This window comes from Cupriavidus necator N-1, assembly GCF_000219215.1.
GTDB classification, from domain to species: Bacteria; Pseudomonadota; Gammaproteobacteria; order Burkholderiales; family Burkholderiaceae; genus Cupriavidus; species Cupriavidus necator.
The window spans coordinates 1,509,251-1,566,921 of the sequence record NC_015726.1; the positions used below are offsets into that span (position 1 = coordinate 1,509,251).

A 57,671-nucleotide genomic window follows, 5' to 3' on the forward strand; every position below is an offset into this window, starting at 1 on the left:
GCGGCGCTCGGCCGGCAGGAACAGGAAGCTGTAATAGAAGCTTGAGCCGCTCTGGGCGACTTTCTCTTGGCAATACTGATCGGGCGTCACGCCGGTCTCGGGTCGAAGATGTGGGGGGAAGCGGCAGAGGCGCGGCGGATTGTAGCATCGCGCCCGGCAGGGTATGGTCGCGCATGCCGAAGCCTGTCAGCGCAGTTCACCGGCCCGGAACGGCAACTGAGTCTTCATTCCAGCGGTTTCGTCGCCTGCCGTTTGACGCACCCGGAGGTCGTCGCTATATTACTGACCGACAAGTTATTTATTGCCAATGCCGGCTGCCCACGGCCATTCCGCCAGCCCCGACGACTTCCCGGGCGCAGGGATTGCGTTCACCGGCCAGTCTTGTCAGTGGTTCCCATCCGACTCGTTGCCTACCGATGCCAGTGCTTTGCCAAGTGCCGGAAGTTGCGGCTGCAGATACCCCTGTCGTTACGATGCCGCCGCGCCATATCGGTCGAGGCGCGACCGTAGCCGCACTTTTGACGGCCAGCCTGCTGGCCCTGGCCGGCTGCGGCAAAAAGGCCGAGCCGGCGCCGGAGGTGCGCCCGGTGCGCCTGATGCAGCTGAGCCCGCACAACGGCAAGACCGCCTTCGAGTTCTCCGGCGACGTGCGTCCGCGCGTGGAGTCGCGGCTGGGCTTCCGCGTGGGGGGCAAGATCGCCGCCAGGCTGGTGGATGTGGGCGCGGTGGTCAGCAAGGGCCAGCCGCTGGCGCGGCTTGATCCCACCGACCTGTCGCTGGCCGAGGCCGGTTCGCGCGCCCAGTTCGAGGCCGCGAAGACCGACCGTGACCTGGCCGCCGCCGACCTGAAGCGCTACAAAGACCTGTTCACCAGGGGCTTTATCAGCGCTGCCGAGCAGCACCGGCGCCAGGCCAACTACGACGCCGCCGAATCGCGGCTGCGCCAGGCCCAGGCCGGGCTGCGCAGCCAGTCCAACCAGACCGGCTACTCGGTGCTGCATGCCGACGCCGACGGCGTGGTCACGGCGATTGATGCCGAGGTGGGCCAGGTGGTGACGCCTGGCCAGCCGGTGGTGCGCGTGGCGCAGACGGCAGAGAAGGAAGTCGCCATCGGCCTGCCCGAAGACCAGGTCGACCTGCTGCGCGGCATTACCGACGTGACCATCCATACCTGGGCCGAGCCGCAGCGCACGCTGCCTGGCCGCGTGCGCGAGATTGCCGCGGCGGCCGACCCGGTCACCCGCACCTATGCCACCCGCGTGACGGTGCCGAACCCGCCCGCCGACCTCAAGCTCGGCATGACCGCAGTGGTGACCTTCATGCGTACCGGCGCCACCCCAGCCATCCGGGTGCCGCTGACCGCGCTGCTGCAGGAGCAGGGCCGCAACCAGGTCTGGATCTATGACGCCGCCGCCGGCACGGTCAAGCCGGTGCCGGTGACGCTGGGCGAGGCCATCGGCAACGAGGTGGAGGTGCACCAGGGCCTGGCCCCGGGCCAGACCATCGTCACCGCCGGGGTGCACCTGCTGCGCGCGGGCCAGAAGGTGCGCCCGCTGCAGACGGTCGCGCCTGCGGCAGGACCTGCATCCGCCCCGGCATCGGCACCGGCCGCCACCCCGAAGCAGGGGTGAGCGGATGGACCATTCCCGCTTCAACCTGTCGCGCTGGGCGCTCGAGCACCAGCCGCTGACCCGCTACCTGCTGGTGGTGCTGCTGCTTGGCGGCATGCTGGCGTTCTTCCAGCTGGGCCAGGACGAGGACCCGCCCTTTACCTTCCGCGTGATGGTGGTGCAGGCCTTCTGGCCCGGCGCCACCGCCGAGCAGATCGCCGTTCAGGTGACGGACAAGATCGAGCGCCAGCTGCAGGAAGTGCCCTATGCGGACAAGATCCGCAGCTTCTCCAAGCCGGGCGAGACCACGGTGATCTTCCAGCTCAAGGACACCTCGCCGGCGAAGGAGACCGCGCAGGTCTGGTACACCGTGCGCAAGAAGATCGGCGATATCCAGCAGACGCTGCCTGCGGGCGTGCGCGGGCCGTTCTTCAATGATGAGTTTGGCGACGTGTACGGCACCATCTACGCGCTCTCGGCCGACGGCTTCAACTACAAGGAGCTGCGCGAGTACGCCGACCTGGTGCGCCAGGAACTGCTGCGCGTGCCGTCGGTGGCCAAGGTGTCGCTGATCGGCCTGCAGGACGAGAAGGTCTTCATCGAGTTCAACCAGGCGCGCTTTGCCCAGCTGGGGCTGGATATCAACGCCATCGCCGACCAGATCTCGCAGCAGAACAACCTGACCGGCAGCGGCGTGCTGGTCACCCCGACCGATAACCTGCAGGTGCGCCTGTCGGGCCAGTTCGCGAGCGTGGAAGACCTGGAGAACCTGGTGCTGCGTGGGCCCAACGGCATCGCCAATATCCGCCTGGGCGACATCGCGCACGTCTACCGCGGCTATGTCGACCCGACCCAGACGCGCATGCGCTTCAACGGCAAGGACGTGATCGGGCTGGGGATCTCGATGCAGAAGGGCGGCGACATCATCGAGCTGGGCAAGAACCTGCGCGCCGCGTTCGACCGGCTGCGCACGCAGTTGCCGGTGGGGATAGAGATGGACCAGGTGCAGGACCAGCCGGAGGCCGTCAAGCGCTCGGTTGGCGAGTTCGTGCACGTGCTGATCGAGGCGGTGGTGATCGTGCTGGCCGTGAGTTTTGTCTCGCTGGGCCTGCATACCCGTCCGCTGCGGCTGGACGTGCGGCCGGGCCTGGTGGTAGCGCTGACCATCCCGCTGGTGCTGGCGGTGACCTTCCTGTTCATGCATATCTTCGGCATCGGCCTGCACAAGATTTCGCTCGGGGCGCTGATCGTGGCGCTGGGGCTGCTGGTCGATGACGCCATCATTGCGGTCGAGATGATGGTGCGCAAGCTGGAAGAGGGCTTCTCCAAGATGGAGGCGGCCACCTTCGCCTATACCTCCACCGCGATGCCGATGCTGACCGGCACGCTGATCACCGCGGCCGGCTTCCTGCCGGTGGGCCTGGCACGCTCGACGGTGGGCGAATATACCTTCGCGATCTTTGCGGTGACGGCGCTGGCACTGGTGCTGTCGTGGCTGGCGGCGGTCTATTTCACGCCCTACCTGGGCTACCTGCTGCTCAAGACCCGCGGCCCGGGCGCGGGCGAGGCCCACGAGGTCTTCGACACGCCGTTCTATGCGCGCTTTCGCCGGCTGGTGGACTGGTGCGTGACCTGGCGCAAGGTGGTGATCGCGATCACGCTGGTGGCCTTCGGGCTGGGCATCTACGCCTTCAAGTTTGTCGAGAAGCAGTTCTTCCCGGATTCCAGCCGCCCCGAGCTGATGGTGGAGCTGTGGATGCCCGAGGGCACCAGCTTTGCCCAGATGGAAACCGAGGCCAAGCGCTTTGAGCGGCTGGTCGGCAAGGACCGCGAGGTCGAGAGCCTGACCACCTTCGTTGGCACCGGCGCGCCGCGCTTCTACCTGCCGCTGGACCAGATCTTCCCGCAGACCAATGTGGCGCAGGTGATCGTGATGCCGGTCAGCACCGAGGTGCGCGACGCGCTGCGCCGCCGCATCATCAAGCTGATGGATGCGGAGTTCCCGTACCTGCGGGGCCGCGTCAAGCTGCTGCCCAACGGGCCGCCGGTGGCCTATCCGGTGCAGTTCCGCGTGATCGGGCCGGACGCCGCCGGGGTGCGCCAGCTGGCCGACCAGATCAAGGCCGAGATGCGCGCCAACCCCAACACCGTCGGGGTCAACGACAACTGGAATGAGAACGTCAAGATGCTGCGCCTGGAGATCGACCAGGACAAGGCGCGCGCACTGGGCGTGACCACCAATGCCATCGCCCGCGTCACGCAGACCGTGCTGAGCGGCGTGCCCGTGGGCCAGTACCGCGACGGCGACAAGCTGATCGACATCCTGATGCGCACCCCGCGCAATGAGCGCGATGCGATCTCGGACCTGAACAACATGCTGGTGCCGACCAACACCGGGCGCATGGTGCCGCTGACGCAGGTGGCGCGCGTGACGCTGCGCTCGGAGCCGGGCGTGGTGTGGCGCGAGAACCGCGACTTCGGCGTAACCGTGCAGTCCGATGTGGTCGACGGCATCCAGGGCCCGACGGTGACCGCGCAGATCAACCCGAAGCTGGACAAGCTGCGCGCGCAGCTGCCGCCGGGCTACCGCATCACCGTGGCCGGCGCGGAAGAAGAGAGCGGCAAGGCCGGCGCCTCGATCGCGGCGCAGCTGCCGCTGTGCATCTTCATCATCTTCACGCTGCTGATGCTGCAGCTGCACAGCTTCTCGCGCGCGACCATGGTGTTCCTGACCGGCCCGCTGGGCCTGATCGGCGCCGCCGCCACGCTGTTGCTGCTGCGCGCGCCGATGGGGTTTGTGGCGCAGCTGGGCATCACCGCGCTGCTGGGCATGATCATCCGCAACTCGGTGATCCTGGTCGACCAGATCGAGCAGGACGTCAGCGCCGGCGTGCCGCAGTGGACCGCCATCGTCGAAGCCGCGGTGCGCCGCTTCCGGCCGATCATCCTGACCGCCGCCGCGGCGGTGCTGGCGATGATCCCGCTGTCGCGCTCGATGTTCTGGGGGCCGATGGCGGTGGCGATCATGGGCGGGCTGATCATCGCCACGGTGCTGACGCTGCTGTTCCTGCCGGCGCTGTACGCGGCGTGGTTCCGCGTCAAGCGGCCGGAGGATGGCGTGGGAGCGCTGGCAGGCTGAGGCGCCGCGCGGTTCAGGCTGCGCGGGGGCCTGCGCAGAAGGTTTGTGCGAAGGTCTGAGTGAAGGCCGAAGCTGCCCGCGACGCCTCCGCCATCAGCCCGGCCACGATCTGCGCGGCCGGCTCGATCGCGTCGCAGAAGCCGCCGGCCGGTCCCAGCGAGACGATGCCGGCATCGACCTCGCCATCGGCATAGACACGCTGGCGCGTGCGCGACGACAGAATCAGGTCGCCGAACTCGGTATGGCTGCGCGCCCCGGCCGCTTCCAGGCGCTGCACCTCACGCGCGGTCTCGTTGGCCAGCACCCGCCAGGTGTCGCCCAGCGAGCCGAGGATGGCGGTGGAGCAGTGCTGGTCGGAGTCGACGATGCGCTGCTTGAGCGCCGCATGCGCGCGGATCTCGGCCGCGACCATGAAGCGGCTGCCCATCACCACGCCGTCTGCCCCCATTGCCAGCGCTGCCGCGATCTGCCGGCCGTTGCCGATGCCGCCGCCCAGCAGCAGCGGCACGCTCAGCCGCGCCAGCGCAAAGGCGCCGTTGACGAAGGTGGGCAACTGGCTCGCGCCCGGGTGCCCGCCTTCTTCCATGCCGACCAGCGTCACCGCATCCACGCCCATGCGTTCGGCGCTCAGCGCATGGCGCACGCTGGGGCATTTGTGGATCACGATGGCGCCGCCCTGGTGGATCGGATCGACCAGGCCCTCGGGCGCGCCGCCGGCGGTCTCGAAGCAGCGCACGCCTTCGTTCAGCGCCACATCGATCCACGCCTGGACGTTGCGGTTCTGCTCCGGCCGGCGCGCCAGCGTCAGGTTGACCCCGAACGGCTGGCCCCCGGCCAGGTCGCGGCAGCGGCGCAGGTCGTCGCGCAGCGCGGCCAGCGAGTCGAACGAGCGCGCGGTGATGAACCCCATCGCGCCGGCATTGACCATGGCCGCGACCATGCGCGATTCCCCCAGGTGATGCATGCCGCCCAGCAGGATCGGGTGGCGGATCGACAGCAGCTCGGTGATGCGGGTACGGAATGTGGCTTGCATGGGGAGGCAGGGGTTCACGCCGCGAGCGTCTCGCGCACGAAGTCGGTAATGGTTGTCTGCGGCTGCGCCAGCAGGGCCTGGCCGGCCAGGCGGTTCCAGTACGCCTCGGAGCCATCCGCCATGCGCCACTCGTGCAGGCGCCGGGTGTAGAGCTGCAGGTCGTATTCCTCGGTCACGCCGATGGCGCCGTGCAGGGCGTGCGCGGTGGCGGCGACCAGTGGCACCGCCATGCTGGTGCGGGCCTTGGCGATCGCAACCGGCATGCGGGCAGGAAAGGGGCCGTCGCCGGCAAAGGCGAGCTCCGCCGCGATCCCCGCCGCCGCCACATGCTGCGCCATCACGCTAAGCTGGTGCTGCACGGCCTGGAACTTGCCGATCGACTTGCCGAACTGGGAGCGGTCGTTGCAGTACTGCAGCGTCATGTCGAACACGCGCCCCATCGCGCCCGCCATGGCGGCGGCGTGGATGGCGGCGCTGAAGGCGCGCACGCGCTCGCCATGGTCGCCGACCGGACCCGGCAGGTCCCGCGCGGCCCATACCAGCGTGGCCGCCAGGCTGCCATGCACGCCGGACGGCTGGCGCGATGCCTGCGACGCATCGAGCAGCAGCATGCCGCCTTCCACGTTGGCCAGCACCCAGTCCGCGATCGCGCCAAAGGGCAGCAGCGGTGCGGTGATGGTGCCGTCGGCGCCACGCGCGCACTGGCCGGCCAGCGTGATCATGCCGGCCGGCGCCGCCTCGCCCGTGGGCGCCAGCAGCGCGCGGGCAGCGATGGCCTGCGCCGCCGGCAGCGGCAGCGCGTGGCTGCCGAAGAGGGTGAAGACCGGTCCGATCGCCTGCAGCGGCAGGGCCGCGCCGCCCGCGGGTTCCGGCGCCATCAGCTCCAGGAAGCCGGTATCGGCCAGTGCCGCCCACAGCGGCGCGGGTGACGCACCGCCCTCGATGGCGCGCAGCGCGGCCGGGGTGGCGTGATCGCGCAGGATGTCTTCGATGGCTTCGGTAAACATGTCGTCTCTCTGGAAGTCTGGTTGGCTCAGCGCAGGCCGAGGCCGCGGGCGATCATGCCGCGCAGCACTTCGCGGGTGCCGCCGCGCAGCGAGAAGGTGGGTGAGATCTGGCTCAGGAAAGCCACCGTGCGGTACAGCTCGGGGTCCGGCGCCGCGCCGGGGTCGGCGCTGGTCACGGCTTCGAGCAGGGCCGGGATGGACTGCTCGAAATCCGTGCCCAGGTCCTTGACCAGCGCCGCTTCCACCACCGGGCTTTCGCCGCGCGCCAGGCGCGCGGTCACGGCCACCGACAGGCTGCGCAGCGTGGCCAGCTGGGTCACGAAGCTGCCGAGCAGTGCGGCATTGGCGGCATCGGCGTCCGAGGGCTGGCCGGCGCGCAGCGCCTGCACCCAGAGATCCACCAGCACGATGCTGGAATAGAGCCGCTCCGGCCCACTGCGCTCGAACGCCAGCTCCGCCGTGACCTGCTCCCAGCCGCCGCCTTCCTCGCCGACCAGCGCGTCGTCGGGAAGGAACACGTCGTCGAAGGTGACCTCGGAGAAATGCGCGTCGCCGGTCAGGTCGACGATTGGGCGCACCGTGACACCGGGCGCGGCCAGGTCGATGATGAACTGCGACAGCCCCTTCTGGCGGTCTTCCGGCACCCCCGACGAGCGCACCAGCGCGATCATGTAGTGGCAATGGTGGGCGTTGGTGGTCCAGATCTTGCGCCCGCTCAGGCGCCAGCCGCCATCGCAACGCGTGGCGCGGGTGCGCACGCTGGCCAGGTCCGAGCCGGAGTCTGGCTCGCTCATGCCGATGCAGAAGAAGGCGCTGCCGTTGCAGATGCGCGGCAGGTGGAAGTCCTTCTGCGCCGGCGTGCCGTACTTCAGGATCAGCGGGCCGCTCTGGCGGTCGGCGACCCAGTGCGCGGCCACCGGGGCGCCGGCGGCCAGCAGCTCTTCCACCAGCACGAAACGGTGGAACGCATCCATGCCGGCGCCGCCATAGCTGGCCGGCAGCGTCACGCCAACCCAGCCGCGTTGCGCCAGCCGGCGGCTGAAATCGGCATCGAAACCCATCCACGAGCGCGCGCGGATATCGGCGCTGGCGGCTGGCAGGTGCTCGGCCAGGAAGCGCCTGACTTCGGCGCGCAAGGTTTCCGCCGCGGGCGGCAGCGCGGTCAGGCGGAAGGCGTCCAGCAATTGGCTCACGTCGTACTCCTTGGTGGCGGCATGCATTGCCGCCACGGTCATTGGGCTTTCCAGTAGCGGTCGCGCAGGGCCTGCTTGTACAGCTTGCCGGTGGGCAGCCGCGGCATGGCGTCGGTGAAGTCGATCGAGCGCGGCACCATGTAGCGCGCCACCCTGCCGCGCAGGTATTCGAGCAGGGTCTCGGCAAGTTCGGGGGACGGCGCGATGCCCGCGGCCGGTTCGACGATGGCCTTGACCTCTTCGCCCATCTCCGCATTGGGGACGCCGATCACGGCGGCGTCGCCGACGCTGGGATGCACCACCAGCGCGTCCTCGATCGCCTGCGGGTAGATGTTGACGCCGCCGGAGATGATCATGAACGCCTTGCGGTCGGTCAGGTACAGGTAGCCGTCTTCATCCATCCGGCCGATATCGCCCACCGAGGTCCAGGTGGGGTGGCGCGGGTGCTGCGCGGCGCGGGTCTTCTCCGGATCGTTGTGGTAGTGGAACGGCAGGGCTTCGCGCTCGAAGTAGACCAGCCCGCTTTCGCCGCAGGGCAGTTCGTTGCCGTCCTCGTCGCAGATATGCAGCACGCCCACCAGCGCCTTGCCGACCGAGCCCGGGTGCGTCAGCCATTCCGCCGTGTTCAGCGTGGCCACGCCGTTGCCTTCGGTGGCGGCGTAGTACTCGTGCACGATCGGTCCCCACCAGGCGATCATCTCGCGCTTGATTTCCTGCGGGCAGGGGGCTGCCGCGTGGATCGCCACGCGGTGGCTGGACAGGTCGAAGGCCTCGCGCTGCGCCGGCTCCAGCTTAAGCATGCGGATGAACATGGTCGGCACCCACTGGCTGTGGGTGACGCGGTAGCGCTCGATCATGCGCAGCGCCTCGACCGCGTCGAACTTCTCCATGAAGACCACGGTGCCGCCGCCGAACTGGGTCTCAAGCCCATAGCCGAGCGGTGCGGTGTGGTACAGCGGCGCGGGCGACAGGTAGGTGGTATCGGCGTCGAAACCATAGCGAACGAACTGGGCCCGGCGTGGCGAGCCCGAGCCTTCGGTCACATAGCCCTGCGGCTGCGCGCGCACGATGCCCTTGGGCCGGCCGGTGGTGCCGGAGCTGTAGATCATGGTCGCGCCCATCCATTCTTCGGCCAGGCGCCCGGCCGGGTGCGCGGCGATGGCCGCTTCGTAGCTGTCCCAGCCGGGAATGGTGCCGTCCACCATCAGCCGGCTGCGGCAGGTCGGCATCAGGTCCGTCAACTGGGCAGCCAGCTCGCGCATCGCGTAGGAGGTCACCACCACCTGCGCCTTGCTGTCCTCGATCAGGTAGGCGGCTTCGGGCGCGGTCAGGAAGCGGTTGACGGGGGTGATCAGCAGCCCGGAACGCAGCGCGGCCCAGCACAGCTCAAAGCAGCGCATATTGTTTTCGAGCACCATCGCGATATGGTCGCCGCGGCGTAGGCCAAGCGCGTACAGGTACTGGGCAAAGCGGTTCGAGCGCTGGTCCAGCTCGCTGTAGCTCAGGACCTCGCCGGTGGTGCCGTTGATGGCGGCGGGCTTCTCAGGGTTCAGGGCGGCGTGATCGCCCAGGTACTTGGGGGTCGGTGTCATGGTGCGGTGCTCGGTGCGGTGATCAGGCGGCGGGGATCTCGCCCGACGTGTCGGCATTGGCCGCGGCCTGGCGGACCAGCGCGGGAATCAGTTGGCCAAGCTCGGCGGCGTCCCAGCGGCCTGACTTCTCGATGCGCGGGCCGGCGTGCCAGCCTTCGGCCACCGTGATGCGCCCGCCGCGCACGCCGAACACGCGCCCGGTGACGTCGCCGGACTCGACGCTGCCCAGCCAGGCCACCAGCGGCGCCACGTTGCCGGCATCGAGCGGATCGAAGCCCGGCACGGCGCCGGCGGTGAACTCGTTGCGCCGCTTGGCGAAGATGTCTTCGGTCAGCCGGCTCATCGCGGTCGGGTAGATCGCGTTGACGGTGACGCCGTAGCGGTCCAGCTCGCGCGCGGCGATCACCGACATCACGGCGATGCCGGCCTTGGCCGCGCCGTAGTTGGACTGGCCGGCGTTGCAGTACAGGCCGGACGACGAGCTGGTGTTGATCATGCGCGCGGCGCGCTGGCGCCCCGCCTTCGATTCCTCGCGCCAGTAGGCGGCGGCGTGCCGCGACGGCGCAAAGGTGCCGCGCATATGCACGCGGATCACTGAATCCCAGTCCTCCTCGGTCATGTTGACCAGGGTGCGGTCGCGCAGGATGCCGGCATTGTTGACCAGTACGTCGAGGCCGCCGAAGGTGTCGATGGCGGTGCGGATCATGCGCTCGGCGCCGGCCCAGTCGGCCACGTCGTCGAAGCTGGCGATGGCCTCGCCGCCGGCGGCGCGGATCTCGGCCACCACTTCCTGGGCCGGGCCGCTGGCGGCACCGCCGCCTTCGCCGCGCCCGCCGAGATCGTTGACGACCACTTTCGCGCCCTGGCGGGCGAACTCCAGCGCATATTCGCGCCCGATACCGCGACCGGCACCGGTGATGACGGCAACGCGGTCCTTGCAAAGCTGTGACATGGTGAATCCTGTTTTCTGGGTTGTGCAGGGCGGCGCCTTCAGCGCGCGCTGACGTCGTAGTTCTTGACCAGTTCCCCGTAGCGCACCCGCTCCGAGGCGATCATGGCGCGCATCTGCTTGCCCGGCTCGGCCAGCACTTCGGCATAGGCCGTGCGCGCGGCGAAATTGCGGAATTCCGGCGTGCCCAGCGCCTTCAGCAGCGACGCCTCGAGCTTCTGCGCGATCGGCTCGGGCGTCTTGCTGCTGACGCCAAAGCCGATCCACACCGACAGCTCATAGTTGGCCACGCCGCTTTCACGCACGGTTGGCACGTCGGGCAGTTCAGGGTGGCGCGCGCGGGTGGTCACGGCCAGCGGGCGCAGCTTGCCGGCGCGCAGCAGCGGCAGGGCGCCGCCGACATCCAGCAGGGCCAGGTCCACCGCGCCACCCATCAGGTCGGTCTGCACCTGCGCCGCGCCCTTGTAGGGAATGTGGTTCAGGTCGATGCCGGCCATCTGCTGCAGCTGCAGCCCGCCCAGGCGATAGTGGTAGCTGTAGTTGGCCAGGCTGACCGTATGCGGCTTCCTGCGCGCGGTGGCGAGGACGTCGGCAACGCTCTTGTAGGGCGAATTGGCGCCCGTGACCAGCACCGCCGAAGCGCGGATCGCGGCAGCCAGCGGGCGGATATCGCGTGGGTCATAGGGCAGCTTGTCGTTGACCAGCGGGTTGATGACCATGGCGCTGGGCGAGATCATCAGGATGCTGTAGCCGTCAGCCGGCGCGTTGAGCAGGCTCTGCACGGCGATGATGGTGTCGGCGCCGGGGCGGTTCTCGACCACGGCCGGCTGGCCCAGGTCCTTGCCCACCAGCTCGGCGACGAAGCGGGTGACGGTGTCTGAGCCGCTGCCCTGCGTCAGGGGCACGATAAAGCGCAGCGGACGCGAGGGGAAGTTGTCGGCGGCGCTTGCCGGCAGCGCCGGCAGCAGCATCGCGCAGGCCAGGCCAAGGCCCAGCAGGCGGGAAAGCGTGGAACGTTTCATGGCGGTCTCCTTGCGGGGCACTGCCGGCAGCACGATGCTGCCGGCGCGCCACGTCATTGCTTGGGTTCGGTCCAGGGCTCAGTACTTGCCGTACAGCGTCACCACGCACGCGCCGCCGAGGCCGAGGTTGTGCTGCAGCGCCAGCTTTGCGCCTTCCACCTGCCGATGCTCGGCGGTGCCGCGCAGCTGGTGCGTCAGTTCGTAGCACTGGGCTAGGCCGGTGGCGCCCAGCGGGTGCCCCTTGGACAGCAGGCCGCCCGACGGGTTGACCACTACCTTGCCGCCGTAGGTGTTGTCGCCGTCCATGACGAATTTCTCGGCGCCGCCTTCGGGGCAGAAGCCCAGGGCTTCGTACGAGATCACCTCGTTGTGCGCGAAGCAGTCGTGCAGCTCGCACACATCGACGTCCTCGGGGCCGATGCCGGCGTGCTCGTAGACCTTGTTGGCCGCCGCGCGCGTCATGTGGGTGCCGACGTAGTTCAGCATGGACGGCGGGTCGAACGAGGCGGGCGGATCGGTGGTGAGCGCCTGCGCCACGATCTGCACGCCGGTGCGCAGGCCGTGCTGGCGGGCAAAGCGCTCGGACACCAGGATTGCGGCCGCGCCGCCGCAGGTCGGGGGGCAGGCCATCAGGCGCGTCATCACGCCCGGCAGCAGTTCCACGTCGTTCATCACGTCTTCGGTGGTGACGACCTTGCGGAACAGCGCCAGCGGGTTGTTGGCGGCATGGCGGCTGGCCTTGGCGCGCACCGCCGCAAAGGTCTCCATGCGGGTGCCGTAGCGCTGCATATGCTCGCGGCCGGCGCCGCCGAAGGTGCGCAGGGCCTGCGGCAGGTGCGCCATGTCGGCGGTCAGCCCGTGCATGATCGGCTGGAAGCGGGCGCGGGTCACGGGGCGGTCATCCCAGTGCGACTTCAGCGCGCCTGCCTGCATCTGCTCGAAGCCCAGCGCCAGCACGCAGTCGGCATCACCGCTCTCGATCGCCTTGCGCGCCAGGTAGAGCGCGGTCGAGCCGGTCGAGCAGTTGTTGTTGACGTTGATGATGGGGATGCCGGTCATGCCGACTTCATACAGCGCGGTCTGGCCGCAGGTGGAGTCGCCGTAGACATAGCCGGCAAAGGCCTGCTGCACCTGCTCGTAGCCGATGCCGGCGTCCGCCAGCGCGCGGCGCGTGGCTTCGGCGCCCATTTCGGTGTAGCTCAGGCTTGCGCCGGGCTTGGCGAAGGGGATCATGCCGACGCCGGCAACCAGGACTTTCTCGCTCATGATGGATTCCTGAAGGAGGTTTCGAAAAAGGGGCTCAGAGCTTGCGTGCGATCAGGTCGCGCAGTACTTCGCTGGTGCCGCCGAAGATGCGGGTCACGCGCATGTCGACAAAGGCGCGCGCGATCGGGTACTCGAGCATGTAGCCGTAGCCGCCGTGCAGCTGCACCATGTCGTCGATGCACTTCCACAGGGTCTCGGTGGCGTACAGCTTGGCGATGGCCGCCTCCTGCAGCGACAGCTTCTGCACCATGTGCTTGCCGATGTAGTAGTCGACCATGGTGCGCACCGCCACGGCCTGGGCCTTGACGTCGGCCAGCTTGAACTTGGTGTTCTGGAAGTCCCACACGGTCTGATTGAAGGCGCGGCGCTCCTTCACGTACTGCAGCGTCAGCTCAAGCTGGCGCTCCAGCTTGGCGGCGCAGTAAGCGGCGATGATCAGACGTTCCTGCGGCAGCTCTTCCATCAGGTGGATGAAGCCGCCGTTCTCGTTGCCGATCAGGTTGGTGACCGGCACGCGCACGTTGTCGAAGAACAGCTCGGCGGTGTCGGCGGCGTGCTGGCCGACCTTCTCCAGCTTGCGCCCGCGGCGAAAGCCCGCGCGCTCCGCCTCGACCATGATCAGGCTCACCCCCTTGGCGCCCGCAGTCGGATCGGTCTTGCAGACCACCACGATCAGGTCGGCATTCAGGCCATTGGAGATGAAGGTCTTGCTGCCGTTGATCACGAACTCGTCGCCGTCGCGTACGGCGCTGGTACGGATCGACTTCAGGTCGGAGCCGCTGCCGGGCTCGGTCATGGCGATGGCCAGGATCTTCTCGCCGCGGCAGATCCCGGGCAGCCACTTGCGCTTCTGTTCCTCGGTGCCCAGGCGCACGATGTAGGGTGCGGTGATGTCCGAATGCACCGAGAAGCTCGGGCCGGAAATGCCGGAACGGTGATATTCCTCGGCCAGCACGGCGGAGTGGCCGAAATCGCCGCCGCCGCCGCCGTATTCCTCGGGCACTGTGACGCACAGCAGGCCTTCGCGGCCGGCCTTGAGCCAGGTCTCGCGGTCGACGCAGCCGGCCTGGTCCCAGGCGGCCTGGCGCGGCAGGCATTCGCGCTCGAAGAAGCGGCGCGCGGTTCCCCTGAACATCTCGTGGTCTTCGCGATAGACGTTGCGGATGATTTCCATCGATGGCTCCCGGTCTGACTGGTGGACGGCAGCGGTGTCGCTGCCTCGTTGGATCCAGTGTGGCCGGGGGCGGGTGGGAAGTCCCTACACCGGTGGTGTAGGTGGAGTAGATCAGGGGGTGGGCAGGGCGCCGGCGTCGCGCAGCCGGGCCACGGCTTGGTCACGTCCGGTGACTCCCAGCTTGGCGTAGACATTGCGCAGGTGCCACTTGACCGTGTCGAGCGACACGTTGAGGATGCGCGCGATCTTCTTGTTCGGCATGGCCTGCGCCAGCAGGCCCAGCACCTCCTGCTCGCGCTCGCTGAGGGTGGCCAGGCGCGCGAGTTGGGCGGCCGGGGCCGGCGAGGGAGCGGGACTGGCGGACGCGCCCGGACCGGCGGCGTCGGCCAGGCGCTGCGCGTAGAACGCCAGTACCGGGTCCAGGCTGTCATCGCCGGCCAGCACCGCCAGCATGGCCGGCACCTGCGGCGAGGCGTCGAGCAGGCTGCGCACCAGCCCGTGGCGGTGGCCGATGCGCAGCCCGTCGAGCAGTTGCCGGCGCGCGGCGGCGGGATCGCGGCGGCCCCGGTGGGCCTGCGCCATCAGCACGCGCAAGGTGGCCACGCGGGACCAGCGCCCGCCGGCCTCGGACAGCGCCGCCAGCGGCTCCAGGCGCGCCAGCGCGCCGTCGAAATCGTTGTGGTGCAGGCACATGCCGATGCGGGCCAGGTCGGCGTGGACCCGCACTTCCCAGGCGGTGCTGCGCACCGCGCCGGCATGCCGGGCCGCCAGCGCTTCCAGCCGCAGCAGCGCGTCGTCGGCGGCGTCGACATGGCCGTCTTCCAGCAGCCGGCGCGAGCGCAGTGACAGGGCCCCGGCCACCAGGCGGTCGACTCGGTGGCGCTGCCCGTAGCGCTCCAGCCGGTCCAGGCACGCCAGCGCACCGGCGTGGTCGCCGGCGTGCCAGCGGCTGCAGGACAGCGCCAGCAGCGCGCGCAGCACGGTGTCGGGGATCGAGATGCGCACCAGCACGTCGATGCGGGCATCAAGCAGGCTGGCGGCAGCCTCGACATCGTTGAGTTCGTACAGGGTCTCGCCCAGCAGCGCGGCCGCCATGCAGGCCACGCCGGCGCAGGCGGCGCCACGCTGCTCGGCATCGGCCAGCACGTCATGCAGCACGCGTTCGGCCACCAGCACCTGGCCCTCGACGGCGTGCGTCATGCCGCCCATGCAGCGGCCCAGCAGCGTGCCGCGCGGCGCGCCGTCGCAGGGCGCGCCGTCCTCGATCACGCGCCGCGCCTGGTCGTATTCGCCGCGGTAGATATGCATCCACGACAGGATGTTGCCGCGCCCGGTCAGGGTGAAGTCGTCCGCGCCGGCGGGCACGCGCTGCAGCGCCGGCAGCAGGTTGGCGACGGCATCGGAGTCGTCGCGCAGCAGCGCCATGCTGCCTTGCAATATCGCCAGCGCATAGTGCTCGCGCGGGCCCAGCCGCCCGGCCTGGGCCTGCATCCGCTGCAGGCTGTCTTGCAGCCCGTCGGAGTCGCCGGCATACATCTGCAGATGGGCCTGGACCAGCAGCAGGCCGAAGCGGGCCCGTATCTGTTCCGCCGGCAGTTGCCGCACCAGCGCGGCCAGCTTGCTGAGTTCGCCGCGCGCGAGCAGGCTATGCGCGCGGCCGTGCACCATGTCGGCGGCGGCCGCGCTGTCCCCGGCCAGCACCGCGTGCCGCACGGCCTCGTCGACGTGGCCATGCGCGTTGAACCACTGCCAGGCCGCTGCGTGCATCGCCGCCTGCGTGCCCTGCGGCAGCCCGCCGAGGCGCCCCAGCAGCACTTCGCGCAACAGCGGGTGCAGGCGGTACCAGGCTTCGCCATGGCTGTCGCTGCCGATCTGCGCGATGAACAGGTCGTCGCGCGCCAGGTGCGCCAGCCGCACGGTGATCTCGGCGGCGGCTTCGGGCCGGCCCAGCAGGGTGGCGCACAGCGCGCCGCAAAAGCGGTGGCACAGCGCCATGCGGGTGAGCAGGCCGAGGTCGTCCGGCGTCAGCCGCACCAGCACCTCGCGCTCGAAATAGCTGGCAAAGGTCTGTGCGTCGCGCACCTGGACCGGGTTGTACGATCCGCCGCGCTTGCCCTTCAGGTCGATGGCAAAGAGCTGCAGGCCGGCGGCCCAGCCGTCGGTGAGTTCATGCAGCCGGCCGGCATCGCGGGCGTCGACGTGGCCCAGTTGTTCCTGCAGGAAACGGGCGGATTCCTGTGCCGAGAAGCGCAGGTCGGCCAGCCCGAATGACGACAGCAGCCCCTGCGTGCGCAGCCGCGCCAGCGACAGCGGCGGCGCGGTGCGCGAGGCCAGCACCACGTGCAGTTGCGGCGGCGCGTAGTCGAGCAGCCAGCGCAGCGCCAGCACCACGCCGGGGTCGTCCAGGTGATGGACGTCGTCGAGCATCAGCACCAGTTCGCGCCGGCGTGCGCCGATGGCCCGCACCAGCGTGATCACCCAGTGCTCGACCGCGGACTGGTGGCCGTCGCGGCCCATCAGCACCCAGGCATCGCGCACGATGGCCGGATCCACGGTGGCCAGGCTGGCGACCAGGCCGTTGAAGAAGGCCGCGACGCTGTTGTCTTCCGGGGCGAGCGACAGCCAGGCGACGTCGAAGTCCAGCGTCAGCAGGGCCTGGCGCCACGCCGCCAGCGTGCTGGTCTTGGCGCAGCCGGCCGGCCCCTGGATCACCACGCAGCGCTGGCGCCGCGCCTCGGCCAGGCGCGCGAGCAGGGTGTCGCGCGGCATCAGCGGGCGGGCGCCGCGGGGCGGCACCAGCTTGGTCGGCGTGACCGCGAAGGCAGGTGTGGCGGACTGGCGGGCGGATTCTGCTGGCGCGGCTCCGGCCGGGGACATGCTGGGCTCCTCTTGTCCGTGCGGCGCGGGCCGGCGGACCAATGCGATGGCAGCATTGTAGGAGCGCCGGGCTGGCCGGCGGCGTCTTCAGATGGCGGGCCACCTGACGCGGGTGGGGCGCCGGGCGCCCACCCGCGTGCCGTTTGCCTTAGTGGTTCAGGCCTGGTGCGCCATGATCCGCTCCGCCAGTGCCACCAGGCTGCGGTCGCTGCCCGCCGGCCCCAGCAGCGAGATGCCGAGCGGTGCGCCGTCGCGGCGGGCCAGCGGCAGGTTCAGCTGCGGGAAGCCGCTCAGCGGCGTCAGGCACAGCGTCTGGGAGGCGAGGTTGCGGTAGGTCTCCAGCGATTCGACCGGCTCGGCGCGCAGCGGCGCGATATCGGGCATGGTCGGCAGCACCAGCACGCCGTCCTGCCCCAGCAGCCGGCCCACGTGCGCGGTGAAGTCGCGGCGCACGGCACTGGCTTCGTCGAACTGGCTGCGGGTGACGGCCTTCGAGAAGGCGAAGCGTGCCGCGACATCGGCACCCAGCTCCAGCCCGTGTTGCTCGATCAGTTCGCCGTCGCTGTGCCACGCCTCCCAGCCCTGCACGTAGCGGAACGCCCACCACAGCTCGGACAGCGGCCGGTCGGCCACGGTGACTGGCGCGGCCCGGCCCAGCGCGGCTTCGATCCGGGCGACGGCCGGTGCCAGCGCGCCGCGGGCTTCCGGGGTGGGCTGGCCGAACAGGTCGGTGGCAACTAGCAGCCGCGGCGCGGCCGGCAGCGGCGCCGGGTCCGCGCCGAACAGCACCTCGGCCACGCGCGCGAAGGTGCCGATGTCGCTCGCGAAAAAGCCGCAGGTGTCCAGGCTCTCGGACAGCGGCAGGCAGCGCTCCAGCGAAATTCGCCCGTGCGTGGGACGGATGCCGAACAGGCCGCAATGGCTGGCCGGCGCACGCACCGAGCCGCCGGTGTCGGAGCCCAGCGCGAAGTCACACAAGCCGTTCGATACCGCCGAGGCCGAGCCCGACGACGAGCCGCCGGTGATGCGGTCCGGCGCCGCGCCGTTGACCGGGCGCCCGTAGTGGGCGTTCTGGCCGTTCATGGAGAAGGCCAGCTCGTCAGTGTGGGTCTTGCCGACGAAGGCGGCGCCGGCATCCAGCAGCCGCTGCACCGCCGGCGCGGTCGCGGCCTTGATGCCCGAGCGCGCCAGCACGTGCGGATTGCCGCCGCCGGTCGGATAGCCCGCTACATCGAACAGGTCCTTCACGGCAAAGCTAAGGCCCTGCAGCGGGCCGCTGGCGGCGTGCGGGACGGCAACCTGGGGGTACGGCATGAAGGCACGGGCAGGATGGGTGGCAAGCGTCATGGGGGGCCTGGAATATGTTGGGGTTCTGGGATGGGGCTTATGCCGCGGTGGCCACGGCGGGCTCGGCGGCCAGCACGCAGCTGACGCGGTGGCCGGTGCCGACGGTGACCGCCTGCGGCACCTCGGCCAGGCATTGCGGGCGCGCATGCGGGCAGCGTGGCGCGAAGGTGCAGCCCGGCGGCAGCGCGGCCAGGTCGGGCGGGGCGCCGCCGATGGCCTGCAGCCGCTGGCCACGGTCCATGCCATGCTGCCGGCTTTGCAGCAGGGCGATGGTGTAGGGGTGGCGCGCCGCGCGCAGCAGGGTGCGGATCGGGCCTTCCTCGACAATGCGCCCGCCGTACATCACCGCGACGCGGTCGGCGATCTCCACCGCCGCGCCGATATCGTGGGTGACGAAGACGATGGACAGCCCCAGTTCGCGCTGCAGCTCGCGCAGCAGGATCAGCACCTGGATCTGCACGGTGGCGTCCAGCGCGGTGGTGGGCTCGTCGGCGAGCAGGATCCTGGGCCGCGCCGACAGTGCCAGCGCGATCATCGCGCGCTGGCGCATGCCGCCCGACATCTCGTGCGGGTACGCTGCCAGCCGTCGCTCCGGGCTGGGAATGCGCACGGACTCGAGCGCCTGTAGCGCGCGCTCGCGCGCCTCGGCGGCCGAGACCTTGTCGTGGGTGCGGATGCATTCGACGATCTGCTGGCCGACGGTGTAGACCGGGTCCAGCGCCAGCAGCGGCTCCTGGAACACCATCGCCATGGTGCCGCCGCGCAGCCGGGCCAGCGCGCGCTGGTCGAGCGCCATCACGTCGGCGCCGTCGACGCGGATCCGGCCCTCCATGCGGGTGCGGCGCGGCGGGTGCAGGCGCATCAGCGCGCGCAGCGTGACGCTCTTGCCCGAGCCGGATTCGCCGATCAGCGCCACCGCTTCGCCTGCGCCCACTTCGAGCGAGACGCCGTTGACGGCGCGGATGGTCTTGCCGCCGCCGGAGAAGGTGACGTGCAGGTCCCGCACCGAAATCATCGGCGCGCCAGGTGTGCTTTGTGGGGTGGTGGACATGGTGGGCTCCTCAGGGCGCGGTGGCCAGCAGACAGGCGACCGGATGCCCGGCCACCAGGTCGGTCAGCTGCGGCTCGCGCCGCGCGCACACGTCCTGCGCCATGGCGCACCGCGGATGGAAGCTGCAGCCGGGCGGCGGGTTGATCGGATTGGGCGGGTCGCCCGCCAGCGGCGCGACCGCGGTGCGGTGGTCCGGGTCCAGCGACGGCATCGACTTCAGCAGCGCGCGCGTGTACGGGTGCGCCGGGTGGCGATAAAGGGTCTCGGTATCCGCGATCTCCACCACCTTGCCCAGGTACATCACCATCACGCGGTCGCACAGGTAGCGGATCACGTTGAGGTCGTGGCTGATGAAGACGTAGGTCAGGTCGAACTCGGCCTTCAGGTCCAGCAGCAGGTTCAGCACCTGCGCCTCCACCGACTTGTCCAGTGCCGAGACCGCCTCGTCCAGGATCACCAGCCGCGGGCGCAGCGCCAGCGCGCGGGCAATGTTGACGCGCTGGCGCTGCCCGCCGGACAGCTCGTGCGGGTAGCGCCCGGCAAAGCGCGCCGGGTCCAGCCCGACGCGCTGCAGCAGGTAGCGGGCGCGCTCGGTGGCTTCGCGCGCCGGCACGCCATGGACGCGTGGCGTGAAGGCGATCGACGCCTCGATGGTCAGGCGCGGGTTCAGCGACGAATAGCTGTCCTGGAACACCATCTGCACCTGGCTGCGGAACTGCTTCATCGGCAGCTGGGCCGAGCCCACGCCCTGCGCGTCGAAGATCAGCTCGCCGCTGTCCTGCTGCGTCAGCTGCATCAGCAGCCGCGCGGTGGTGGACTTGCCGCAGCCGGACTCGCCGACCACCCCCAGGGTCTCGCCCTTGAGCACGTCGAAGCTGACGCCATCGACCGCGCGCACCGACGCGGCACGCGCGCGCAGGCCGGGCAGGCCGGACTTGATGGGGAAGTGCTTGACCAGCTGGTGGGCGATCACCAGCGGCTGCGCCGGGCCGCCGACATCGCGGCCGGCCTGTGGGGAAGGGGCCTGCATCAGTGCTGGCATGGTTCAGTCCTTGATTTCCATGGCCGAGCGGATGCCGTCGGCCAGCAGGTTGAACGAGACCGAGGTCAGGAAGATCATGGCGCCGGGCAGGGCGGCAACCCACGGCTGGGTATAGATGGCCGTGCGCAGCGTGTTGAGCATCAGGCCCCACTCCGGCTCGGGCGGCTTGACGCCCAGGCCGAGGAAGGACAGGCCCGAGGCCAGGATCATCGACACCGAGATCAGGCTGGTGGCATAGACGAAGATCGGCCCAAGCACGTTGTTGAGCACATGGGCGCGCACGATGGTCAGCGACGACGCCCCGGAAGCACGCGCCGCGTCGACAAACTCGCGGTTGCGCACCTGGGTGGTCACGCTTTCGGCCACGCGCACGATCTGCGGGATAAAGACGATGGTCAGCGACAGCAGCGCATTGCCCACGCCCGCGCCCAGCGTGCCTGACAGCGCGATCGCCAGCAGCACCGACGGGAAGGCGTACAGGATGTCGGTGAGCCGCATGATCACGGTGTTGGTCCAGCCGCCGGCATAGCCGGCGACGATGCCGAGTGCGCTGCCGATGACAAAGGCCAGCAGCACCGGCGTGATGCCCATGAACAGCGACAGCCGCGCGCCCAGCATCAGCCGCGACAGCATGTCGCGTCCCAGCTCGTCGGTGCCCAGCGGGAAGTGCTCGGTGCCGATCGGCTTGAGGCGCTTGAGGATCGATGCCGCGTACGGATCGGCGGGCATCAGTGCCGGGGCGAACAGCGCCATCAGCACCAGCCCCAGCAGCACCAGCGCGGCCAGCATGGCCAGCCTGTTGCGCAGCAGGCGCCGGCCGACCGTGGTCCAGTAGCCGGGCGAGCGCTGCACCGCAGCGGCGGCCGGTGATGGGTCGAGGGTCATGTCCATGTCGGCCTCCTCAGTTGCGCTGGATGCGCGGATCGAACAGCGTCTGCAGCGCATCGACCAGCAGGTTGAGCAGCACGAAGAACACAGCCAGCACCAGGATGGTCCCCTGCAGCAGCGGGAAGTCGCGCTGGAAGATAGCGGCGTTGAGCAGGAAGCCGGTGCCGGGCCATGAGAACACGGTCTCGATCAGGATCGAGCCGCCCAGCAGGTAGCCCAGCTGCAGGCCCATCACCGACAGCGCGGTCGGCGCCACGTTCTTGAGCACGTGGCGGAACACGGCCAGGTCCGACAGGCCGCGCGCGCGCAGGCCGACGATGAACTCGTTGGCCAGGATCTCAGCCACCAGCGCGCGCACCGTGCGCGCCACGATGCCCATCGGGATCACCGACATGGTCACTGCCGGCAGCAGCATGTACTGCATGTGCTCCCAGTCCCAGGCCCAGTCGCCCGAACCGCCCGGCCCGGCGCCGGTGGCCGGCAGCCAGCCCAGCAGCACCGAGAACGCGATCACCAGCACCATCCCCAGCCAGTAGTGCGGGATGCTGACGCCCAGCACCGACAGCAGCGACGCGGTGCGGTCGGCCACGGAATCGCGCAGGTAGCCGGCGACAAAGCCGAACAGGCAGCCGAAGCTGAAGCCGATCAGCGTGGCCACGGTGGCCAGGCGCAGGGAATTGACCACGGCTGCGCCGACTTCGGCCATCACCGGCCGGCTGGTGGCGATCGAAGTGCCCAGGTCGCCCTGCAGCGCGCGGCCCAGCCAGTGCAGGAATTGCTCCAGGAAGGGCTTGTCGAAGCCGTAGAGCGCGGTCAGCTGGCGGCGCAGGTCTTCCGAGGCGTCGGGCGGCAGCACCGACACCAGCGGATCGCCGGGGGCGATATGAACCAGCGAGAAGCACAGCAGCGCCACCCCGAGCAGGATGGGGATGGCATAGAGGATGCGGCGGAACAGGTATTGCATGGGGGGATCCGGCAAGTTGGGGGCGTGCGTGCGCGGTGCGCGGCACGCGGGAAAGACCGGGCGGGACTGCCGGGCCGCGCGGCGGCGGGGCTGCCGCGCGGCGTCCGTCGGGCGCGGCCGGGATCAGTCCATCGACATTGTCGCGATATCGATAAACCAGCTCTGCGGCTGCACCACGCCCTTGACCTTCTTCGAGATCGCGCGCGGGCCGACGTCATGCGCGATCAGCACGAACGGCGATTCCTCGACGATGCGTGCATGCAGCCTGGCCAGCGCCGCGTCGCGCGATTTCTCGTCAAACGAGGTGCGCGCGTTCTCGATCAGCTTGTCGAACTCGGCATTGCCGAAGTAGCCCCAGTTGTTCGAGACCGGCGGCTGGGTCTTGGTGCTGACGAAGCGGACCATGGCGAAGAACGGGTCCATTGCCGCAAAGCTGACGTTGATGGCGTTGGCGCCGTGCGCGCTGGCGTCCTTGGCGCCGACGCGCCAGTTGGTGAAGAGCGTGTTCCACTCGACCACGTCGAAATCGACGTCGATAAAGCACTCCTTCAGGTTCTGCTGCACGTACTCGTTCATCGGCAGCGGCTGCATCTGGCCGGAGCCCGACGCCGACACCTGCACCTTGACCTTGACCGGTTTGGCGGCCGAGTAGCCGGCCTCCTGCATCAGCTTCTTCGCCGCGGCCGGGTCGTACTTGATATCGAACTTCGGATTGCCCCACCACGGATTGCCGGTCTCGACGATGCCCTTGGCCTCGGCCATGTAGCCGCCCAGCAGGGTCTTCAGGCCGCTGCGGTTGACGCACAGGTTGGCGGCCTGGCGCACGCGCTTGTCCAGCCACGGCGAGCCGGGCGCGAACGACAGCTGCCACGGCCACATATGCGGCTGCGCGTTGGCGTAGACCTGGAAGCCGCGGCTCTTGATCTGGGCGATGGCGTCGGGCGCCGGGGCTTCGATCCAGTCGACCTGGCCCGACAGCAGCGCGGCGGTGCGGGCGTTGGCCTCGGGCATCGGCACCATCACCACCTTGTCGATCTTTGGCACGCGCTTCGCGTCCCAGTATTGCGCATTGCGCACCACTTCCAGGCGCTCGCGCGGCACCAAGCGGCTCATCCTGAACGGCCCGGTGCCGGCGGCGTCGGCGGCAAACGCGACCCAGGCCTGCTTGGAGCGCTCGACCGGATCGGTGACCGAGGCCGGCACCGCGGCGAACTTCTTCTCCCACTGCGTGGGCGAGGCCATGAACAGGTTGGTCAGGTTGTAGGGCAGGAACGAATCCGGCTCGGAGGTGACCAGCTCGACGGTGAGGTCGTCGATCTTTTTTGCCGTGCGCAGCGTCGGCATGCGCGAGGCGGTTACGCCGACCTGGCTGGGATCGAACTGCCTGGCGGTCTTGTCCAGCACTTTGCCGACGTTCCAGACCACGGCGTCGGCGTTGAATGGGGTGCCGTCGTGGAATTTGACGCCGGGGCGCAGCTTGAACACCCATCTGGTCTTGTCGGCGGCGTCGACCTTCCATTCGGTGGCCAGGCCCGGGATCAGCAGGCTGGGGCCGTTGCCCCTGGACAGGTCCCATTGGGTGAGGCCGTCGTACATCGGGATGCCGGAGAAGCGGTTGCCCTCAAAGCCCTGGTCGGGCTGGCCGAGCGTGCGCGGGATGTCGGCGGCGGTCATGCCGATGCGCAGCACCTTGTCGGCATGGGCGGCACCGGGCAGCGCGAGCAGCGCCAGCACGGCGGCGCTCATGACCGAGGCAGCTGACTTGAGACCTTTCGCGAGAAGGGAGGGATCGTGGTGCACAGGCTTGCTCCTGGGTTGGCTTGAGGGGACGGATGTCTGCAAAGCAAGTCATGTGCCACGGTGGCAGGGCCGGGAACCCGGGCCGAAGCGCGGGCGATGGTGGTCTGCTTCTTGCTGAACCTGCTGCCGTTTCCTCTCCCTCCACCCCACCCGCAACCAGACATGGACCAGCTACACCTTCCCCGCATCAATGGCGCCCGCCTGTGGCAATCGCTGATGGACCTCGCCGCGATCGGCGCCACGCCCAGGGGCGGCGTGTGCCGCATCGCGCTGACCGAAGCCGACCGCAAGGGGCGCGACCTGGTGGTGCAGTGGTGCCGCGAGGCCGGGCTCGACGTGCGCGTCGACGAGATCGGCAACGTCTTCGCGCGCCGCGCCGGCAGCGACCCCGACGCGCGTGCCGTGGCCACCGGCAGCCATATCGACACCCAGCCCTCAGGCGGCAAGTTCGACGGCAACTTCGGTGTGCTGGCCGGCCTGGAGGTCATGCGCACGCTCGACGACCTGGGCATCGTCACGCGCGCGCCGCTGGAGGTTGCGTTCTGGACCAACGAGGAGGGCACGCGCTTCACGCCGGTGATGATGGGCTCGGGCGTGTTCGCCGGAGAATTCGACGCGGCCTTTGCGCGCGCGCAGGCCGATGTGGATGGCGTCAGCGTGGGCGACGCGCTGGCGGCCATCGGCTACCGCGGCGCGCAGCCGGCGGGCGCGGTGCCGGGCGGCATGTTCGCGGCCTACTTCGAGGCGCATATCGAGCAGGGGCCGGTGCTGGAGGCGGCCGGCCTGCCGATCGGCGTGGTCTCGGGCGCGCTGGGCCAGCAGTGGTACGACGTGACCGTGACCGGCATGGACGCGCACGCCGGCCCGACGCCGCTGGCGCTGCGCCACGACGCGATGCTGGCGGCCGCGCGCATGGTCGAGGCGGTCAACCAGATCGCGCGCGACGAGGCGCCGCACGGGCGCGGCACGGTCGGCTATCTGCAGGTCACGCCGAACTCGCGCAACGTGATTCCGGGCCGGGTCGATTTCTCGGTCGACTTCCGCAACCTGTCGCAGGCTGGCCTGGACCGCATGCACGCGGCCATGCAGGCGGCATTCGAAGGCATTGCCCTGGCCGCCGGCGTGGAGGTCGAAATCCGCCAGGTGGTGAAGTTCGAGCCGTGCGTGTTCGCGCCCGAATGCGTGGACAGCGTGCGGCGCGCGGCCTCGGTGCTGGGCCTGCCGCATATGGACGTGGTCAGCGGCGCCGGCCACGACGCGGTCTACGTCGCGCGGCGCGCGCCCACCGGCATGATCTTCGTGCCGTGCAAGGACGGCATCAGCCATAACGAGCTTGAAGACGCGCTGCCCGAGCACATCGAGGCGGGCGCCAACGTGCTGCTGCAGGCCATGCTGGCGCACGCGCGCTAGGGCGCCTGCGCCAGATCCGGGGCTAGTTGCAGATCGTGCCGGGAACCGGCTTGCCGGAGGCGGTCAGCCCCTGGCACGCATCGCCGCTCGCCAGGCTGGTATCCGCGGCCGCGGCCGGTGACAGCTTCAGCTTGCCTGCCACGGTGCAGCACCCACGGGGTGGTGGTGGGGCCGGCGTGCGCTTGGTCGCCGACAGCGGCGCCGGCCCACCGGCTTCCGCGGTTTCTTCCGCGTCAGGAAAGACGCACTGCCCTTGCTGGCAGATCCGCTCTCCTTTGCACTGCATGTCGTACTGGCATCCGGCGGCCTGTGCAAACGATGACCAGCCAGCGGTCATCGACGCTGCCAACAGCAAAGCGGGGAATTTCATATGCCCTCCGATCAGGGCTGAGATAACGATGCCGGACCGGCGCGGTGCCGCCCAGACACCTTCAGCATAGATCGCGGCAAGGGTCCGCGAAAGGCACTGGCACTCAGGTGTTCTACCACCCCTGCGCACGTTGGCCGGCGTTCGCGGTGCCGGGCCTCAGTGGGCGATGGAGCACGAGATCGCCCGCGCGCATTCCATCACCAGCGGCGCCAGCTTTTTCTGCGCCTCGGCCATGCTCCAGCGGCTGGCCGGCGGCGACACGTGCACCGCGCCGACCGCCACGCCACGGCTGTTGACGATGGGCGCGGCCAGGCCCATGTCGCCGATGAACAGTTCCTCTTCATTGCTGGCGTAGCCCAGCCGTCGGCACGCTGCCACGCGCTCGAAGATCGCATCCACGCCGGTCAGCGTCGCGGGCGTGCGCGCCACGCGCGCCGACTGCTCCAGCATCGCCAGCACCTGTTCGTCGGGCAGCGTGCTGAGGTAGGCCCGGCCGGAGCTGGTGCAGTACATCGGGATGCGCATGCCCACCGGCGTCAGCACCGGCATGTGTTTGGCGGTCATCAACTGGGCCACGTAGACCATGTCCAGCCCGACCGGCTCGGTCAGGTTGGCGGTCTCGCCGCTGGCTGCGGCCAGCTGCGACAGGTAGGGGCTGGCCACCGGGATCAGCGCGTCGGCCGCCAGGTAGTTGTAGCCGATCTCCATCACCCGCGGCGTCAGCCGGAAGCGGCGCGTCTGCGGGTGCTTGTCGACATAGCCCAGCGCTTCCAGCGTATGGATGGTGCGCTGCGCCGAGCTCTTGTTCATGCCGGTCAGCGCGGCCAGCTCCGACAGGGTCAGCGTGCGGTGCACGCCGTTGAAGGCGCGCAGGACTTCGAGGCCTTTTTCCAGCGACTGGTTGAAGAGCGGGTTGTCGCGGTCGGGCGTGGGTAGCGGGACAGGTTTTGACGGCATAGTTGCGTCGGCGGGCGAGAGGCCGGGCGGCACCATCCGCGGGATGGCTGCACCACGATGAATGAGTATTGCACCAATATACGAATGTATCGATTATCGATACGATGACGAAATGATAGCGTCGCTGGCGCAGACTGGAAAGTGCCGCGGCGTGGGAGTGCCTGGCTGGAGAAGCGGGCCGAAGGGGATTTGAAAACGGAAGTTGTCAGTCCGCCACTTGAAGGGCGGATGGTGCGAGGGAGGGGACTCGAACCCCTACACCATTGCTGGCGTCAGGACCTAAACCTGGTGCGTCTACCAATTTCGCCACCCTCGCGGTCCTTGCGGCGCTGCCCGGGCGGGCGGCCGCGATGCTCGCTGGCTTGCGCCGGACAGGAAAGCAAAAAAGGCGGCTGGAACTGCCCGCCTTTCACCTGTCCGCTGCTGCCGGCACTGGCCGCCGAACCGTGGTGTCGGCATGGCTCGCACCTGCGGTGCAACGAGGCTGCGGATTGTAGCGCAAGGCGCGGGGGGAATCCAGCCCTGCCGGGCGCTGCGGTGGCGGCGGCAGGCGGCAGGGCTATATTGTCGGCTTTCCAGATGCCGCACACATGCCGATGATTGCCTTCCCGACCCTGACCCCGCTGCGCTGGCGCCTGCTGTTCTGGGGCTGCGCGGCCGCGGTGCTGGCGCTTTCGCTGATGCCGCCGACGCAGCCCCTGCCGACCACCGGCTGGGACAAGTCCAACCATATGCTGGCGTTCGCGGTGCTGGGCGTGCTGGGCCGGCGCGCCTACACCGGCCGTGGCTGGGCCGTCTTGCTGGGGCTGGTGGCGTACGGCGGGCTGATCGAACTGCTGCAGGGGCAGACCGGCTACCGCGAGGCCGACTGGCTCGACCTGCTGGCCGACAGCGTCGGCCTGGCCGCGGGCATGGCGCTGGACTGGCTGGTGCGCCGCCTCAGCTCTCCTCGGCTTCGAGCGTGAACCTTGCGCCGTCGTCCTGGCCAAGCAGGTCGGTTAGCACCGGCATGGCCTGCTGCAGCGATTCCTTCAGCCGCCACGGCGGGTTGACGATGAACATGCCGCTGCCGTGCAGGCCCAGGCCGCCCTCGACCGGATGCCTGACGGTCAGGGTCACGTGCAGCCAGCTCTTGAGCGGCAGGCCCTTGAGCTGCACCGGCAGCTGCACCGATTCACGCCGCTGCACCTGCGGGTACCAGACCGCATAGACGCCGGTGGCAAAGCGCTCCAGCCCGTCACGGATGGTCTGCACGGTGCGGGCGTAGTCCTGCTTGTCCTCGTAGGAGGGGTCGACCAGCACAAGCGCGCGGCGCGGCGGCGGGGGCAGGATGGCCTTGATGCCGCCGAAGCCGTCGCCGTCGTACAGCATGACGCGGCGCCCGGCGCCGCGGAAGTTGTCGCGCAGCACCTGGATCTCGGTGCTGTGCAGCTCGAACAGCCTCAGCCGGTCGTGCTCGCGCAGCATCTGCCAGGCCAGCCAGGGCGAGCCGGGGTAGTGGCGCAGGTTGCCGTCCGGGTTGAGCGCGCGCACCTGGTCCAGGTATTCGTCCAGCATCGCCGGCAGCTGGGTGCCGCTGGCGGCGGCGCGCCACAGCGGCGCGATGCCGGTTTCGAATTCGGCCTTCTTCTGCGCGTAGGCGTGGTCCAGCGCATAGAGGCCGGCGCCGGCATGGGTGTCGATATACCAGAACGCCTTGTCCTTCTGCGCCAGGTGATCGAGCAGTTGCACCACGATGGCGTGTTTGAGGACATCGGCATGGTTGCCGGCGTGGAAGGCGTGACGGTAGCTGAGCATGTGGAGCGGGGCGCCTGGGCGGCGCAGATCAAGGGGCAGGGCGGTGCGGTCTGCGGGAAGGCCGCTATGCTACCATCCGGCGCGAATTGCCAACCCCGGCCAACCCCGCTCCCACGCCCCGGCGAATCCGCCCTGGCATTTTGCTTTTCGCCGAGTTTCCTGTCCCATGCCGCGCGCATTAGAGCCCGCCGAGTCCATCCTGTCTGCCGAAGGCATCCCGTATTCGCCCCGCTACGACGACGTCTACCACAGCACCGAAGGCGGGCTGGCGCAGGCCGCCTATGTCTTCCTGGGCGGCAACGGCCTGCCGCAGGCGTGGGCCGGCCAGCGCCAGTTCGTCATCGTCGAGACCGGCTTCGGCCTGGGGCTGAATTTCCTGGCGACCTGGCAGGCGTGGCGCGATGATCCCCAGCGCTGCGGATCGCTGCATTTCGTCTCGATCGAAAAGCACCCGTTCACCCGCGAAGGGCTGGCGCAGTTGCACGCCGGGCTGGACGGGCTGCAGCCGCTGGCGCAGGCGTTACAGGCGCAATGGCCGCTGGCGCTGCCGGGCCTGCACCGCCTGGCCTTCGACGGCGGGCGCGTGGTGCTGACGCTGGCGCTGGGCGATATCGAGCAGATGCTGCCGCTGCTGGCGGCCGGCGTCGATGCCTTCTACCTGGACGGTTTCGCGCCGGCGCGCAATACGGAGATGTGGTCGCCGCAGGTGTTCCGCGGACTGGCGCGGCTGGCCCGGCCAGGCGCCAGGCTGGCCACGTGGGCGGCCGCGGGCTTCGTGCGGCGCGGGCTCAAGGACGTCGGTTTCGAAGTCAGCAAGGCGCCCGGCTTTGGCGGCAAGTGGCAAATGACCGTCGCGCGCTTCCGCCCGCAATGGAAAGCGCGCCGCCATGCGCCGCCACTGCCGGCGCAATGGGCCGAGCGCCATGCCATCGTGATCGGCGCCGGCCTGGCCGGCTGCGCCGTGACCGAGCGGCTGGGCGCGCGCGGCTGGCGCGTGACGCTGTTCGATGGCCATGACGGGCCGGCGCGGCAGACCTCGGCGCACCGCGCGGCGGCCATGCATGCGCACGTGTCCGCCGACGACAGCCTGCTGTCGCGGCTGTCGCGCGCCGGCAACCAGTACGCGCTGCGTGCCTGGGCGGCGCTGGCCGAGGCCGGCCATCCGGTCGGCTGGCATGGCTGCGGCGTGCTGCAGATCGGCGAGGACGAAGCCGAAAGCGAGGCCCAGCGCGCCGCGCTGGCGGCGCTGGGCTTGCCGGAAGGATTCGTGCGCTGGATGCGCGCTGAAGAGGCGGCAGCGGCCCACCATGCCGGCGTGCCGCGTGGCGGCCTGTGGTTCCCGCAAGGCGGCTGGCTGGCGCCGCCGGACATCTGCGCGGCGCAGCTGGCGCAAGCGGGCGCTGCGGTGACGGCACGTTTCGGCTGCCGGGTTGCTGCAATCGCGCGCGTTGACGGGCAATGGCAGGCGGTCGGGCAGGACGGTGAAGTGCTGGCATCGGCGCCGGTGCTGGTACTGGCCAACGCACATGAGGCGCAGCAACTGCTGCCGCGGCAGCACTGGACCATGCGGCGCGTGCGCGGGCAGCTGACCACGCTGGGGTCGGCGCAGGTGGACGCGCTCGGCGGCTGGCCGGATTGCGTGGTGACCGGTGCCGGCTACCTGCTGCCGCGTGCCGCAGACGGCGCGGGCCGGGTCGGCTCCAGCTACGACGCCGACGAAGGCCCGCTGGTGGAGCAGCCGGCGGTCCACGCGGCCAATCTGGCGCGCCTGTCCGGCATGCTGCCGCGCCAGGCCGATGCCGTGGCCGCCATCGATCCCGCAACGCTCTCCGGCTATGTCGGCGTGCGCACGGTCACGCACAACCGGCTGCCGCTGGTCGGCCAGGTGCCTGACGAGGCCGCCGCGCTGGCGCAGGCCGCATCGCTGCGCGGCGCGCACTTGCGTGACCTGCCGCGCATGCCTGGGCTCTACGCCGCCCTTGCATATGGGTCGCGCGGCCTCACCTGGGCAGCGCTGGGCGCGGAACTGCTGGCCAGCCAGATCGAGGGCGAGCCGCTGCCGCTGGAGTCGGACCTGGCCGATGCGATGGATCCGGCACGCCTGCTGCTGCGCGCGCTGCGCCATGGGCAGACGGGATAGCACCGCGGGTCCGGCGGGCGGGTCCGGGCCCGTTCCGGGCAAAATCTGCCGGAAGCGAATGAAAACCGTGCGATAATCCCCGTTTTCCGTTTGCGCGGAGCTTCCCGTTCGCCGGTGCGCCGCCCCGGCCGTCCTGTGGTGACGGCGCCGTGGCGGTAAAGCGGGCGGTACATGCGCAAGCGGTAGCACCTACGAACACAACTACATTTTCTGGATTGGATCTACGACCATGTCGAACGTGATTGAGAACCTCGGCAAGCTGGACCGCAAGGTGACCCTGGCCATCCCCAAGGCCGAAGTGGAGAAGGAAAAGCAGGAGCGCCTGGTTCGCCTGTCGAAGACCGTGAAGATGTCGGGCTTCCGTCCGGGCAAGGTGCCGATGAAGATGGTCGAGAAGCAGTACGGCCAGCAGGTCGAGTTCGAAGTGCGCTTCGACAAGGCCGCACGCAAGTTCTTCGACATCACCAAGGAACAGGACGTCAAGGTTGCCGGCCAGCCCAAGTTCGAGATCAAGAACGAAGGCGTGGGCGAGGACGAAGTCGCCTTCGACGCCACCTTCGAGGTGTACCCGGAAGTGACCATCGGCGACCTGTCGGCTGCCGAAGTCACCCGCACGGGCACTGAAATCACCGATGCCGAAGTCGACAAGACCATCGACATCCTGCGCAAGCAGCGCGTGCACTACCACGCCCGCGGCGAAGCCGGCGAGCATGGCGACGGCGGTGCCGACGTCACCGCCCAGAACGGCGACCGCGTGACGCTGGACTTCGTCGGCAAGGTCGACGGTGAAGAGTTCGCCGGCGGCAAGGCCGAGGACTTCCCGTTCGTGCTGGGTGAAGGCCGCATGCTGCCCGAGTTCGAGCAGGCCGCGCTGGGCCTGAAGGTCGGCGAAAGCAAGACCTTCCCGCTGGCCTTCCCGGCCGACTACCACGGCAAGGAAGTGGCCGGCAAGACCGCCGAGTTCACCGTGACGCTGAAGAAGATCGAGTGGGCGCACCTGCCGGAAGTCAATGATGCCTTCGCCAAGTCGCTGGGCATTGCCGACGGCAGCGTCGACAAGATGCGCGCCGACATCCGCGAGAACCTCGAGCGCGAAGTGAAGCGCCGCACGCATTCCATGCTGAAGGACCAGGTCATGGAAGCGCTGCTGAAGGCCAGCGAGCTGGACGTGCCCAAGGCCCTGATCGAGCAGGACCAGGAACGCCTGGTGGAAATGGCCCGCCGCGACCTGGAGCAGCGTGGCATGCCCAACGCCAAGGACATGCCGATCCCGGCCGAGATGTTCGCGCAGCAGGCCGAGCGCCGCGTCAAGCTGGGCCTGATCCTGGCCGAGATCGTCAAGGCCAACGGCCTGGAAGCCAAGGCTGACCAGATCAAGGCCGAGATCGAGGACTTCGCCAAGAGCTACGAAGACCCGAAGGAAGTCATGCGCTGGTACTACGGCGACCAGCAGCGCCTGGCCGAAATGGAAGCCTACGTGCTCGAAAACAACGTGGTAAATTTCGTGTGCGACAAGGCCAAGGTCACCGACAAGAAGGTGTCCTTCGAGGAACTCACCGCCGAAGGCAACCAGCAACAAGCCTGAGGCCGGAAGTGACCCGCAGCCCCGCGCCACGGCGTGGGGCGGGGCAACTTCCCGAGTTACCCCGGATGGCCTTGCGATCCGACGAATCCATGGAGAACATGCATGACCCGCAATGATTTGCTTGACCGTCTCGCCACCACGCAGGCTTCGGCACTGGAAACCCAGGGCCTGGGGCTGGTGCCGATGGTCGTCGAGCAGTCCGGCCGGGGCGAGCGCGCCTATGACATCTACTCGCGCCTGCTGAAGGAGCGCGTGGTGTTCATGGTGGGCGAGGTCAATGACCAGACCGCCAACCTGGTGGTGGCCCAGCTGCTGTTCCTCGAGAGCGAGAACCCCGACAAGGACGTGTCGCTGTACATCAACTCGCCGGGCGGTTCCGTATCGGCGGGGCTGGCGATCTACGACACCATGCAGTTCATCAAGCCGGACGTGTCCACGCTGTGCATGGGCATGGCGGCAAGCATGGGCGCGTTCCTGCTGGCGGCTGGCGCCAAGGGCAAGCGTTCGGCGTTGCCCAACTCGCGCATCATGATCCACCAGCCGCTGGGCGGCGCGCGCGGCCAGGCCTCGGACATCGAGATCCAGGCGCGCGAGATCCTGTACCTGCGCGAGCGGCTCAACACCATCCTGTCCGAGGTGACGGGCCAGCCGGTCGAGAAGATTGCGCGCGACACCGATCGCGACAACTTCATGAGCGGCGACCAGGCGGTTGACTACGGCCTGATCGACAAGGTCCTCGCCCGTCGCGGCTGATGCAGCGGGCCGCCGTGGCGCAATCCGCAGCGGCGGCCGGCCAGGCTGGCAAGGGCTCAAATGGCGAAGGCTACACCGGAACGAGGCCCCGTGCCTCGTTTTTTGCTTTTGCCCCACAGCCGGGGGGAACCGCCGGTGGTGCCAATTGTTTTGGCGTATGATGCGTTGAAGCGTATCTCCGGGGAGCCTTTCGCCCCGCGGTGTGCGCACAGCAAAAGTGACTGATTCCTATGGCGGACAAAAAAGGTTCATCCAGCGAAAAGCTTCTGTACTGCTCCTTCTGCGGCAAGAGCCAGCATGAGGTCAAGAAGCTGATTGCCGGCCCGTCGGTGTTCATTTGCGACGAATGCATCGACCTGTGCAATGAGATCATCCGGGACGAGGCCACGGCATCCGAGAAAGACGCCGCTGCGGCCGCGCGCTCGGACCTCCCCACGCCCCACGAGATCCGCGAAAGCCTGGACCAGTATGTGATTGGCCAGGAACAGGCCAAGAAGATCCTGGCCGTGGCGGTCTACAACCACTACAAGCGCCTCAAGCACCTCGGCAAGAAGGACGATGTCGAGCTGTCCAAGAGCAACATCCTGCTGATCGGGCCGACCGGCTCGGGCAAGACGCTGCTCGCGCAGACGCTGGCGCGCCTGCTCAACGTGCCGTTCGTGATCGCCGACGCGACCACGCTGACCGAAGCCGGCTACGTGGGCGAGGACGTCGAGAACATCATCCAGAAGCTGCTGCAGAACTGCAACTACGAAGTCGAGAAGGCGCAGCGCGGCATCGTCTACATCGATGAGATCGACAAGATCTCGCGCAAGTCCGACAACCCGTCGATCACGCGTGACGTGTCGGGCGAGGGCGTGCAGCAGGCACTGCTCAAGCTGGTCGAAGGCACCATGGCATCGGTGCCGCCGCAGGGTGGCCGCAAGCATCCGAACCAGGACTTCCTGCAGGTGGACACGACCAACATCCTGTTCATCTGCGGCGGCGCCTTCGATGGCCTGGAGAAGGTCATCATGCAGCGCTCGGACAAGACCGGCATCGGCTTTGCCGCGCAGGTCAAGAGCAAGGATGAGCGCGACGCCAGCGAAGTGCTGCCGCAGACCGAGCCGGAAGACCTGATCAAGTTCGGCCTGATCCCCGAACTGATCGGCCGCCTGCCGGTGGTCGCCACGCTGTCCAAGCTGGACGAGGCCGCGCTGATGCAGATCCTGGTCGAGCCCAAGAACGCGCTGGTCAAGCAATACCAGAAGCTGCTGGCAATGGAAGGCGTCGAGCTGGAAATCCGCCCGGGTGCGCTGAGCGCCATCGCCCGCAAGGCGATCCGCCGCAAGACCGGGGCCCGCGGCCTGCGTTCGATCCTGGAGCAGTCGCTGATGGACGTCATGTACGACCTGCCCAACTACAAGGGTGTGCAGAAGGTGGTGATCGATGAAAATACGATCAACGGCGATGCACCTCCGCTGCTGATGTATGAAGAGCAGCAGCCCAAAGTGGCGGGGTCCAACTGACGCGAGGGCTGCCAGACGTGGTAAGTGGTCGGGACCACACCGGCAGCTGGGCGGAAAGGCCGTTCGCGTAGAAGCGAGCGGCTTTTTTTGTTTATTTCTACCGACGAGAGGGAGGAAACGCGGGTATGCTGTTTCAGAGGGGCCAGCAAGTGCAGGGAGCGGCATCTGCCTGCCTTGATGAATCGATTGGCACGTATCTTGTAATCGATTCGGGCGGCCCAATTTACGCCTTAAATGACTGACTTGGGGAAAATGATGTCCGGAACACAACTCCTCCCGGCCGAGCCGATTCGCCTCCCACTGTTGCCGCTGCGCGACGTGGTGGTGTTTCCGCACATGGTGATCCCGCTGTTTGTGGGACGCCCGAAGTCCATCAAGGCGCTTGAGACTGCGATGGAGGCGGGCAAGAGCATCATGCTCGTGGCCCAGAAGACGGCGGCCAAGGACGAGCCGACCGCCGACGACCTGTACGAGGTCGGCTGCATCGCCAATATCCTGCAAATGCTGAAACTGCCCGACGGTACCGTGAAGGTGCTGGTCGAGGGTACCCAGCGCGCGAACATCCGCGAGGTGAGCGAGGACGAATCGCACTTCATGTGCGAAGCCGTGCCCGTGCCGCCCGCACCTGGCGAAAGCGCCGAGACCGAGGCCCTGCGCCGCGCGATCGTGTCGCAGTTCGACCAGTACGTGAAGCTCAACAAGAAGATCCCGCCTGAGATCCTGACTTCGCTGTCAGGGATCGACGAGGCAGGCCGCCTGGCGGACACCATCGCCGCGCACCTGCCGATCAAGCTCGAGCAGAAGCAGAAGATCCTGGAGATGGTCAATGTGACCGAACGCCTGGAAAGCCTGCTGTCGCAACTCGAGGGCGAGATCGACATCCTGCAGGTCGAAAAGCGCATCCGTGGCCGCGTCAAGCGCCAGATGGAGAAGAGCCAGCGCGAGTACTACCTGAACGAGCAGGTCAAGGCCATCCAGAAGGAACTGGGTGAGGGCGAAGAAGGCGCCGACCTGGAAGAACTCGACAAGCGCATCAAGGCTGCGCGCATGCCGAAGGAAGCCAAGAAGAAGGCCGACGCCGAATTCAAGAAGCTCAAGCTGATGTCGCCGATGTCGGCCGAAGCCACCGTCGTGCGCAACTACATCGACACGCTGGTGAACCTGCCGTGGCGCAAGAAGAGCAAGGTCAACAACGACCTCGCCAACGCCGAGCGCGTGCTGGACGAAGACCACTACGGCCTGGAGAAGGTCAAGGAGCGCATTCTCGAGTACCTCGCAGTGCAACAGCGCGTGGACAAGGTGAAGGCGCCTATCCTCTGCCTGGTCGGGCCTCCCGGCGTGGGCAAGACCTCGCTCGGCCAGTCGGTGGCGCGCGCGACGAACCGCAAGTTCGTGCGCATGGCACTGGGTGGCGTGCGTGACGAGGCCGAGATCCGCGGCCACCGCAGGACTTACATCGGCTCGATGCCGGGCAAGATCCTGCAGAGCCTGTCCAAGGTCGGCGTGCGCAATCCGCTCTTCCTGCTCGACGAGATCGACAAGATGGGCATGGACTTCCGCGGCGATCCGTCGTCGGCGCTGCTTGAGGTGCTGGACCCGGAACAGAACCACACGTTCCAGGACCACTACATCGAAGTGGACTTCGACCTGTCCGACGTGATGTTCGTGGCGACGTCGAACTCGCTCAACATCCCGCCGCCGCTGCTCGACCGTATGGAAGTGATCCGCCTGTCGGGTTACACCGAGGACGAGAAGGTCAATATCGCGCAGCGCTACCTGCTGCCCAAGCAGATCAAGAACAACGGTCTGAAGGCAGGCGAGATCGAGGTTGCCGAAAGCGCGATCCGCGACATCATCCGCTACTACACGCGTGAAGCGGGGGTGCGTTCGCTGGAACGCGAGGTCTCCAAGATCGCGCGCAAGGTGGTCAAGCTGCTGCTGCTGAAGAAGGAGTCGGGCACGATCAAGGTCGATTCCGAGAACCTGGACAAATTCCTCGGCGTGCGCAAGTACGACTTCGGCCTGGCCGGCAAGGAAAACCAGGTGGGCCAGGTGACCGGCCTGGCGTGGACCGAGGTGGGCGGCGACCTGCTGACCATCGAAGCCGCGATCATGCCGGGCAAGGGCAACATCACGCGCACCGGTTCGCTGGGCGATGTGATGAAGGAGTCGGTCGAGGCCGCACGTTCGGTGGTGCGTTCGCGGGCACGCCGCCTGGGTATCACGGATGAGATGTTCGAGAAGCGTGACATCCACATCCACGTACCCGAAGGCGCCACGCCCAAGGACGGTCCGTCGGCAGGCGGTGCCATGACCACGGCGCTGGTGTCAGTGCTGACCGGCATCCCGGTGCGCGCGGATGTCGCCATGACCGGCGAGATCACGCTGCGCGGCGAGGTGCTGCCGATCGGCGGCCTCAAGGAGAAGCTGCTGGCGGCCCACCGCGGCGGCATCAAGCTGGTGCTGATCCCGGAGGAAAACGTCAAGGATCTGGCCGAGATCCCGGACAACGTGAAGAACGCCATCGAGATCGTGCCGGTCCGCTGGATCGACAAGGTGCTGGAACTGGCGCTCGAGCGCAAGCCCGAGCCGCTGCCGGAAGAAGACGCCAAGCCCGCCGAAGTGGCGGACAAGGCCACGGCCAAGGTTGAGCGTCTGCATCACTGACACAGCTTTGGCCGCATGAAGAAACGCCGCAGGGCAGTGATGCCCGGCGGCGTTTTTTTTGCGCGCGCAGGTCTTGGCAAACTGAAATCACCTGTATTACACTTGCGCCCTCGCAACGCAAACCACGGCAACTGCCGCGAGGTGCGGAGCGATCAGCAAGTTGCAGGCAGCCAGCCTGCGATGGTCGAGCGGGTGCTTAGCTCAGTTGGTAGAGCGGCGCCCTTACAAGGCGTAGGTCGGGGGTTCGAGCCCCTCAGCACCCACCACTCTCCATCGCAAGGACATGGGCATCGCCGGCAGCAGGCGCCGACACAGGAGTGGTAGTTCAGTCGGTTAGAATACCGGCCTGTCACGCCGGGGGTCGCGGGTTCGAGTCCCGTCCACTCCGCCAGTTTTGTTGAAAACGCCCGCGTCTGCGGGCGTTTTCATTTGCTCCCCATGTTTCCCACCCTCCACAAAGGGTGCGTGCCCAGCGGCTCCTGCTAGAATCGTGGAGTTTGTCTTTCGTGCCAATCCACTACCCGAATCCGCATGCTTGATTTCGTACGCAACAACCGGCGCCTGATGCTCTTGCTGCTGCTGGTGCTTGTTTTCCCGTCGTTCGTGTTCTTCGGCGTGGAAAGCTATTCGCGCTTCATGGACAGCTCGCACGATGCCGCCAAGGTCGATGGCCGCGCCATCAGCGTGCAGGAAATCGACAACGTCGTGCGCGACCAGAGCGAACGCGCGCGCCAGATCCTTGGCGCCAGCTATGACCCGCGCCAGTTCGAAGGCCCGGACGCACGCAAGGCCGTGCTGGACCAGCTGATTCTGCAACGCGTGATGGCCAGTGCCGTGGCGCGTGAGCACCTGACCGTGTCCGACGCCAAGCTGCTCGAGGAAATCAGCAACCTGCCGGCGATCGCGCAACTGCCGCGCACCAAGGACGGCAAGGTCGACGACAAGGCCTACCTGCAGCTGCTGCAGTCGCAGGGCATGACGCCCGAGCAGTTCGATGCCCGCATGCGCTTCGAACTGGCCACGCAGCAACTGGGCGCATCGGTCGCCGCGACGGCCTTCGTGCCCAAGTCGCTGCTCGATCGCCTGATCGCCGTGCGCGACCAGCAGCGCGACGTGCAGGCGCTGCTCTTCAAGCCGGCCGCCTACACCGCCAAGGTGCAGCCCGATGCGGCCGCGCTGAAGGCCTACTACGACAGCCACCAGCAGGCCTTCTCGGTGCCGGAACAAGCCAAGGTCGAGTACCTGTTGCTGTCGGGCGAGGCCCTGGCCGCGACGCAGGCGGTCACGCCCGAAGAGCTGAAGTCCTACTACGACAGCAATATCGCGCGCTTCCGCATCGACGAGCAGCGCCGCGCCAGCCATATACTGATCAGCGCGCCGAAGGAGGCGCCGGCCGCCCAGCGCCAGGCCGCGAAGGACAAGGCCACCAAGCTGCTGGAGGACCTGCGCAAGCACCCTGACACCTTCGCCGACGTGGCGCGCAAGAACTCGCAGGACCCGGGCTCGGCCGGCAAGGGCGGCGACCTGGGCTTCATGGGCCGCGGCGCGCTGGTCAAGCCGTTCGAGGACGCCATGTACGCGCTCAAGGATGGCCAGGTCAGCGACGTGGTGGAAACCGACTACGGCTACCACATCATCAAGCTGACCGGCATCAAGCCCGCCGAGACCAAGCCGCTGGAAGCCGTGCGCACGGAACTGGAAGCGGAGCTGCGCAAGCAGTTCGCCGACAAGAAGTTTGCCGAGCAGGCCGATGCCTTCGGCAATACCGTGTATGAGCAGGCAGACAGCCTCAAGGCTGCCGCCGACAAGTTCAAGCTGACCATCCAGACCGCCGACAACGTCACGCGCCAGCCGAACCCGGCGCTGGGCGCGCAGAGCCCGCTCAACAACGACAAGCTGCTCAAGGCGCTGTTCAGCGACGACGCGATCAAGAACAAGCGCAACACCGAGGCCGTCCAGGTGGGCCCGAACACGCTGGTGGCCGCGCGCATCGTCGAGTATCGCCCGGCGGCCGTGCGCAAGTTCGAGGAAGTCGAAGCCAAGGTGCGTGAGGGCTATATCGCCCAGCAGGCGGCCGAACTGGCGCGCAAGGACGGCGAGGCTCGCCTTGCTGCGCTGAAGAAGGCAGACAGCGCCGACGGCTTTGGCGCGGTGCGGACCGTGTCGCGCGCGAAGGCCGAGGGCATTGCGCCGCAGGCTGTGGAAGCGGTGATGCGTGCCGATGCGGCCAAGCTGCCGGCGGTGGTTGGTGTCGACCTGGGGGCCGAAGGCTATGCGGTCTATCGCATCACCAAGGTGAGCCAGCCGGCGCAAGGCAATCCGGCCCAGCGCCAGGCCGAAGCGCAGCAGCTGTCGCAACTGGCCGGCCAGACCGACCTGCAGGCCTTCTATGAAAGCCTGAAGGCCCGCTCCAAGGTCAAGATGCTGACGCCGGTGGGCGCCACGCAGGCGCAAGGCGCCGAGTAAGCGCCAGATCAGCCCCGGCAGCCTCGCTGCCAGCAAGGACCCCTGCCAGGCGGCAGGGGTTTTTTTTCTTTGTTCTTACTTCGCGCCGCTGCGCCTGAGCATCGGCTTGAGTTGCGGCCACACCGTATCGAGCAGGGCTGGCTGTGCCGCGGCGGTCGGGTGGATGCGGTCGGGCTGGAACCAGTCCTGCCGCGTGATGACCTTGTCGAGGAAGAACGGCACCAGCCGCACCTTGTATTCGCTAGCCAGCTTCGGATACAGCGAGACGAACTTCTCGGTGTAGTCCTGCCCGTAGTTGGGCGGGATGCGCATGCCGATCAGCAGCACGCCCGCGCCGGCCGTCTGTGCCGTGGTGACGATGTTGCGCAGGTTGGCCTCGGTGGTCTGCAGCGGCAATCCGCGCAGCGCATCGTTGGCGCCAAGCTCCACCACCACGATGGCCGGGCGGTGCCGCGACAGCAGCTCCGGCAGCCGCGTCTTGCCGCCGATGGTGGTCTCGCCGCTGATGCTGGCATTGACAACGCTATAATCGAAGCGCTCCTGCCGCAGGCGCTCCTGCAGCAGCGTGACCCAGCCCGCGCCGCGCGTGATGCCGTACTCGGCGGAGAGGCTGTCGCCAAGCACCAGCAGTGCCGGCGCCGCGGCCTGGGCTGAGGCCCCGGCCGATAACGTCAGTGCCGTGCCGGTTGCCAGCAGCAGCCGGCGCCATTTGCCTCGGATCCCAATATCCATGTCTTCTTCCATTCTCGCTGTCGAGTCCCTCGGAAAGACCGTTGCCGACACGACCGGTTCGCTGACGATTTTGCACGACGTGACCTTTTCCGTCACGCCGGGCGAAACGCTCGCCATCGTGGGGGCGTCCGGCTCGGGCAAGTCGACGCTGCTCGGGCTGCTGGCGGGGCTGGACCTGCCCAGTACGGGCACGGTACGGCTGCACGACCAGGACCTGTTCGCGCTGGACGAGGACCAGCGCGCCGCGGTGCGGGGCCGCCATGTCGGCTTTGTGTTCCAGTCGTTCCAGCTGGTCGGCCACCTGACTGCGCTGGAGAACGTGATGCTGCCGCTGGAGCTGCGCGGCGAAACGTCGCAGGTGCGCGAGCGCGCCCTGGACATGCTGCAGCGTGTGGGCCTGGGCGCGCGGCTGGGGCACTATCCGCGCACGCTGTCGGGCGGCGAGCAGCAACGCGTGGCGCTGGCGCGCGCGTTCGTGGCGCGCCCGGACATCCTGTTTGCCGACGAGCCCACCGGCAGCCTCGATACCGCCACAGGCGAAGCCGTGATCGGGCTGATGTTCGAGCTTAACCGCGATGCCGGCTCCACGCTGGTGCTGGTCACGCATGACCGCTCGGTGGCGGCGCGCTGTGGCCGCATCCTGACCATCGACGCCGGCCGCGTGGCCAGCGATGAATGGATGGGCGCGGAGGTCTAGCTGGCGGCGCCCGCCTTCAGCACCGCGCGGGCGCGCTCGATCAGCGACGTGGTGGAGGCATCGTGCTGGCCAACGGTATTCCCGGTCAGCTCGGCTTCGATCGGACGGGCCAGGATCTTGCCCAGCTCAACGCCCCACTGGTCGAAGGAATTGATCTTCCAGACCACGCCCTGCACGAAGGTGCGGTGCTCATACAGCGCAATCAGCGCACCCAGCACGTGCGGCGTCAGGTTTTCCATCAGCAGCGTGTTGCTGGGGCGGTTGCCCTCGAACACCATATGGGCGATGCGGACTTCGTCCTTCACGCCGGCGGCACGGAGTTCATCGGCGGTACGCCCGCGCATCAGCGCCTCGGCCTGCGCGAAGCAGTTGGCCAGCAGCTTGGCGTGATGCCCTGCCAGCCGGCGCGGCGGCACCAGCGGCGCGACAAAGTCCACCGGCACCACCTGCGAGCCCTGGTGGATCTGCTGGAAATAGGCATGTTGCCCGTTGGTGCCGGCCGTGCCCCACACCACCGGCGAGGTATGCGTGCGCACGCGCTGCCCGTCGAGCTGCACTGACTTGCCGTTGCTCTCCATCTCCAGTTGCTGCAGGAAGGCGGGAAACAGCTCCAGCGAGGTGGAGTAGGGTGCCATGCAGCTGGTCGGCAAATGCCAGAAATTGCGGTACCAGATGCCCAGCATGCCCAGGATCACCGGCATGTTGCGCTCCAGCGGCGCGGTGCGGAAGTGCTCGTCCATGGCGCGCGCGCCGGCCAGCAGGTCGGCGAAGGCATTGAAGCCTACCGCCAGCGTGATTGACAGGCCGACCGACGACCACAGCGAGAAGCGTCCGCCGATCCAGTCCCAGAACTCGAACATATTGGCCGGGTCGATGCCGAACTCGCGCACCGCTTCGGTATTGGTCGAGACTGCGACGAAATGCTTGGCAAGGTCATGCTCGGCCACGCCGTTGGCGACAAACCAGGCGCGCGCGCTGCGCGCGTTGGCCATGGTTTCCAGCGTGGTGAAGGTCTTGGAGCAGACGATCACCAGCGTGCGTTGCGGGTCGAGCCGCACCAGCGTCTCGGCCAGGTCGGTGCCGTCGACATTGGAGACGAAGTGCATGCGCGGCGCGGCATTGCCATCGGCATCGGCCAAGTGCGACAGCGCGCGGCATACCATGCGCGGCCCCAGGTCGGAGCCGCCGATGCCGATATTGATGACATCGGTGATGCGCTCGCCGGTGGCACCCTTCCAGGCGCCGCTGCGCACACGCTCCGAGAAATCGCGCATGCGTACCAGCACCCGCTGGATCGCCGGCATGACCTGCTCGCCGTCGACCTTGTAGCCGGCGCCGGCGGTCGCGCGTAGCGCTACGTGCAGGGCCGCGCGGTCTTCCGTCGTATTGATATGCTCGCCCGCAAACATCGCGTCGCGGCGTCTGGTCACGCCGGCCTCGGCTGCCAGCTGCACCAGCAGGCGCATGGTTTCGGGCGTGATCCGGTTCTTCGAGTAGTCGAGATAAAGCCCGGCGGCTTCCAGCGAGAATTGCGCGACGCGTTGCGCGCCTTCGCCGTCGAACCACTCGCGCATCTGAGCGTCGCGAAGGGTTTCATGGTGCCGCAGCAGGGCGTTCCAGGCGTGAAGGTCGGTGGGCATGCGGGACTAGGAAGTTTGCAGGGGCGCGAGTGCGCGCGGCGGCGCAGACTCGCAAAGTATATCGCCTGCGCCGCGGCACTTTTACCCCTCAGCGTAAGCAACTGTTAACACTTGCAACATAGCAGCATGTGTGCGCGCTAAGTATCAGACATTGTCTGACGTCGCCGGCCAGCGAGCCGGCCCGCGACAGCGCGCAGCACCGGTTCGCCGCCCGCCACGCACAAGCCACCCAGGCAGATAATGCCGATGCCAGCTGCGGTGGTCCAGTCGGGCAGTTGGTCGAAGGCCAGGTAGCCGATCACGGTGGCGGACAAGATCTGCAGGTACAGGAAGGGGCTCAGGAACGAGGCATCCGCGTACTGGAAGGCCCGGATGACGAAATAGTGGCCCAGGGACCCGGTGATCCCTGCAGAGAGCAACAGCGCACATTGCATCGGCGTGGGCCACGCGCTGAACCAGAAGAAGGGCACGATCAGCGTGGTCAGGCAGGCGCCGGTGACACCGCTCTGGATCAGTGTGGTCATGGGCGCGTCATGCGCGGCAATGCGGCGCGTCAGCATCTGCATCAGCGCGAACACCAGTGCCGACACCAGGCCCAGGCCGACGCCGAGCGGACTGAGCTGGCCACCCGGGCGCACCACCACCAGCATGCCGGCAAAGCCGACCACCACACCGGTCCAGCGCATCCAGCGGGCATGGCGCCCGGGGCGCTCGCCCAGCAGCCACGGCGACAGCGCCACCACGAACAGGGGCGCGCAGAAATTCAGTGCCGTGGCCTGCGCCAGCGGCATCAGCATCAGCACGCTGAAGAACACCAGCGTCGAGACCAGCATTAGCCCGCCCCGCAGCCACTGCAGCCCAAGCTTTGCCGGCCGCCACTGGCACCGCCAGCCGGCGGGACCGAGCAGCAGGAAGATCGCGACCACATGGCCGACATAGCGCACCCATGCCACGGCCACCAGCGGCAGTCCTTGCTGCGTCAGGGTCTTGCTGGTGGCATCGAGCAGGCTGAGGATCCATTGCCCGATGACCAGCAGCGCGATGCCGGTAAGCAGGTGGCGGCGGTCGGCGGGATCGCGCAGCAGCGCGCCGCGCGTCATGCGCGGGTCCCGGCCAGCAACTGGTTGAAGACGGTGCGCGCCGGCGCGTACAGTTCGCTTGCGGTGACGCCGGCCAGCCCGGTGCCCTGGGCGACGAGGGCATCGGCTGCACGGCCGTGGATCCACACCGCCGCCTGGGCTGCGGCCAGAGGCGCCATGCCCTGTGCCAGCAGGGCGCCCAGCATGCCAGCCAGCACGTCCCCGGTGCCGGCACTGGCAAGCGCCGCATTGCCGGTCGGGTTGAGCGTGCATGGGCTGCCGCCAGGTGCCGCGATCACGGTGCCCGATCCCTTCAGCACCACTACGGCCAGCCATTGCGCAGCCAGTGCCGCGGCGGCAGCGGGCCGGTCGCGCTGCACGTCGGCGACGGGCACGCCCATCAGCCGGGCGGCTTCGAGCGGGTGCGGTGTCATCACGCAAGCCGCGCCGCTGGCGGCCAGTGCCCCGGCCAGCGCCGGATCGGCGGCCAGCAGGTTCAAGGCATCGGCATCCAGCACAAGCGGCACGGGCGCGGCTTGCAGCAGCCGCGCAAACTGCTTGTGTGCGTTGGCATCCGTGCCCATGCCCGGACCGATCACCAGCGCCGACATCGCAGCGAGGGCCAGTGCGTCCACGGCATGCAGCATCAGCTCGGGATGCAGCGGATCGAACAGCGGTGCGGGCTGCGCCAGGAAGCCGATATGCACCTTGCCCGCGCCGAGGAACTGCGCGGCCCTGGCGCCCAGCAGCGGCGCGCCGGTCATGCCGAGGTTGCCGCCGATGACCGCCAGCGAGCCATGCGTGCCCTTGTTGCTGGCGTGGCGGCGGCGCGGCAGCGCGGTACTGAACAGTGCCGGGCCGTTTACCAGGCAATGGGGCGCTTCGTCCGGCGGATAGCCGAGCCCGATCGGCGCGATGTCGACCTCGCCGGCGCAGTCGCGCCCGTCCAGTGTCAGCAGCCCGGGCTTGGCGGCGATAAAGGTCAGCGTGCGCTGCGCGCGCACGGCCGGCGTGCCCGCGCCGGTGTCGGCGAACAGTCCGCTGGGGATGTCCAGCGCAAACACCGGCAGCGCGCTGCGGTTGATTTGTCCGATCCACCACGCCATGGTGCCGTCGGCGGGGCGGTTCAGGCCGATGCCGAGCAGGCCGTCGACGATCGCAGCGGTGCCGGCGGGCCAGTCCGCGTCAGGCGAGGCAGCCATGCCCGCGACCACGTTGACCGGGACGCCGGCGGCGTGCGCTTGCTGCCATGCTGTCGCGGCGTCGGCGGGCAGGTGCTGCGGGTCCGCCGTCAGCCATACCTGCACGGCACGGCCGGCGCTGTGCAATTGCGTGGCGGCCACCAGCGCATCGCCGCCATTGTTGCCGGGACCCGCCAGGAACAGCAGCGGGCCGGCGGGTGCGTGGCAGGCCAGCCAGCGCGCGCCCGCGGCGCCGGCGCGCGACATCAGCGTAAAGGCGGGCAGTTGCGTGAAGGCGGCGTTCTCGATGCGGCGGATGGCGGCGACGTCGTACAGCGGAACCGGTGCGGATGCGGCGGCATCGAGTGCAAACCAGCCGTCGCCGCTTGCGGGCGAGGTGGCGGAAGAGGCAGAGGGTGTCATGTCTGGTTATCTGGCGGGCCCCAAGCCGTAGCGGTCGGGCAGCAGGCCCTCCATGTCGATGTCTGGGCCGCCATGGGGGCCGGCGCTGGCGGCGATCTGGTCAGCCGTAATCTTGCCCGATCCGCAGCTCATCGCCCAGCCCGTCGAGCCATGGCCGAGGTTGAGGAACAGGCCGGGTACAGCCGTAGGGCCGATCAGCGGCGGCCCGTCCGGCAGCATCGGCCGCGCGCCCACCCATTGCGTGGCTTCCTGGTAGTTGCCGGCCACCGGGAACCAGTCGCGCGCGACCTTGATCAGCGTATTCAGTGCGGCCGGCCGCAAATCGAGCGTGCGTGAGCCCAGCTCGGCCGTGCCCGCCACGCGCAGGCGGTTGCCCATGCGCGTGATCGCGACCTTGTAGGACTCATCCATCAGCGCGCCCAGCGGCGCCTGCAGTTCGTCGCGGACCATCACCGTCACCGAGTAGCCCTTGACCGGATACAGCGGCACGCGCAGGCCCAGCGGGCGCAGCAGCGCGGTGCTGTCGGCGCCGGCCGCGACCAGCACGCGGTCGGCGTTCAGCACCTGGCCAGGGCGCTGCTTGTCAGCGTGCGACAGCTCGACCTGCAGCTTGCCTGCGTTGTCTGGCCTGACGCGCGCCACCTGGGTGTCGAAGCGAAACGATACGCCTGCGGCCTCGGCATGCCGGTGCAGCGCGCGCACGAACATCGGGCAGTTGCCGGATTCGTCTTCCGGCAGGTGCAGCCCGCCAGCCAGCGGCGTGTCGGCCGCCAAGCCCGGTTCGATGCGGCGGCATTCCTGCGCGCTGACCAGCCGGTGCGGCACGTTGTTCTCGCGCAGCAGGGCCACGGCGGGCGCGGCCAGGTCGAGGTCGCGCGCGGTGCGGAACAGCTGCAGATAGCCTTGCGACTGCTCGTAGTCGATCTCCAGCTCGCTGCGCAGCCGGTGCAGGCACGCGCGGCTGTAGAACGCCAGCCGCTGCATGCGCAGCTTGTTGGCGCGGTAGCGCTCCAGCCGGCATTCGCGCAGCCAGCGCGCGATCCAGCGCCACATGGCGGGGTCGGCGGAAGGGCGGAACAGGACCGGCGCCTCGCGCGCAAAGAGCGTGCGCAGGATCTTGCCGGGCATGCCCGGCGCGGCCCATGGCGTGACGTAGCCGGGCGCGATCACGCCGGCATTGCCGAAGCTGGCTTCCTGCGCCGGCGCGGCGCGGCGTTCGAGCACGGTCACGTCGAAACCGGCCTGCCGCAGGTACCAGGCGGAACTGACGCCGATCGCGCCGGCGCCGATGACGATCACATGCATCGGACTGGAAACCTCCACATTGCCGCGCCGGCGGGAAAGGGTGGGGCCGGGCGGGGCCGGCCAATGCTATTTGACCAGGTGCGCGGCAAGCCTCGGCCTTTAGGCCGGGGAAGGATAGCGCGGACGCCGTCGGCGTCCTTTCGGCGGCTAATGCGGCGTCTGTTGTTGTTCAATGTATTGGCGGATAATCTCGATGGGCGCACCGCCGCAGCTCCCTGCGAAGTAAGACGGCGACCACAGCGCACCGCCCCATAGCTTCTTGCTGATGCTCGGGTAGTTCTTCTTTCGGATCATACGGCTGGATACCCCTTTCAAGCTGTTTACCAGTGCGGACACCGCGACCTTTGGCGGGTAGTTCACAAGAAGGTGAACGTGATCGTCCTCCCCATCGAACTCCACCAGTTCAGCTTCGAAATCTGCGCAAACGCCGGTAAATATGTCGCGCAGGTCCTCTGCCGAATGTCATTGTCGTCGCTCATAGGCCAAGAGTATGATTGGGCCATGTAGCGTCTTCAAGCCTTCAAATACGAATTGATGCCGAACGGCGAGCAGCAGCGCAACATGCGCCGTTATGCCGGATCGTGCCGGTTCGTCTATAACAAGGCGCTGGCGTTGCAGAAACAGCGTTACGATCAAGGCGAAAAGAAGCTCAGCTATGCCGGTCTGTGTAAGCAACTCACGGAGTGGCGCAACAGCACGGAAACAGCATGGCTGGCCGATGCACCAGTCCATCCTCTTCAACAGACGCTCAAGGACTTGGAGCGGGCCTACACAAATTTCTTCGCAAAACGGGCCGACTTCCCGCGTTTCAAGAAGAAGGGTCTGGGCGACAGTTTCCGCTATCCCGACCAGAAGCAAATCAAGCTTGATCAGACCAACTCGCGTATCTTTTTGCCCAAGCTGGGCTGGCTGCGATACAGGAACAGCCGCGACGTACTCGGTGAGGTACGCAATGCCTGCGTCAGCCTGTCGGGCGGCAAGTGGTTTGTTTCGATCCAGACTGAGCGGAAGGTCGAACGACCTGTGCCGAAAGCCACCAGCGCCATCGGCATCGACATGGGCATCGCTCGCTTTGCCACCATGAGCGATGGCACTTTCCTCGCGCCGCTCAACAGCTTTAGGAAGCACGAAGCCAGGCTGCGCTGTGCGCAGCGGGCGATGAGCCGCAAGACGAAATTCAGCAACAACTGGAAGAAGTCCAAGGCCCGAATCCAGCGTATCCACGCACGCATCGGTAACGCCCGCCTCGACTACCTGCACAAAGCCACGACCACGATCAGCGAAAATCAAGCGATGGTGTGTATCGAGGACCTGAAGGTACGGAACATGTCCAAGTCAGCGGCCGGTTCAAGCGGGCAACCGGGCAAGAACGTCAGGGCCAAGTCCGGCCTGAACAAGGCCATCCTCGATCAGGGTTGGTACGAGTTCGGGCGTCAACTGGAATACAAGCTAGCGTGGAATGGCGGCTGGCTAATAGCTGTGCCGCCACAACACACCAGTCGCACGTGCCCTTGCTGCGGGCATGTATCTGCCGAGAACCGGCAGAGCCAGGCGAGCTTCGCCTGTGTGGCATGCGGCTATGCGAATCACGCCGACGTGGTCGGCGCGATCAACATTTTGGCGCGGGGGCACCGCGTTGCAGCCTGTGGAGAGTCGGCGTAGTCAAGCCGCTCTACGAAGCAGGAACCCACCGAAGTGACTACGTAGAGCATCACGTAGCGCCGTAGGAATCCTCGTCCTTTCCGCCGTAAGGCGGCAGCCGAAGGCTGAGGACGGAGAGGATGTCAATTCCTGCTGCATGACAATGTCCGGCAGCCAGGTCACCACGACGGGCCAGATCGTGATGATGGCGATGGCCACCACCATCATCATGAAGAAGGGCAGCGAGACCCGCGCTATGTAGTTGCTGTCCTTGCCGGTCATGCTCTGCAGCACGAACAGGTTGAAGCCCACCGGCGGCGTCACTTCGGCGATCTCCACCAGTAGCACGATGAAGATGCCGAACCAGACCAGGTCGAAGCCGGCCGCCTGCACCATCGGCAGCACGGTCGCCGTGGTCAGCGCGATCATCGAGATGCCGTCCAGCGCCGTGCCCAGCACGATGTAGATCACCGTCAGCACGGCGATCAGCGCCCATGGCGACAGGTGCATCGCCGCCACCCATTCCGCCAGCGCGCGCGGGATGCCGGTAAAGCTCATGGTCACCGACAGGAACGAGGTGGCACCCAGCACGAACATGATCATCGCGGTCAGCCGCGTGGCCGACATCAGGCTGTCCCAGAACGCCGCGCGCGTAAGCGAGCCGCCCGCCCATGCCAGTCCCAGTGACGCCACCACGCCGTAGGCCGCGGCTTCTGTCGCGGTGGCATAGCCGGTGACCATGACCCAGGTGATAAAGGCGATCAGCACCATGCACGGCAGCAGCTGGCGGATCGATGCCAGCCGCGCGCGCCAGTTGAAGTGCTCCGACGCCGGGGTCTTGTCGGGGTTGGCCAGCGCCCAGGCCACGATATAGCCTGAGAACAGCAGCATCAGCAGCAGCCCCGGTATGAAGCCCGCCAGGAACACGCGGATGATCGACACGTCCGCCGACACCGCATACACCACCATGGTGATCGATGGCGGGATCAGGATGCCGAGCGTGCCCGCGCACGACAGCGAGCCGAGCGTGGTGCGCTCGTCGTAGCCGCGCCGCGTGAGTTCCGGCAGCGCCGACTTGGCGATGGTGGCGCAGGTGGCCGCCGACGACCCCGACACCGAGCCAAAGATGCCGCAGCCCAGGATGTTGACGTGCATCAGCCGTCCCGGCAGCCAGTTCAGCCAGGGCGAGAGCCCGTTGAACATCTGCTCGGACAGCTTGGTGCGGAACAGGATCTCGCCCATCCAGACAAAGAGGGGCAGCGATGCCAGCGTGTATGAGGCGCTCGACGACCACCATGCGTTGGCCAGGCTGACCAGCGCCTCGCGGTCCGAGAACACCACCAGCCCGACCCATGAGGTGACCGCAATGGCCACGGGGATCCACGCGCCGATCGCCAGGAAGACGATCATCACCAGCAGCAGGATCAGTGCAACGACGACTGTGCTCATCAGACCGTCTCCCCGAAATCGCCGGAGGCGAGCTTTTCTTCCTGGGCTACCTGGTAGCGCGGCTTCTGTCCGCGCACCACGCGCAGCCATTCATCGCCGACCGCCAGCAGGAAGCCGATGCAGCCGAGCACCGCGAAGCTCTGCGGCATCCACAGCGGAATCACGATCTGTCCCTGCGAGACATCGCCGATGTCCCAGCTCTGCCACGCAAAGGTGCCGAGCGCCCACGCCGCATATGCGGCAAACGCCAGGCAGATGGTCAGCGAGACCAGCTCCAGCACCCAGCGCCGGCGCGGGCCCACGGCCCTCAGCAGCATCTCGACGCGCACGATGCCGCCATGCTGGAAGGTCTGGCCAAGGATCAGGAAGGCGGACGCCGCGCACAGCCAGGCGACGATGTCATCGCCACCCTTGAAGATCACCGAGGTCTCCCGCGACAGCGACATCAGGATCATGATCACGCAGACGGCGAGGATGCACAGCGCGCCGAGCATGGCAAAGAGGTCAAGCAGGCGGTCGAGCCAGCGCTTGGAGGAGGGGGCAGTTGGCATGATGGACGGCGTCAGGGAGGGAGGGGGGCTCCCCGCCATGCCAGCCTGCGCGGCAAGGGCGGGGAGTTCATGGAGGCGGGCAGGCCCGCAGCCTACTTGCGGTAGGCGTCCAGGATGGCCTTGCCGTCCTCGCCCGCGCCCTTGGCCCAGTCATCCACCATGGTCTGGCCCACCTTCTGCATGTCGGACTTGAGCTGCGGCGAAGGCGGCTGCACCGTCATGCCGTTGCGCGACAAGGTCGCCAGGTACTCCTTGGTCTTCTGCTCCGACACCTGCCAGCCGCGCTTCTCGGCATCGGCCACGGCCTTGAGCAGGGCGTCCTGGGTCGGCTTGTCCAGCGCCGCGAACGCCTTCTTGCTGACCACCAGCATGTTCTTGGGCAGCCAGGCGTCCACCGTGTAGAAGTACTTCACGCTCTCCCACACCTTGGTGTCGACGCCGGTGGCGCCCGACGACATGAAGGAGTTGACCGTGCCCGTGGCCAGCGCCTGAGCCAGGTCGGCAGCCTGGATGGTCACCGGCTGGGCGCTGACCAGCTCGGCGATGCGCGAGGTGGCCGGGTTGTACGCGCGCCATTTCAGGCCCTTCATGTCCCCGGCCGAATTGATCGGCTTATTCGCATAGATGCCCTGCGGCGGCCACGCCACCGCGTACAGCAGCTTCATGCCCTGCTTGTCGAGCACCTTCTCGGTGGCCGGGCGCGAGGCCTGCCACAGCTTGTAGGCATCCCCATAGCTGGTGGCGAGGAATGGCACGGCATCGACGCCGAACACCGGGTTCTCGTTGGCCAGCAAGGACATCAGGATTTCGCCCATCTGCACCTGGCCGGTCTGCACGCCGCGCTTGATCTCGTTGGCCTTGAGCAGCGAGCCATTGGGATGCAGCACGATCTTGAGCTTGCCGCCGGTGGCCTTGTCCACGTCGTTGGCCATCTGCTGCAGGTTCTCGGTGTGCAGGTTGCTGACCGGATAACCGGTCGGCAGGTCCCACTTGGTATCCGCCTGTGCCGCCACGGCGGCCATCATCAGGCCGGCCGCAACGATTGCCTTGACTCGCATCTCGATCTCTCCTGGTGTGCGCGCGGGGGCGCGGTTGTACTGCTGGTTGCGTACTACCTGGTGCCGATCGTGCCCGCATTGGGGGGGGCACGTCGGCGCAAGATCAACGGCGCGGCGGCAGGCTCAGTCGTCGCGCTGTGAAGGTTGCACGATGCATTCCAACGCAAGGGCCGTGCCCAGCAGGTCGGCATCGCGCATCGGGCCGTGCGACAGCATCAGGCCCACGGGCAACTCGTCCGGCGCGTGGCAGGGCATCGAGATCGAGCAGCCGTCAAGGAAATTGAAGGCCGAGGTATTGCGCAGCAGCAGGGCATTGACGCGGAAGAATTGCGCATCATCGGTGCGCAGCGGCGCAATCTCGGGCGCGACCATCGGCACGGTCGGGCAGACCACGGCGTCGAAGCGGGCCAGGCGCGCTTGCATGCGGGCGATCCAGTCCAGCCGGGCGCGGCCCAGGTCGATATAGTCGGCGGCGCTGATATTGGCGCCGCGGTCGATGCGCGAGGCCACGCGCGGGTCGTACAGCTCGCGCCGTCCGGCCAGCAGGTGGCGGTGGATGGCAAAGGCTTCGGCCGAGCTGAAGCCGCCCTGGGCGTTCAGGCCCGCCAGCTCGCCAAGCTCGGGTAGGTCGACGTGCTCAAGCTGCACGCCGGCGGCCGACAGCCGGCCCAATGCCCGGTCGAAGGCACGGGCCACTACCGGGTCGAGGTCGTCCAGCAGGACCTGGCGCGGGATCGCCAGCCGCGTGGCGGCGGGGTTGGTCACGCGCGGGATCACTGCGCTGTCGGCGATCACGCTGTCCATGGCAATGCAGTCGCTGACCGTGCGCGCCATCGCGCAGGCGGTATCCAGCGTGTACGACAGCGGAAAGGCTCCAGTCAGTGGCACGCGCCGCGTGGTGGGCTTGAAGCCGGTGATGCCGCACAGCGCGGCGGGGATGCGGATGGAACCGCCGGTGTCGCTGCCAAGCGCCGCGACCGCCAGCCCCAGCGCCACCGAAACGGCCGCACCCGACGACGAGCCGCCCGGGATGCGTGCCACGCCATCCGTGCCGGCCGGGTTGACCGGCGTGCCGTAGTGGGGATTGATGCCCACGCCCGAGAACGCGAACTCCGTCATGTTGGTGCGCCCGACCAGGGCTGCCCCTGCCGCGCGCAGGCGGGCGACCACGGTGGCGTCCGCCGTGGCCGGCGCGGCATCCTTGCGCACCAGCGAGGCCGCGCTGGTGACTTCGCCGGCCACGTCGTACAGGTCCTTGACCGAAACCGGCAGCCCTGCCAGCGGATGCAGCGCCTTGCCGGCGCGGCCGGCGGCATCGGCTGCGCGCGCGACCTGGGCCGCAGCCTCGAAGGTGCTGTGCAGGAACACGGCCTCGGCAGCCGGCGTGGCGGCAAGCGCGGCCGCTTGCTCGATGATCTGCGCACGGCTGGTGGCGCCGTCGCGCAGGCGGGTGTTCAGGGTGTCGAGGTCGGGAAGCATGGATGGCATGGGGTCTGCGAACGGGGTGCGAGGGCGGGGCAGGCACCGCCATGGTGGCTGCCGCCTGCCAGCATGGGGAAGGGCGCGGTGCACATGCGCAGGGCCAGTCGTGGCCGGCGTCCTCCCTCATGCTTTACCTGTATTTATTAGGTGTTCATGCTCATAATTCGCCAATAAACTGTCAAGCTAAAATTGCCGGAGCGCGCCCCGGGCTTCTACCTAGCACAGCCAGCGCCAGCGCCACCCCCATCGAAAGGAGTCTCCCGCATGCCACGCAAACCAGCCGAGAGCGGGCACACCGCCGCCGCCGTGGCCGATGTCCCTGGCGTTGCCGGTAAGGCAAGGCCGGCCACCGCGCTGTCACGCGCGGCCGGGGCCAATATCGTGTCGTCGTCGCACCTGGTGTCGGTACGGAGCCCCGAGCTGTCCGAGTTCGAGTTCGGCCTGAATACCGCCTACAACGCCTACAGCCGCTGGGTGGTGCGCTGCATGGGCGCGGCCGGCGTGCGCGACCTGACCTTCCTGGACGTGCTGGTGCTGCATCACGTGAACCATCGCGGACGGCCCAAGCGGCTGGCCGATATCTGCTTCGTGCTGAACGTGGAAGACACGCACCTGGTGACCTACGCATTGAAGAAGCTGCAGGGACTGGGGCTGGTGAGCGGGGAGCGGGTCGGCAAGGAGGCCACTTATTCGACCACCCCGGCCGGCACCGAGGCCTGCGCGCGCTACCGCGAGATCCGCGAGCAATGCCTGACCAGCAACTTCACCGAGGGCAGCGAAGAGAATGCCGAGATCGGCGAGCTCGCCCGGCTGATGCGGGTGCTGACCGGCCTGTACGAGCAGGCCGCGCGCTCGGCGACGTCACTCTGAGCCGTCCATTTGGTAAAAGTGATGCATAAGCATTATCAGGATGGGCCGTAACACGGCCCCGCCGTGATGTCGCAGTGCAAAATCCGGGTGCCGGCAAGGTACAATAGCGGTTTCCCGCCAGTCGGCACCCCATGCAGCGGTGCCGGCTAAGCAGCAGCCCCTACCTCACCGCCTCCCGACCGCTACGATCATGGCGCATTTCTCGTGCTTCCCCGGCGCTTTGGCGCTTTCCGCCTTCCGTCAGCAACGCCTGCTCACCGCCCTGCGGCAGATCGACGCCGATATTGAATCGGTGCATGGACAGTTCCTGCACTTTGTTGACGCACAGACGCCGCTGTCGGCCGAAGAGCAGTCCCGCGTGGCGGCGCTGCTGACCTACGGCGCGCCGTTTGCCGATCCGTCTGACGGCGACCGCTTCGTGGTGATCCCGCGCTTCGGCACGATCTCGCCGTGGGCCAGCAAGGCCACCGACATCGCCCATAACTGCGGCCTGACGCATATCCACCGCATCGAGCGCGGCATCGAGATCACTGTGATCTGCAAGAAGGGCCTGCTGCGCGGCCGCAAGACGCTGGACGCGGACACCCGCGCCGCCGTCGCCGCGCACCTGTTCGACCGCATGACCGAGACCGTGGTCGCCTCGCGTGACGATGCCGCCGGCCTGTTCCAGGAACTGCCGGCCAAGCCGCTGCGCTTTATCGATATCTCCGCCGGGCGCAGCGCGCTGGCCGCGGCCAATGTCGAGATGGGCCTGGCGCTGTCCGAGGACGAGATCGACTACCTGGTCGAGGCCTACGGCAAGCTGGAGCGCAACCCGACCGACGTCGAGCTGATGATGTTCGCGCAGGCCAACAGCGAGCACTGCCGCCACAAGATCTTCAACGCCACCTGGACCATCGACGGCGTGCAGCAGGACAAGTCACTGTTCGCGATGATCCGCAATACGCACCAGCTCAATCCGCAGGGCTCGATCGTGGCCTACTCGGACAACTCGGCGGTGATGGAAGGCGACGTGGCCGAGCGCTGGTTCCCGCGCGGCGATTACCACAAGTACGGCCGCCACGAGGCGCTGACGCACACGCTGATGAAGGTGGAGACGCACAATCACCCGACCGCGATCTCGCCGTTCCCGGGGGCCTCCACCGGCGCCGGCGGTGAAATCCGCGACGAGGGCGCGACCGGCCGCGGCGCCAAGCCCAAGGCCGGCCTGACCGGGTTCACGGTGTCAAACCTGATGCTGCCCGAGGCCGTCGAGTCCTGGGAAAACGACCGCGACGCCGCCCAGCCGGTGGCACACCGCAACCCCGACCACAAGCCCGGCGTGACCGGCAAGCCGGACCGCATCGCCTCGCCGCTGCAGATCATGATCGACGGCCCGCTCGGCGGCGCCGCCTTCAACAATGAATTCGGCCGCGCCAACCTGGGCGGCTACTTCCGCGTCTACGAGCAGAACGTGGGCGGGACCGTGCGCGGCTACCACAAGCCGATCATGATCGCGGGCGGCATCGGCAATATCGACGCCGGGCACACGCACAAGAATCCGCTGCCGGCCGGCACGCTGCTGATCCAGTTGGGCGGCCCGGGCATGCGCATCGGCATGGGCGGCGGCGCCGCCAGCTCGATGGCGACCGGTACCAATACCGCCGACCTGGACTTCGATTCGGTCCAGCGCGGCAACCCGGAGATGGAGCGCCGCGCGCAGGAAGTGATCAACGCGTGCTGGCAGCTCGGTGACGCCAACCCGATCCTGTCGATCCACGACGTCGGCGCGGGCGGCATCTCCAACGCTTTCCCGGAACTGGTGGACGGCGCCGACCGAGGCGCGCGCTTCGACCTGCGCCAGGTGCACCTGGAAGAGTCCGGCCTGTCGCCGGCGGAAATCTGGTGCAACGAGTCGCAGGAGCGCTATGTGCTGGCCATCGCGCCGGACAGCTTCCCGCAGTTCCAGGCCATGTGCCAGCGTGAGCGCTCGCCGTTCGCCGTGGTTGGCATCGCCACCGAAGAAAAGCAGCTGCAGCTGGTCGACGCCAGCGTCGACGCTGCGCTCAAGGAGCACTACGCCGTCGACATGCCGATGGACGTGCTGCTGGGCAAGCCGCCGCGCATGCACCGCGACGTCAAGCGCGTGGAAGAGGCATTGCCGGCCGTGGACGTGACCGGCATCAGCCTGGAGCAGGCGGTGCGCGACGTGCTGCGCCATCCGACGGTGGCCAGCAAGTCGTTCCTGATCAGCATTGGCGACCGCACCGTGGGCGGCATGAACGCGCGCGACCAGATGGTCGGCCCGTGGCAGGTGCCGGTGGCCGACGTAGCCGTGACCACGCTCGACTACAAGGGTAACGCCGGCGAGGCGATGACCATGGGCGAGCGCACCCCGCTGGCCGTGATCAACGCGCCGGCATCGGGTCGCATGGCGATCGGCGAGGCGCTAACCAACCTGGCGGCCGCGCCGGTCAAGGACCTGGGCAAGGTCAAGCTGTCGGCCAACTGGATGGCGGCCTGCGGCGTGGAAGGCGAAGACGCGAAGCTGTATGACACCGTGCACGCCGTCGGCATGGAACTGTGCCCGGCGCTGGGCATCAGCATCCCGGTCGGCAAGGATTCGCTGTCGATGCGCACCAAGTGGCAGGACGACGGCGTCAACAAGGAAGTGGTCGCGCCGGTATCGCTGATCATCTCGGCCTTTGCCGCGGTGGACGATGTCAACCGCACGCTGACCCCGCAACTGCGCACCGACGCCGGCGACACCGTGCTGATCGCTGTCGACCTGGGCCGTGGCAAGAACCGCATGGCCGGCAGCATCCTGGCGCAGGTCATGCAGCAGGTGGGCGACAGCGCCCCCGACGTCGACAATGCCGAAGACCTGAAGAACTTCTTCAACGTGATCCAGCGCCTGAACCGCGAAGGCAAGCTGCTGGCCTACCACGACCGTTCCGACGGCGGCTTCATGGCTGCGCTGGCGGAGATGGCCTTTGCCGGCCACTGTGGCGTGTCGCTAAACGTCGACATGCTGGCGCTGGACCCGCAGCAGGAGCAGGACTACGGCGACGCCAAGAACTGGGCGCAGCAGATTGCCGAGCGCCGCAACGACCAGACCCTGCGCGCGCTGTTCTCGGAAGAGCTGGGCGCGGTGGTGCAGGTGCGTATGGACGACCGCGACACGGTCTTCGCCGTGCTGCGCGAAGCCGGCCTTTCGGCCTGCAGCCATGTGGTGGGCAAGCCCAACGCGACCGACCAGATCGAGGTCTACCGCGATGCCAAGAAGGTCTTCGGCGCCTCGCGCACGGACCTGCAGCGCAACTGGAGCGAAGTCAGCTGGCGCATCTCGCGCCTGCGCGACAACCCGGCCTGCGCCGACAGCGAATACGACCGCCTGCTCGACGCCGCCGACCCAGGTATCAGCCCGGTGCTGACCTTCGATGCGGCCGAAGACATCGCCGCGCCGTTCATCGCCGCCGGCGCCCGTCCGCGCGTGGCCATCCTGCGCGAGCAGGGCGTCAACTCGCAGATCGAGATGGCGTACAGCATGGACCGCGCCGGCTTTGACACGCACGACGTGCACATGAGCGACCTGATCGCCGGCCGCGCCAACCTGGCCGACTTCAGCGGTTTCGTTGCCTGCGGCGGCTTCAGCTACGGCGACGTGCTGGGCGCGGGCGAGGGCTGGGCCAAGACCATCCTGTTCAACGCGCAGATGGCCGAGCAGTTCGCGGCCTTCTTCAACCGCCAGGACACTTTCGCGCTGGGCGTTTGCAACGGCTGCCAGATGATGAGCAACCTGGCCCCGATCATTCCGGGCGCGGGTGCGTGGCCCAAGTTCACGCGCAACCAGTCGGAGCAGTACGAAGCGCGCTACGTGACCGTGGAAGTGCAGTCCTCGCCGTCGATTTTCTTCGCTGGCATGGAAGGCAGCCGCATCCCGATCGTGGTTGCCCACGGCGAAGGGTTTGCCGACT

42 protein-coding genes, 3 tRNA genes and 1 pseudogene (2 of these 46 running past the window's edge) are annotated in these 57,671 nt (G+C 68.0%); 16 read left to right on the top strand and 30 right to left on the bottom strand.

What is annotated here, in order from left to right; all coding sequences use genetic code 11:
• On the bottom strand, positions 1–90 hold the beginning of the coding sequence (gene hpnD, locus CNE_RS07265; RefSeq protein WP_013956476.1) for a presqualene diphosphate synthase HpnD. The gene continues 747 nt to the left of window position 1, outside the view; 90 of the gene's 837 nt are visible here — the first part of the coding sequence; it begins with the start codon at positions 88–90; its stop codon lies off the left edge, out of view.
• A gap of 326 nt (positions 91–416) precedes the next feature.
• Here hpnD and CNE_RS07270 point away from each other — a divergent pair, with 326 nt between their 5' ends.
• Complete coding sequence (locus CNE_RS07270; protein ID WP_041227882.1) at positions 417–1,631, top strand: efflux RND transporter periplasmic adaptor subunit; 1,215 nt, start codon at positions 417–419, stop codon at positions 1,629–1,631.
• 4 nt (positions 1,632–1,635) lie between these two features.
• Positions 1,636–4,749 carry an efflux RND transporter permease subunit gene (locus CNE_RS07275; protein ID WP_013956478.1) on the top strand — a complete coding sequence of 1,038 codons (3,114 nt, stop codon included), beginning with the start codon at positions 1,636–1,638 and terminating at the stop codon, positions 4,747–4,749.
• 13 nt (positions 4,750–4,762) lie between these two features.
• On the opposite strand, the gene CNE_RS07280 is transcribed toward CNE_RS07275, so the two are convergent.
• From CNE_RS07280 to CNE_RS07350, 15 genes are all read right to left on the bottom strand, one after another.
• Positions 4,763–5,782, bottom strand: coding sequence for an NAD(P)H-dependent flavin oxidoreductase (locus CNE_RS07280; protein WP_013956479.1), 1,020 nt, complete (start codon positions 5,780–5,782; stop codon positions 4,763–4,765).
• 14 nt (positions 5,783–5,796) lie between these two features.
• A complete protein-coding gene (locus tag CNE_RS07285) occupies positions 5,797–6,789 on the bottom strand; it encodes an acyl-CoA dehydrogenase family protein (RefSeq protein WP_013956480.1) in 993 nt (330 codons plus the stop codon).
• Between the two features lie 26 nt (positions 6,790–6,815).
• Positions 6,816–7,982 (bottom strand): acyl-CoA dehydrogenase family protein, encoded by a 1,167-nt coding sequence (locus tag CNE_RS07290; RefSeq protein WP_013956481.1) that lies wholly within the window; start codon positions 7,980–7,982, stop codon positions 6,816–6,818.
• 38 nt (positions 7,983–8,020) lie between these two features.
• Positions 8,021–9,574 carry an acyl-CoA synthetase gene (locus tag CNE_RS07295; RefSeq protein WP_013956482.1) on the bottom strand — a complete coding sequence of 518 codons (1,554 nt, stop codon included), beginning with the start codon at positions 9,572–9,574 and terminating at the stop codon, positions 8,021–8,023.
• A 22-nt stretch (positions 9,575–9,596) separates the two neighbouring features.
• Positions 9,597–10,526, bottom strand: coding sequence for an SDR family oxidoreductase (locus CNE_RS07300; protein WP_013956483.1), 930 nt, complete (start codon positions 10,524–10,526; stop codon positions 9,597–9,599).
• 38 nt (positions 10,527–10,564) lie between these two features.
• On the bottom strand, positions 10,565–11,545 hold the full coding sequence (locus CNE_RS07305; RefSeq protein ID WP_041228366.1) for a Bug family tripartite tricarboxylate transporter substrate binding protein: 981 nt from the start codon (positions 11,543–11,545) through the stop codon (positions 10,565–10,567).
• A gap of 78 nt (positions 11,546–11,623) precedes the next feature.
• Complete coding sequence (locus CNE_RS07310) at positions 11,624–12,811, bottom strand: lipid-transfer protein (protein WP_013956485.1); 1,188 nt, start codon at positions 12,809–12,811, stop codon at positions 11,624–11,626.
• Positions 12,812–12,845: 34 nt separating this feature from the next.
• Complete coding sequence (locus CNE_RS07315) at positions 12,846–13,985, bottom strand: acyl-CoA dehydrogenase family protein (RefSeq protein WP_013956486.1); 1,140 nt, start codon at positions 13,983–13,985, stop codon at positions 12,846–12,848.
• Between the two features lie 111 nt (positions 13,986–14,096).
• Positions 14,097–16,862: a LuxR C-terminal-related transcriptional regulator gene (locus tag CNE_RS07320; RefSeq protein ID WP_013956487.1), complete on the bottom strand. Its 2,766-nt coding sequence runs from the start codon at positions 16,860–16,862 to the stop codon at positions 14,097–14,099.
• Positions 16,863–17,018: 156 nt separating this feature from the next.
• A complete protein-coding gene (locus tag CNE_RS07325) occupies positions 17,019–18,209 on the bottom strand; it encodes an amidase (protein WP_013956488.1) in 1,191 nt (396 codons plus the stop codon).
• A 37-nt stretch (positions 18,210–18,246) separates the two neighbouring features.
• Complete coding sequence (locus tag CNE_RS07330) at positions 18,247–19,260, bottom strand: ABC transporter ATP-binding protein (protein ID WP_013956489.1); 1,014 nt, start codon at positions 19,258–19,260, stop codon at positions 18,247–18,249.
• 10 nt (positions 19,261–19,270) lie between these two features.
• A complete protein-coding gene (locus CNE_RS07335) occupies positions 19,271–20,302 on the bottom strand; it encodes an ABC transporter ATP-binding protein (RefSeq protein WP_013956490.1) in 1,032 nt (343 codons plus the stop codon).
• Between the two features lie 3 nt (positions 20,303–20,305).
• Complete coding sequence (locus CNE_RS07340; RefSeq protein ID WP_013956491.1) at positions 20,306–21,193, bottom strand: ABC transporter permease; 888 nt, start codon at positions 21,191–21,193, stop codon at positions 20,306–20,308.
• A 10-nt stretch (positions 21,194–21,203) separates the two neighbouring features.
• On the bottom strand, positions 21,204–22,154 hold the full coding sequence (locus CNE_RS07345) for an ABC transporter permease (RefSeq protein WP_013956492.1): 951 nt from the start codon (positions 22,152–22,154) through the stop codon (positions 21,204–21,206).
• Between the two features lie 123 nt (positions 22,155–22,277).
• Positions 22,278–23,900 (bottom strand): ABC transporter substrate-binding protein, encoded by a 1,623-nt coding sequence (locus tag CNE_RS07350; protein WP_049800552.1) that lies wholly within the window; start codon positions 23,898–23,900, stop codon positions 22,278–22,280.
• A gap of 216 nt (positions 23,901–24,116) precedes the next feature.
• Here CNE_RS07350 and CNE_RS07355 point away from each other — a divergent pair, with 216 nt between their 5' ends.
• The gene (locus tag CNE_RS07355) at positions 24,117–25,364 is read left to right on the top strand and encodes a Zn-dependent hydrolase (RefSeq protein WP_041227884.1); all 1,248 of its coding nucleotides are present in this window, start codon (positions 24,117–24,119) and stop codon (positions 25,362–25,364) included.
• Between the two features lie 22 nt (positions 25,365–25,386).
• On the opposite strand, the gene CNE_RS07360 is transcribed toward CNE_RS07355, so the two are convergent.
• From CNE_RS07360 to CNE_RS07370, 3 genes are all read right to left on the bottom strand, one after another.
• Positions 25,387–25,734 carry a hypothetical protein gene (locus CNE_RS07360; protein WP_013956495.1) on the bottom strand — a complete coding sequence of 116 codons (348 nt, stop codon included), beginning with the start codon at positions 25,732–25,734 and terminating at the stop codon, positions 25,387–25,389.
• Between the two features lie 156 nt (positions 25,735–25,890).
• Entirely contained in the window at positions 25,891–26,691 is an 801-nt protein-coding gene (locus CNE_RS07365) for an IclR family transcriptional regulator (RefSeq protein WP_013956496.1), read from the bottom strand.
• Between the two features lie 229 nt (positions 26,692–26,920).
• Positions 26,921–27,007 (bottom strand) — tRNA-Leu (locus tag CNE_RS07370).
• 274 nt (positions 27,008–27,281) lie between these two features.
• On the opposite strand from CNE_RS07370, the gene CNE_RS07375 reads away from it, so the two are divergent.
• A complete protein-coding gene (locus CNE_RS07375) occupies positions 27,282–27,656 on the top strand; it encodes a VanZ family protein (RefSeq protein WP_013956497.1) in 375 nt (124 codons plus the stop codon).
• Here the strand turns inward: CNE_RS07375 and CNE_RS07380 are convergent.
• Positions 27,631–28,488: a 23S rRNA (adenine(2030)-N(6))-methyltransferase RlmJ gene (locus tag CNE_RS07380; RefSeq protein WP_013956498.1), complete on the bottom strand. Its 858-nt coding sequence runs from the start codon at positions 28,486–28,488 to the stop codon at positions 27,631–27,633. The genes CNE_RS07375 and CNE_RS07380 overlap by 26 nt on opposite strands.
• A 166-nt stretch (positions 28,489–28,654) precedes the next feature.
• On the opposite strand from CNE_RS07380, the gene mnmC reads away from it, so the two are divergent.
• The 8 genes from mnmC (at position 28,655) to CNE_RS07420 (ending at position 39,607) form a co-directional block, all read left to right on the top strand.
• Positions 28,655–30,628, top strand: a complete 1,974-nt coding sequence (gene mnmC, locus CNE_RS07385) for a bifunctional tRNA (5-methylaminomethyl-2-thiouridine)(34)-methyltransferase MnmD/FAD-dependent 5-carboxymethylaminomethyl-2-thiouridine(34) oxidoreductase MnmC (protein ID WP_013956499.1) — start codon at positions 28,655–28,657, stop codon at positions 30,626–30,628.
• A gap of 229 nt (positions 30,629–30,857) precedes the next feature.
• Positions 30,858–32,213: a trigger factor gene (gene tig, locus CNE_RS07390; RefSeq protein ID WP_013956500.1), complete on the top strand. Its 1,356-nt coding sequence runs from the start codon at positions 30,858–30,860 to the stop codon at positions 32,211–32,213.
• A gap of 102 nt (positions 32,214–32,315) precedes the next feature.
• Positions 32,316–32,966, top strand: coding sequence for an ATP-dependent Clp endopeptidase proteolytic subunit ClpP (gene clpP, locus CNE_RS07395; RefSeq protein WP_011615108.1), 651 nt, complete (start codon positions 32,316–32,318; stop codon positions 32,964–32,966).
• A 230-nt stretch (positions 32,967–33,196) separates the two neighbouring features.
• Positions 33,197–34,474, top strand: a complete 1,278-nt coding sequence (gene clpX / locus CNE_RS07400) for an ATP-dependent Clp protease ATP-binding subunit ClpX (protein WP_013956501.1) — start codon at positions 33,197–33,199, stop codon at positions 34,472–34,474.
• Positions 34,475–34,729: 255 nt separating this feature from the next.
• Positions 34,730–37,141, top strand: coding sequence for an endopeptidase La (gene lon / locus CNE_RS07405; RefSeq protein ID WP_013956502.1), 2,412 nt, complete (start codon positions 34,730–34,732; stop codon positions 37,139–37,141).
• Positions 37,142–37,331: 190 nt separating this feature from the next.
• Positions 37,332–37,407: transfer RNA gene (locus tag CNE_RS07410), tRNA-Val, on the top strand.
• A gap of 48 nt (positions 37,408–37,455) precedes the next feature.
• Positions 37,456–37,532 (top strand) — tRNA-Asp (locus tag CNE_RS07415).
• A 140-nt stretch (positions 37,533–37,672) separates the two neighbouring features.
• A complete protein-coding gene (locus CNE_RS07420) occupies positions 37,673–39,607 on the top strand; it encodes a SurA N-terminal domain-containing protein (protein WP_013956503.1) in 1,935 nt (644 codons plus the stop codon).
• 75 nt (positions 39,608–39,682) lie between these two features.
• Here the strand turns inward: CNE_RS07420 and CNE_RS07425 are convergent, their stop codons facing one another.
• Positions 39,683–40,339, bottom strand: a complete 657-nt coding sequence (locus tag CNE_RS07425; protein WP_013956505.1) for an arylesterase — start codon at positions 40,337–40,339, stop codon at positions 39,683–39,685.
• Between CNE_RS07425 and CNE_RS07430 the strand changes: the two genes are divergently transcribed.
• The gene (locus CNE_RS07430; RefSeq protein ID WP_013956504.1) at positions 40,338–41,036 is read left to right on the top strand and encodes an ABC transporter ATP-binding protein; all 699 of its coding nucleotides are present in this window, start codon (positions 40,338–40,340) and stop codon (positions 41,034–41,036) included. The genes CNE_RS07425 and CNE_RS07430 overlap by 2 nt on opposite strands.
• Here CNE_RS07430 and pgi read toward each other — a convergent pair.
• The 5 genes and pseudogenes from pgi to tnpA form a co-directional block, all read right to left on the bottom strand.
• Positions 41,033–42,676 (bottom strand): glucose-6-phosphate isomerase, encoded by a 1,644-nt coding sequence (gene pgi / locus CNE_RS07435; protein WP_013956506.1) that lies wholly within the window; start codon positions 42,674–42,676, stop codon positions 41,033–41,035. The two genes, CNE_RS07430 and pgi, sit on opposite strands and share 4 nt — an antisense overlap.
• Before the next feature lie 137 nt (positions 42,677–42,813).
• Positions 42,814–43,776 carry a DMT family transporter gene (locus CNE_RS07440; protein ID WP_013956507.1) on the bottom strand — a complete coding sequence of 321 codons (963 nt, stop codon included), beginning with the start codon at positions 43,774–43,776 and terminating at the stop codon, positions 42,814–42,816.
• Positions 43,773–45,359, bottom strand: coding sequence for a bifunctional ADP-dependent NAD(P)H-hydrate dehydratase/NAD(P)H-hydrate epimerase (locus CNE_RS07445; protein WP_013956508.1), 1,587 nt, complete (start codon positions 45,357–45,359; stop codon positions 43,773–43,775). Before CNE_RS07445 ends, CNE_RS07440 begins: the two co-directional genes overlap by 4 nt.
• Positions 45,360–45,365: 6 nt before the next feature.
• Positions 45,366–46,664, bottom strand: a complete 1,299-nt coding sequence (locus CNE_RS07450; protein WP_013956509.1) for a D-amino acid dehydrogenase — start codon at positions 46,662–46,664, stop codon at positions 45,366–45,368.
• A gap of 147 nt (positions 46,665–46,811) precedes the next feature.
• Positions 46,812–47,111 (bottom strand): annotated as a pseudogene (gene tnpA, locus CNE_RS07455) (IS200/IS605 family transposase); the annotation flags it as partial.
• A gap of 114 nt (positions 47,112–47,225) precedes the next feature.
• Here tnpA and CNE_RS07460 point away from each other — a divergent pair.
• Entirely contained in the window at positions 47,226–48,326 is a 1,101-nt protein-coding gene (locus CNE_RS07460; RefSeq protein ID WP_404997190.1) for an RNA-guided endonuclease InsQ/TnpB family protein, read from the top strand.
• Here CNE_RS07460 and CNE_RS07465 read toward each other — a convergent pair whose 3' ends face one another.
• The 4 genes from CNE_RS07465 to CNE_RS07480 form a co-directional block, all read right to left on the bottom strand.
• Complete coding sequence (locus CNE_RS07465) at positions 48,327–49,754, bottom strand: TRAP transporter large permease (RefSeq protein WP_013956512.1); 1,428 nt, start codon at positions 49,752–49,754, stop codon at positions 48,327–48,329.
• Positions 49,754–50,305 (bottom strand): TRAP transporter small permease subunit, encoded by a 552-nt coding sequence (locus CNE_RS07470; RefSeq protein WP_013956513.1) that lies wholly within the window; start codon positions 50,303–50,305, stop codon positions 49,754–49,756. Before CNE_RS07470 ends, CNE_RS07465 begins: the two co-directional genes overlap by 1 nt.
• A 92-nt stretch (positions 50,306–50,397) precedes the next feature.
• Complete coding sequence (locus CNE_RS07475) at positions 50,398–51,363, bottom strand: TRAP transporter substrate-binding protein (protein ID WP_013956514.1); 966 nt, start codon at positions 51,361–51,363, stop codon at positions 50,398–50,400.
• Positions 51,364–51,486: 123 nt separating this feature from the next.
• The gene (locus tag CNE_RS07480; protein WP_013956515.1) at positions 51,487–52,851 is read right to left on the bottom strand and encodes an amidase; all 1,365 of its coding nucleotides are present in this window, start codon (positions 52,849–52,851) and stop codon (positions 51,487–51,489) included.
• Between the two features lie 258 nt (positions 52,852–53,109).
• Between CNE_RS07480 and CNE_RS07485 the strand changes: the two genes are divergently transcribed.
• Positions 53,110–53,715 carry a winged helix DNA-binding protein gene (locus CNE_RS07485; protein WP_013956516.1) on the top strand — a complete coding sequence of 202 codons (606 nt, stop codon included), beginning with the start codon at positions 53,110–53,112 and terminating at the stop codon, positions 53,713–53,715.
• A gap of 190 nt (positions 53,716–53,905) precedes the next feature.
• Positions 53,906–57,671, top strand: the 5' portion of a protein-coding gene (gene purL, locus CNE_RS07490) for a phosphoribosylformylglycinamidine synthase (RefSeq protein WP_013956517.1). Its footprint extends 281 nt past the window's final position; the window shows 3,766 of its 4,047 coding nt (coding positions 1–3,766); the start codon lies at positions 53,906–53,908; its stop codon lies beyond the right edge, outside the window.

Excerpts from the sequence above, each read along its gene's own strand:
- CNE_RS07270 (WP_041227882.1), top strand. The coding sequence starts at position 417 with ATGCCAGTGCTTTGCCAAGTGCCGGAAGTTGCGGCTGCAGATACCCCT.
- CNE_RS07275 (WP_013956478.1), top strand. The coding sequence starts at position 1,636 with ATGGACCATTCCCGCTTCAACCTGTCGCGCTGGGCGCTCGAGCACCAG.
- CNE_RS07280 (WP_013956479.1), bottom strand. The coding sequence starts at position 5,782 with ATGCAAGCCACATTCCGTACCCGCATCACCGAGCTGCTGTCGATCCGC.
- CNE_RS07285 (WP_013956480.1), bottom strand. The coding sequence starts at position 6,789 with ATGTTTACCGAAGCCATCGAAGACATCCTGCGCGATCACGCCACCCCG.
- CNE_RS07295 (WP_013956482.1), bottom strand. The coding sequence starts at position 9,574 with ATGACACCGACCCCCAAGTACCTGGGCGATCACGCCGCCCTGAACCCT.
- CNE_RS07300 (WP_013956483.1), bottom strand. The coding sequence starts at position 10,526 with ATGTCACAGCTTTGCAAGGACCGCGTTGCCGTCATCACCGGTGCCGGT.
- CNE_RS07305 (WP_041228366.1), bottom strand. The coding sequence starts at position 11,545 with ATGAAACGTTCCACGCTTTCCCGCCTGCTGGGCCTTGGCCTGGCCTGC.
- CNE_RS07310 (WP_013956485.1), bottom strand. The coding sequence starts at position 12,811 with ATGAGCGAGAAAGTCCTGGTTGCCGGCGTCGGCATGATCCCCTTCGCC.
- CNE_RS07315 (WP_013956486.1), bottom strand. The coding sequence starts at position 13,985 with ATGGAAATCATCCGCAACGTCTATCGCGAAGACCACGAGATGTTCAGG.
- CNE_RS07320 (WP_013956487.1), bottom strand. The coding sequence starts at position 16,862 with ATGTCCCCGGCCGGAGCCGCGCCAGCAGAATCCGCCCGCCAGTCCGCC.
- CNE_RS07325 (WP_013956488.1), bottom strand. The coding sequence starts at position 18,209 with ATGACGCTTGCCACCCATCCTGCCCGTGCCTTCATGCCGTACCCCCAG.
- CNE_RS07330 (WP_013956489.1), bottom strand. The coding sequence starts at position 19,260 with ATGTCCACCACCCCACAAAGCACACCTGGCGCGCCGATGATTTCGGTG.
- CNE_RS07335 (WP_013956490.1), bottom strand. The coding sequence starts at position 20,302 with ATGCCAGCACTGATGCAGGCCCCTTCCCCACAGGCCGGCCGCGATGTC.
- CNE_RS07340 (WP_013956491.1), bottom strand. The coding sequence starts at position 21,193 with ATGGACATGACCCTCGACCCATCACCGGCCGCCGCTGCGGTGCAGCGC.
- CNE_RS07345 (WP_013956492.1), bottom strand. The coding sequence starts at position 22,154 with ATGCAATACCTGTTCCGCCGCATCCTCTATGCCATCCCCATCCTGCTC.
- CNE_RS07350 (WP_049800552.1), bottom strand. The coding sequence starts at position 23,900 with ATGAGCGCCGCCGTGCTGGCGCTGCTCGCGCTGCCCGGTGCCGCCCAT.
- CNE_RS07355 (WP_041227884.1), top strand. The coding sequence starts at position 24,117 with ATGGACCAGCTACACCTTCCCCGCATCAATGGCGCCCGCCTGTGGCAA.
- CNE_RS07360 (WP_013956495.1), bottom strand. The coding sequence starts at position 25,734 with ATGAAATTCCCCGCTTTGCTGTTGGCAGCGTCGATGACCGCTGGCTGG.
- CNE_RS07365 (WP_013956496.1), bottom strand. The coding sequence starts at position 26,691 with ATGCCGTCAAAACCTGTCCCGCTACCCACGCCCGACCGCGACAACCCG.
- CNE_RS07375 (WP_013956497.1), top strand. The coding sequence starts at position 27,282 with ATGCCGATGATTGCCTTCCCGACCCTGACCCCGCTGCGCTGGCGCCTG.
- CNE_RS07380 (WP_013956498.1), bottom strand. The coding sequence starts at position 28,488 with ATGCTCAGCTACCGTCACGCCTTCCACGCCGGCAACCATGCCGATGTC.
- mnmC (WP_013956499.1), top strand. The coding sequence starts at position 28,655 with ATGCCGCGCGCATTAGAGCCCGCCGAGTCCATCCTGTCTGCCGAAGGC.
- tig (WP_013956500.1), top strand. The coding sequence starts at position 30,858 with ATGTCGAACGTGATTGAGAACCTCGGCAAGCTGGACCGCAAGGTGACC.
- clpP (WP_011615108.1), top strand. The coding sequence starts at position 32,316 with ATGACCCGCAATGATTTGCTTGACCGTCTCGCCACCACGCAGGCTTCG.
- clpX (WP_013956501.1), top strand. The coding sequence starts at position 33,197 with ATGGCGGACAAAAAAGGTTCATCCAGCGAAAAGCTTCTGTACTGCTCC.
- lon (WP_013956502.1), top strand. The coding sequence starts at position 34,730 with ATGTCCGGAACACAACTCCTCCCGGCCGAGCCGATTCGCCTCCCACTG.
- CNE_RS07420 (WP_013956503.1), top strand. The coding sequence starts at position 37,673 with ATGCTTGATTTCGTACGCAACAACCGGCGCCTGATGCTCTTGCTGCTG.
- CNE_RS07430 (WP_013956504.1), top strand. The coding sequence starts at position 40,338 with ATGTCTTCTTCCATTCTCGCTGTCGAGTCCCTCGGAAAGACCGTTGCC.
- CNE_RS07425 (WP_013956505.1), bottom strand. The coding sequence starts at position 40,339 with ATGGATATTGGGATCCGAGGCAAATGGCGCCGGCTGCTGCTGGCAACC.
- pgi (WP_013956506.1), bottom strand. The coding sequence starts at position 42,676 with ATGCCCACCGACCTTCACGCCTGGAACGCCCTGCTGCGGCACCATGAA.
- CNE_RS07440 (WP_013956507.1), bottom strand. The coding sequence starts at position 43,776 with ATGACGCGCGGCGCGCTGCTGCGCGATCCCGCCGACCGCCGCCACCTG.
- CNE_RS07445 (WP_013956508.1), bottom strand. The coding sequence starts at position 45,359 with ATGACACCCTCTGCCTCTTCCGCCACCTCGCCCGCAAGCGGCGACGGC.
- CNE_RS07450 (WP_013956509.1), bottom strand. The coding sequence starts at position 46,664 with ATGCATGTGATCGTCATCGGCGCCGGCGCGATCGGCGTCAGTTCCGCC.
- CNE_RS07460 (WP_404997190.1), top strand. The coding sequence starts at position 47,226 with ATGCGCCGTTATGCCGGATCGTGCCGGTTCGTCTATAACAAGGCGCTG.
- CNE_RS07465 (WP_013956512.1), bottom strand. The coding sequence starts at position 49,754 with ATGAGCACAGTCGTCGTTGCACTGATCCTGCTGCTGGTGATGATCGTC.
- CNE_RS07470 (WP_013956513.1), bottom strand. The coding sequence starts at position 50,305 with ATGCCAACTGCCCCCTCCTCCAAGCGCTGGCTCGACCGCCTGCTTGAC.
- CNE_RS07475 (WP_013956514.1), bottom strand. The coding sequence starts at position 51,363 with ATGCGAGTCAAGGCAATCGTTGCGGCCGGCCTGATGATGGCCGCCGTG.
- CNE_RS07480 (WP_013956515.1), bottom strand. The coding sequence starts at position 52,851 with ATGCCATCCATGCTTCCCGACCTCGACACCCTGAACACCCGCCTGCGC.
- CNE_RS07485 (WP_013956516.1), top strand. The coding sequence starts at position 53,110 with ATGCCACGCAAACCAGCCGAGAGCGGGCACACCGCCGCCGCCGTGGCC.